The sequence below is a fragment of the Paenibacillus sp. FSL H8-0457 genome (assembly GCF_038051935.1).
Classification (GTDB): domain Bacteria; phylum Bacillota; class Bacilli; order Paenibacillales; family Paenibacillaceae; genus Paenibacillus_AQ; species Paenibacillus_AQ lautus_A.
Genome location: NZ_CP150293.1, coordinates 6,134,348 through 6,185,000 on the forward strand (window position 1 = coordinate 6,134,348; position 50,653 = coordinate 6,185,000).

The 50,653-nt window shown below is 51.2% G+C and carries 53 protein-coding genes, 16 tRNA genes, 1 rRNA gene, 1 riboswitch and 1 other annotated feature (2 of these 72 cut by a window edge); of the genes, 14 read left to right on the forward strand and 56 right to left on the reverse strand.

Going from position 1 to position 50,653, the window contains the following annotated elements:
• Positions 1 to 245 carry the 3' portion of a NifU family protein gene (locus MHI43_RS27575; RefSeq protein WP_006212609.1) on the forward strand. It extends 1 nt beyond the left edge of the window, so only the last 245 of its 246 coding nucleotides appear in the window; only part of the start codon is in view: it crosses the left edge, with 2 bases visible at positions 1 to 2; the stop codon is at positions 243 to 245.
• Positions 246 to 429: 184 nt separating this feature from the next.
• Here the strand turns inward: MHI43_RS27575 and MHI43_RS27580 are convergent, their stop codons facing one another.
• The 7 genes from MHI43_RS27580 to MHI43_RS27610 form a co-directional block, all read right to left on the reverse strand.
• Positions 430 to 1,203 (reverse strand): SDR family oxidoreductase, encoded by a 774-nt coding sequence (locus tag MHI43_RS27580; RefSeq protein WP_015737416.1) that lies wholly within the window; start codon positions 1,201 to 1,203, stop codon positions 430 to 432.
• Between the two features lie 206 nt (positions 1,204 to 1,409).
• Positions 1,410 to 2,252, reverse strand: a complete 843-nt coding sequence (locus MHI43_RS27585) for a MetQ/NlpA family ABC transporter substrate-binding protein (RefSeq protein WP_015737417.1) — start codon at positions 2,250 to 2,252, stop codon at positions 1,410 to 1,412.
• 66 nt (positions 2,253 to 2,318) lie between these two features.
• Positions 2,319 to 2,987: a methionine ABC transporter permease gene (locus tag MHI43_RS27590; RefSeq protein ID WP_036665063.1), complete on the reverse strand. Its 669-nt coding sequence runs from the start codon at positions 2,985 to 2,987 to the stop codon at positions 2,319 to 2,321.
• Positions 2,987 to 4,003, reverse strand: coding sequence for a methionine ABC transporter ATP-binding protein (locus tag MHI43_RS27595; protein WP_036665061.1), 1,017 nt, complete (start codon positions 4,001 to 4,003; stop codon positions 2,987 to 2,989). Before MHI43_RS27595 ends, MHI43_RS27590 begins: the two co-directional genes overlap by 1 nt.
• Before the next feature lie 107 nt (positions 4,004 to 4,110).
• Positions 4,111 to 4,257: riboswitch (SAM riboswitch) on the reverse strand.
• A gap of 121 nt (positions 4,258 to 4,378) precedes the next feature.
• Positions 4,379 to 5,098 (reverse strand): Cthe_2314 family HEPN domain-containing protein, encoded by a 720-nt coding sequence (locus MHI43_RS27600; RefSeq protein ID WP_036665060.1) that lies wholly within the window; start codon positions 5,096 to 5,098, stop codon positions 4,379 to 4,381.
• Positions 5,099 to 5,538: 440 nt separating this feature from the next.
• On the reverse strand, positions 5,539 to 6,513 hold the full coding sequence (locus MHI43_RS27605) for a heme A synthase (protein WP_036665058.1): 975 nt from the start codon (positions 6,511 to 6,513) through the stop codon (positions 5,539 to 5,541).
• 249 nt (positions 6,514 to 6,762) lie between these two features.
• Positions 6,763 to 7,107, reverse strand: a complete 345-nt coding sequence (locus MHI43_RS27610) for a thioredoxin family protein (RefSeq protein WP_009592843.1) — start codon at positions 7,105 to 7,107, stop codon at positions 6,763 to 6,765.
• Between the two features lie 87 nt (positions 7,108 to 7,194).
• Between MHI43_RS27610 and MHI43_RS27615 the strand changes: the two genes are divergently transcribed.
• Complete coding sequence (locus MHI43_RS27615; protein WP_036665055.1) at positions 7,195 to 8,622, forward strand: DUF2515 family protein; 1,428 nt, start codon at positions 7,195 to 7,197, stop codon at positions 8,620 to 8,622.
• An 81-nt stretch (positions 8,623 to 8,703) separates the two neighbouring features.
• Here MHI43_RS27615 and MHI43_RS27620 read toward each other — a convergent pair whose 3' ends face one another.
• Genes MHI43_RS27620 through MHI43_RS27630 form a run of 3 tightly spaced genes read right to left on the reverse strand, consistent with a single transcriptional unit; the run spans position 8,704 to position 11,618 of the window.
• Complete coding sequence (locus tag MHI43_RS27620) at positions 8,704 to 10,329, reverse strand: polysaccharide biosynthesis protein (RefSeq protein WP_015737423.1); 1,626 nt, start codon at positions 10,327 to 10,329, stop codon at positions 8,704 to 8,706.
• Between the two features lie 55 nt (positions 10,330 to 10,384).
• Positions 10,385 to 10,864 carry a DUF456 family protein gene (locus tag MHI43_RS27625; protein WP_009592909.1) on the reverse strand — a complete coding sequence of 160 codons (480 nt, stop codon included), beginning with the start codon at positions 10,862 to 10,864 and terminating at the stop codon, positions 10,385 to 10,387.
• Between the two features lie 7 nt (positions 10,865 to 10,871).
• Positions 10,872 to 11,618 carry a Cof-type HAD-IIB family hydrolase gene (locus MHI43_RS27630; protein WP_015737425.1) on the reverse strand — a complete coding sequence of 249 codons (747 nt, stop codon included), beginning with the start codon at positions 11,616 to 11,618 and terminating at the stop codon, positions 10,872 to 10,874.
• A 260-nt stretch (positions 11,619 to 11,878) separates the two neighbouring features.
• On the opposite strand from MHI43_RS27630, the gene MHI43_RS27635 reads away from it, so the two are divergent.
• Positions 11,879 to 12,340 (forward strand): SRPBCC family protein, encoded by a 462-nt coding sequence (locus MHI43_RS27635; RefSeq protein WP_015737426.1) that lies wholly within the window; start codon positions 11,879 to 11,881, stop codon positions 12,338 to 12,340.
• Positions 12,341 to 12,389: 49 nt separating this feature from the next.
• Here the strand turns inward: MHI43_RS27635 and MHI43_RS27640 are convergent, their stop codons facing one another.
• The 3 genes from MHI43_RS27640 to MHI43_RS27650 all read right to left on the reverse strand — a co-directional run bounded on the left by MHI43_RS27640 (position 12,390) and on the right by MHI43_RS27650 (position 16,280).
• Entirely contained in the window at positions 12,390 to 14,444 is a 2,055-nt protein-coding gene (locus tag MHI43_RS27640) for a penicillin-binding transpeptidase domain-containing protein (protein ID WP_015737427.1), read from the reverse strand.
• Between the two features lie 135 nt (positions 14,445 to 14,579).
• The gene (locus MHI43_RS27645) at positions 14,580 to 15,728 is read right to left on the reverse strand and encodes a transglutaminase domain-containing protein (protein ID WP_085982515.1); all 1,149 of its coding nucleotides are present in this window, start codon (positions 15,726 to 15,728) and stop codon (positions 14,580 to 14,582) included.
• 105 nt (positions 15,729 to 15,833) lie between these two features.
• Complete coding sequence (locus tag MHI43_RS27650; protein ID WP_009592905.1) at positions 15,834 to 16,280, reverse strand: hypothetical protein; 447 nt, start codon at positions 16,278 to 16,280, stop codon at positions 15,834 to 15,836.
• A 182-nt stretch (positions 16,281 to 16,462) separates the two neighbouring features.
• Between MHI43_RS27650 and MHI43_RS27655 the strand changes: the two genes are divergently transcribed.
• Together MHI43_RS27655 and MHI43_RS27660 are read left to right on the forward strand one after the other, a co-directional pair.
• Positions 16,463 to 17,635, forward strand: coding sequence for an MFS transporter (locus tag MHI43_RS27655; RefSeq protein WP_015737429.1), 1,173 nt, complete (start codon positions 16,463 to 16,465; stop codon positions 17,633 to 17,635).
• Positions 17,636 to 18,049: 414 nt separating this feature from the next.
• Complete coding sequence (locus MHI43_RS27660; RefSeq protein WP_009592860.1) at positions 18,050 to 18,397, forward strand: toprim domain-containing protein; 348 nt, start codon at positions 18,050 to 18,052, stop codon at positions 18,395 to 18,397.
• A gap of 123 nt (positions 18,398 to 18,520) precedes the next feature.
• On the opposite strand, the gene MHI43_RS27665 is transcribed toward MHI43_RS27660, so the two are convergent.
• From MHI43_RS27665 to MHI43_RS27675, 3 genes are all read right to left on the reverse strand, one after another.
• Positions 18,521 to 19,138 (reverse strand): SCO family protein, encoded by a 618-nt coding sequence (locus MHI43_RS27665; RefSeq protein ID WP_015737430.1) that lies wholly within the window; start codon positions 19,136 to 19,138, stop codon positions 18,521 to 18,523.
• An 80-nt stretch (positions 19,139 to 19,218) separates the two neighbouring features.
• Entirely contained in the window at positions 19,219 to 20,157 is a 939-nt protein-coding gene (cyoE, locus tag MHI43_RS27670) for a heme o synthase (RefSeq protein ID WP_009592896.1), read from the reverse strand.
• A gap of 284 nt (positions 20,158 to 20,441) precedes the next feature.
• Entirely contained in the window at positions 20,442 to 20,660 is a 219-nt protein-coding gene (locus tag MHI43_RS27675) for an alpha/beta-type small acid-soluble spore protein (protein WP_015737431.1), read from the reverse strand.
• Positions 20,661 to 20,781: 121 nt separating this feature from the next.
• Between MHI43_RS27675 and MHI43_RS27680 the strand changes: the two genes are divergently transcribed.
• A complete protein-coding gene (locus MHI43_RS27680) occupies positions 20,782 to 20,949 on the forward strand; it encodes a hypothetical protein (protein ID WP_009592873.1) in 168 nt (55 codons plus the stop codon).
• 11 nt (positions 20,950 to 20,960) lie between these two features.
• Here MHI43_RS27680 and trpS read toward each other — a convergent pair whose 3' ends face one another.
• Positions 20,961 to 21,947 (reverse strand): tryptophan--tRNA ligase, encoded by a 987-nt coding sequence (gene trpS / locus MHI43_RS27685; protein ID WP_015737432.1) that lies wholly within the window; start codon positions 21,945 to 21,947, stop codon positions 20,961 to 20,963.
• 90 nt (positions 21,948 to 22,037) lie between these two features.
• Positions 22,038 to 22,279, reverse strand: a binding site (T-box leader).
• 178 nt (positions 22,280 to 22,457) lie between these two features.
• On the opposite strand from trpS, the gene MHI43_RS27690 reads away from it, so the two are divergent.
• Both MHI43_RS27690 and MHI43_RS27695 read left to right on the forward strand, forming a co-directional pair.
• Positions 22,458 to 23,447: an aldose 1-epimerase gene (locus tag MHI43_RS27690; protein WP_015737433.1), complete on the forward strand. Its 990-nt coding sequence runs from the start codon at positions 22,458 to 22,460 to the stop codon at positions 23,445 to 23,447.
• A 208-nt stretch (positions 23,448 to 23,655) separates the two neighbouring features.
• The gene (locus MHI43_RS27695) at positions 23,656 to 23,877 is read left to right on the forward strand and encodes an alpha/beta-type small acid-soluble spore protein (protein ID WP_006212633.1); all 222 of its coding nucleotides are present in this window, start codon (positions 23,656 to 23,658) and stop codon (positions 23,875 to 23,877) included.
• A 93-nt stretch (positions 23,878 to 23,970) separates the two neighbouring features.
• Here MHI43_RS27695 and MHI43_RS27700 read toward each other — a convergent pair whose 3' ends face one another.
• Positions 23,971 to 24,375: a hypothetical protein gene (locus tag MHI43_RS27700; protein ID WP_009591435.1), complete on the reverse strand. Its 405-nt coding sequence runs from the start codon at positions 24,373 to 24,375 to the stop codon at positions 23,971 to 23,973.
• Between the two features lie 293 nt (positions 24,376 to 24,668).
• On the reverse strand, positions 24,669 to 26,462 hold the full coding sequence (locus tag MHI43_RS27705; RefSeq protein ID WP_015737434.1) for a M3 family oligoendopeptidase: 1,794 nt from the start codon (positions 26,460 to 26,462) through the stop codon (positions 24,669 to 24,671).
• 146 nt (positions 26,463 to 26,608) lie between these two features.
• On the opposite strand from MHI43_RS27705, the gene MHI43_RS27710 reads away from it, so the two are divergent.
• Both MHI43_RS27710 and MHI43_RS27715 read left to right on the forward strand, forming a co-directional pair.
• Positions 26,609 to 26,794 carry a YycC family protein gene (locus tag MHI43_RS27710; RefSeq protein ID WP_015737435.1) on the forward strand — a complete coding sequence of 62 codons (186 nt, stop codon included), beginning with the start codon at positions 26,609 to 26,611 and terminating at the stop codon, positions 26,792 to 26,794.
• Entirely contained in the window at positions 26,791 to 27,021 is a 231-nt protein-coding gene (locus tag MHI43_RS27715) for a hypothetical protein (protein ID WP_009591425.1), read from the forward strand. The genes MHI43_RS27710 and MHI43_RS27715 overlap by 4 nt, the downstream gene beginning before the upstream one ends.
• Before the next feature lie 78 nt (positions 27,022 to 27,099).
• On the opposite strand, the gene MHI43_RS27720 is transcribed toward MHI43_RS27715, so the two are convergent.
• Positions 27,100 to 27,807 carry a DUF2225 domain-containing protein gene (locus MHI43_RS27720; RefSeq protein WP_036665049.1) on the reverse strand — a complete coding sequence of 236 codons (708 nt, stop codon included), beginning with the start codon at positions 27,805 to 27,807 and terminating at the stop codon, positions 27,100 to 27,102.
• 45 nt (positions 27,808 to 27,852) lie between these two features.
• Positions 27,853 to 28,230: a globin gene (locus MHI43_RS27725; protein ID WP_015737437.1), complete on the reverse strand. Its 378-nt coding sequence runs from the start codon at positions 28,228 to 28,230 to the stop codon at positions 27,853 to 27,855.
• A 405-nt stretch (positions 28,231 to 28,635) separates the two neighbouring features.
• Here MHI43_RS27725 and ylbJ point away from each other — a divergent pair, with 405 nt between their 5' ends.
• Positions 28,636 to 29,853: a sporulation integral membrane protein YlbJ gene (gene ylbJ, locus MHI43_RS27730; RefSeq protein WP_015737438.1), complete on the forward strand. Its 1,218-nt coding sequence runs from the start codon at positions 28,636 to 28,638 to the stop codon at positions 29,851 to 29,853.
• A 76-nt stretch (positions 29,854 to 29,929) separates the two neighbouring features.
• A complete protein-coding gene (locus MHI43_RS27735) occupies positions 29,930 to 30,733 on the forward strand; it encodes an NAD kinase (RefSeq protein WP_009591431.1) in 804 nt (267 codons plus the stop codon).
• Positions 30,734 to 30,854: 121 nt separating this feature from the next.
• Here MHI43_RS27735 and MHI43_RS27740 read toward each other — a convergent pair whose 3' ends face one another.
• Positions 30,855 to 31,394, reverse strand: a complete 540-nt coding sequence (locus MHI43_RS27740; RefSeq protein WP_015737439.1) for a YutD family protein — start codon at positions 31,392 to 31,394, stop codon at positions 30,855 to 30,857.
• Positions 31,395 to 31,422: 28 nt separating this feature from the next.
• Positions 31,423 to 32,316, reverse strand: a complete 894-nt coding sequence (gene lipA, locus MHI43_RS27745) for a lipoyl synthase (RefSeq protein ID WP_009591422.1) — start codon at positions 32,314 to 32,316, stop codon at positions 31,423 to 31,425.
• Between the two features lie 222 nt (positions 32,317 to 32,538).
• Here lipA and MHI43_RS27750 point away from each other — a divergent pair, with 222 nt between their 5' ends.
• On the forward strand, positions 32,539 to 33,621 hold the full coding sequence (locus MHI43_RS27750) for a M23 family metallopeptidase (RefSeq protein ID WP_015737440.1): 1,083 nt from the start codon (positions 32,539 to 32,541) through the stop codon (positions 33,619 to 33,621).
• 111 nt (positions 33,622 to 33,732) lie between these two features.
• On the opposite strand, the gene yunB is transcribed toward MHI43_RS27750, so the two are convergent.
• The 6 genes from yunB to MHI43_RS27780 all read right to left on the reverse strand — a co-directional run bounded on the left by yunB (position 33,733) and on the right by MHI43_RS27780 (position 37,863).
• Entirely contained in the window at positions 33,733 to 34,695 is a 963-nt protein-coding gene (gene yunB / locus MHI43_RS27755) for a sporulation protein YunB (RefSeq protein ID WP_049788750.1), read from the reverse strand.
• A gap of 110 nt (positions 34,696 to 34,805) precedes the next feature.
• Complete coding sequence (locus MHI43_RS27760) at positions 34,806 to 35,159, reverse strand: metalloregulator ArsR/SmtB family transcription factor (RefSeq protein ID WP_015737442.1); 354 nt, start codon at positions 35,157 to 35,159, stop codon at positions 34,806 to 34,808.
• Between the two features lie 3 nt (positions 35,160 to 35,162).
• Positions 35,163 to 35,588, reverse strand: a complete 426-nt coding sequence (locus tag MHI43_RS27765) for an SRPBCC domain-containing protein (protein WP_009591414.1) — start codon at positions 35,586 to 35,588, stop codon at positions 35,163 to 35,165.
• A gap of 190 nt (positions 35,589 to 35,778) precedes the next feature.
• Entirely contained in the window at positions 35,779 to 36,204 is a 426-nt protein-coding gene (locus MHI43_RS27770; protein ID WP_009591419.1) for a DUF1801 domain-containing protein, read from the reverse strand.
• Between the two features lie 121 nt (positions 36,205 to 36,325).
• Positions 36,326 to 37,126: an RNA methyltransferase gene (locus MHI43_RS27775; protein ID WP_015737444.1), complete on the reverse strand. Its 801-nt coding sequence runs from the start codon at positions 37,124 to 37,126 to the stop codon at positions 36,326 to 36,328.
• A 74-nt stretch (positions 37,127 to 37,200) separates the two neighbouring features.
• Positions 37,201 to 37,863 (reverse strand): TrkA family potassium uptake protein, encoded by a 663-nt coding sequence (locus MHI43_RS27780; protein WP_009591426.1) that lies wholly within the window; start codon positions 37,861 to 37,863, stop codon positions 37,201 to 37,203.
• Positions 37,864 to 38,005: 142 nt separating this feature from the next.
• Between MHI43_RS27780 and sspI the strand changes: the two genes are divergently transcribed.
• Positions 38,006 to 38,242, forward strand: a complete 237-nt coding sequence (sspI, locus tag MHI43_RS27785; RefSeq protein ID WP_009591415.1) for a small acid-soluble spore protein SspI — start codon at positions 38,006 to 38,008, stop codon at positions 38,240 to 38,242.
• An 84-nt stretch (positions 38,243 to 38,326) separates the two neighbouring features.
• Here sspI and MHI43_RS27790 read toward each other — a convergent pair whose 3' ends face one another.
• From MHI43_RS27790 to MHI43_RS27920, 27 genes are all read right to left on the reverse strand, one after another.
• Positions 38,327 to 39,907, reverse strand: a complete 1,581-nt coding sequence (locus tag MHI43_RS27790) for a peptide chain release factor 3 (protein WP_036665046.1) — start codon at positions 39,905 to 39,907, stop codon at positions 38,327 to 38,329.
• Positions 39,908 to 40,027: 120 nt separating this feature from the next.
• The gene (zwf, locus tag MHI43_RS27795) at positions 40,028 to 41,575 is read right to left on the reverse strand and encodes a glucose-6-phosphate dehydrogenase (RefSeq protein ID WP_009591421.1); all 1,548 of its coding nucleotides are present in this window, start codon (positions 41,573 to 41,575) and stop codon (positions 40,028 to 40,030) included.
• 137 nt (positions 41,576 to 41,712) lie between these two features.
• Positions 41,713 to 42,543 carry a YwmB family TATA-box binding protein gene (locus tag MHI43_RS27800; protein WP_036665044.1) on the reverse strand — a complete coding sequence of 277 codons (831 nt, stop codon included), beginning with the start codon at positions 42,541 to 42,543 and terminating at the stop codon, positions 41,713 to 41,715.
• Positions 42,544 to 42,839: 296 nt separating this feature from the next.
• Positions 42,840 to 43,490, reverse strand: coding sequence for a response regulator transcription factor (locus tag MHI43_RS27805; protein ID WP_036665042.1), 651 nt, complete (start codon positions 43,488 to 43,490; stop codon positions 42,840 to 42,842).
• On the reverse strand, positions 43,468 to 44,541 hold the full coding sequence (locus tag MHI43_RS27810; RefSeq protein ID WP_015737447.1) for a sensor histidine kinase: 1,074 nt from the start codon (positions 44,539 to 44,541) through the stop codon (positions 43,468 to 43,470). The genes MHI43_RS27805 and MHI43_RS27810 overlap by 23 nt, the downstream gene beginning before the upstream one ends.
• A gap of 42 nt (positions 44,542 to 44,583) precedes the next feature.
• Entirely contained in the window at positions 44,584 to 45,228 is a 645-nt protein-coding gene (gene liaF, locus MHI43_RS27815) for a cell wall-active antibiotics response protein LiaF (protein ID WP_036665041.1), read from the reverse strand.
• 169 nt (positions 45,229 to 45,397) lie between these two features.
• Positions 45,398 to 46,084: a PspA/IM30 family protein gene (locus MHI43_RS27820; protein ID WP_015737448.1), complete on the reverse strand. Its 687-nt coding sequence runs from the start codon at positions 46,082 to 46,084 to the stop codon at positions 45,398 to 45,400.
• A gap of 1 nt (position 46,085) precedes the next feature.
• Complete coding sequence (locus MHI43_RS27825) at positions 46,086 to 46,574, reverse strand: PspC domain-containing protein (RefSeq protein WP_036665039.1); 489 nt, start codon at positions 46,572 to 46,574, stop codon at positions 46,086 to 46,088.
• Positions 46,575 to 46,576: 2 nt separating this feature from the next.
• A complete protein-coding gene (locus MHI43_RS27830) occupies positions 46,577 to 47,254 on the reverse strand; it encodes a PspA/IM30 family protein (protein ID WP_009591432.1) in 678 nt (225 codons plus the stop codon).
• Positions 47,255 to 47,328: 74 nt separating this feature from the next.
• On the reverse strand, positions 47,329 to 47,628 hold the full coding sequence (locus tag MHI43_RS27835; RefSeq protein WP_009591410.1) for a hypothetical protein: 300 nt from the start codon (positions 47,626 to 47,628) through the stop codon (positions 47,329 to 47,331).
• 353 nt (positions 47,629 to 47,981) lie between these two features.
• Positions 47,982 to 48,061: transfer RNA gene (locus MHI43_RS27840), tRNA-Leu, on the reverse strand.
• An 8-nt stretch (positions 48,062 to 48,069) separates the two neighbouring features.
• Positions 48,070 to 48,146 (reverse strand) — tRNA-Arg (locus MHI43_RS27845).
• A 12-nt stretch (positions 48,147 to 48,158) separates the two neighbouring features.
• Positions 48,159 to 48,232: transfer RNA gene (locus MHI43_RS27850), tRNA-Cys, on the reverse strand.
• Positions 48,233 to 48,243: 11 nt separating this feature from the next.
• Positions 48,244 to 48,318: transfer RNA gene (locus MHI43_RS27855), tRNA-Gly, on the reverse strand.
• Positions 48,319 to 48,332: 14 nt separating this feature from the next.
• A tRNA-Gln gene (locus MHI43_RS27860) sits at positions 48,333 to 48,407 on the reverse strand.
• A 16-nt stretch (positions 48,408 to 48,423) separates the two neighbouring features.
• A tRNA-His gene (locus tag MHI43_RS27865) sits at positions 48,424 to 48,499 on the reverse strand.
• 26 nt (positions 48,500 to 48,525) lie between these two features.
• Positions 48,526 to 48,599, reverse strand: a tRNA-Trp gene (locus tag MHI43_RS27870).
• A gap of 6 nt (positions 48,600 to 48,605) precedes the next feature.
• Positions 48,606 to 48,690 (reverse strand) — tRNA-Tyr (locus tag MHI43_RS27875).
• A gap of 4 nt (positions 48,691 to 48,694) precedes the next feature.
• Positions 48,695 to 48,770: transfer RNA gene (locus tag MHI43_RS27880), tRNA-Thr, on the reverse strand.
• Between the two features lie 22 nt (positions 48,771 to 48,792).
• Positions 48,793 to 48,868, reverse strand: a tRNA-Phe gene (locus MHI43_RS27885).
• An 80-nt stretch (positions 48,869 to 48,948) separates the two neighbouring features.
• A tRNA-Asp gene (locus MHI43_RS27890) sits at positions 48,949 to 49,025 on the reverse strand.
• A gap of 30 nt (positions 49,026 to 49,055) precedes the next feature.
• A tRNA-Met gene (locus tag MHI43_RS27895) sits at positions 49,056 to 49,132 on the reverse strand.
• Positions 49,133 to 49,166: 34 nt separating this feature from the next.
• A tRNA-Val gene (locus MHI43_RS27900) sits at positions 49,167 to 49,242 on the reverse strand.
• 92 nt (positions 49,243 to 49,334) lie between these two features.
• Positions 49,335 to 49,409, reverse strand: a tRNA-Glu gene (locus MHI43_RS27905).
• 16 nt (positions 49,410 to 49,425) lie between these two features.
• A tRNA-Ser gene (locus tag MHI43_RS27910) sits at positions 49,426 to 49,517 on the reverse strand.
• A 5-nt stretch (positions 49,518 to 49,522) separates the two neighbouring features.
• Positions 49,523 to 49,598 (reverse strand) — tRNA-Asn (locus MHI43_RS27915).
• Positions 49,599 to 49,755: 157 nt separating this feature from the next.
• Positions 49,756 to 50,653: ribosomal RNA gene (locus MHI43_RS27920) — 23S ribosomal RNA — on the reverse strand; it runs 2,030 nt beyond the window's last position.

The following is a 50,653-nucleotide window of genomic DNA, read 5'->3' on the forward strand; positions in this document are numbered from 1 at the left end:
TGAGTGAAAACACGCAAACCACTGTATATGATGAAGTGGCTGAAGTGCTTGATAAACTTCGTCCGTTCCTGCAGCGCGACGGCGGTGACGTGGAACTGGTTGACGTTGAAGACGGCATCGTTAAGCTGAAATTGATGGGTGCATGCGGTAGCTGCCCAAGCTCCACCATTACTCTGAAAGCAGGGATCGAGCGCGCCCTGGTTGAAGAAGTAGAAGGCATCCAAGAAGTAGTTCAAGTATTCTAAATCTTCTTTAACTATAAAGAGTCTTGGTTTCCCTCGCGGGACCAAGACTCTTTTTTTGAGATTAAAGAAGGTATAAGTTTTCAGCGAAGCGTTAGCAATTCTTGAGTCGCATTTATATGTTATGGGTCTCCGCAAAGTATTGGGAATAAGCATCGAAGCATAGACTCCACTTTGTGGGGATGTTTTATTCCGGCTTGATTAACGGGCGAATCGGGTCCAGCCCGCCGGATATATCCATAATATTGCCGGTAATGAAATCCGATTTATCCAGGCATAAATATTCGATCACCCTGGCAACGTCCTCGCCGCTGCCCGATCGTCCGCGAGGAGTCAACCCGTCCTGAATGCCGGATACTTCATCGATGGTTTTCTCTTTGTTGGCCCCGCGGATATCCCCCGGACAAATCATATTCACGGTGATCCCATACGGCCCTTCTTCCACGGCCAGCGTCTTCGTAAAGGAGACCAGGCCCACCTTCGCAGCCGCGTAGGCGGAGCGTTGAGGCCATGCGCGGGCTTCACCGGCATGCCCGAAACCAAAGTGGATGATGCGCCCCCATTTTTTCTCCCGCATGGCAGGCAGAACGCGATGGTCCAGCAGCATGACGCCGGTTAAATTGCCATTCACCATATGTACGATTTCGTCGCGGCTGTACTCCGAGAACAGACGGCGTTCCCGAATGAACGGTCCAGCATTGTTAACCAGGATATCGACGCTGCCCAGCCGCTCCTCCGTCTGATCCACCAATGAATACAGCTCAGGCTCGCTGGCGATATCGGCTTTAATCGCGATGGATTTCACGCCAAACCCCTCGATTTCACGGGAAAGCGCCTCCGCTTCATCCTTGCTGTTTACATAATTTATGGCTATATGACATCCCTGCCGTGCTAACGACAGTGCCGTCATTTTCCCCAAACCTGTCGCACTGCCTGTAATCAGCGCCACTTTTCCCTTCAAGGCTTTCCCTCCTCAGATGGATATCCTTCCTTCAGTATAAAAGATTTGATAAGGCCGAACAACTTGCTTCCGACCAGGAATGGCCATTCAACAGAAAAAGAAAGAAAAAAGGGCCTATCCGCAAAGACCGATGGGTCTCTTGGATAATGCCCTTTCTTTACATATACGATGAATTCATATACAGCATATCGAGCTTTACTGCTGAATTAGAATGCCGGGATGACGGCACCTTTGTACTCTTCTTCAATGAAAGTTTTCACGTCCTCGGAAGTCAGCGCCTTCGCCAGTTTTTGGATGGCGTCGGAGTCCTTGTTGTCCGGACGGGCTACCAGCAGGTTGGCATAAGGATTGTCCTTGTCTTCGATGAAGAGCGCATCCTTCGTTGGGTCCAGTCCCGCTTCCAGCGCGTAGTTCGTGTTGATGACAGCCAGGTCCAGCTCATCCAGCATACGCGGCAGCATGGCGGCTTCAACTTCCTTGAACTCCAGGTTCTTCGGATTTTCTACGATATCCTTGGCGGTTGCTTCCAGCTTGCTTTCGTCGTTCAGCTTAATCACGCCGTTCTTGGACAGCAGCGTCAATGCTCGGCCAGCATTAGAAGGATCATTCGGAATGGCTACAACCGCTCCATCCTTCAGCTCATCCACAGATGTAATGGTTTTGGAGTACGCACCCAGCGGCTCCACGTGCACGGCGATCACGGACTCCAGGTCCAGCTTGCGCTCTTTGATTTCGTTATCCAGGTAAGGCTTGTGCTGGAAGAAATTCGCGTCGATTTCTTTGGAATCCACTTGCGTATTCGGCAGCACATAATCCGTGAATTCTACGATTTCCAGGTTTACGCCCTCTTTTTCAAGCGCAGGCTTGATATGCTCGAGAATCTTGGCATGCGGTGATGGCGAAGCCCCTACTTTCAAGGTCACGGTCTCTTGACCGCCGCCTCCCGTTGTTCCCCCTGGCTCGGATGCGTTATCCGCAGGCTTGCTGCCGCATGCAGCCAGCAACGTAACCAAGGTCAAGCTGATCAATGCCAATGTCCATTTTTTCATTCTAAAACTCTCCCTCCGAAAAATATATTATTTATATATTGTCTTTCTTGAAGCCTCATCAATCCGTTATTTTCTTGTAAAATACCGCACCAGACGATCTCCTGCCATCTGCAGCAGCTGGACAAGGACAATCATCAGCACGACAGCCAGAATCATGATCTCGGTCTCATAACGGTAATAGCCATACTTAATGGCCAAATCCCCTAAACCGCCGCCCCCGACTTGACCGGACATCGCGGTGTAAGATACCAGGGTTACAATCGTGATGGTCATCCCGGCCAGCAGACCCGGACGCGCCTCCGGAAGGAGCACCCTCCATACGATTTGGCTTGTCGAAGAGCCCATGGCATGAGCCGCCTCAATCACGCCTTTATCCACTTCATTCAAAGCCGTTTCTACGAGCCTTGCGAAGAATGGAGCAGCGCCGATCACGAGCGGCGGAATGGTGCCCAGTACCCCGTACGAAACTCCTACGATCGACTTCGTAATCGGGATCATCGCCACGATCAGGATGATGAACGGAACCGAGCGCAGAATGTTTACAATGAACGACAGAATCGTGTAGCCGAAGCGTACCAACCCGGACGTGGACCTTGCGGCCATGTAGAGCAATACGCCGACAGGCAGTCCGATGATGAAGCTGAACAAGGCCGAAGCTCCCAGCATCCGCAGGGTATCCAATGTTGCCGTCCATATCTCTTTCCAGTCGATCTGGGTAAAATCAAGTCCGAACATCAATGAATCACCTCCACGTCTAGTCCTTGTTCAAGCAGCTTCCGGATCGTATCTTCAATCGCGCGCTCTTCCCCTTCGAAACGGACGATGAGCTGGCCGTACGGCGTATCTTTGATCGTAGAGATCGTACCCTGCAGAATCGCAAAATTCACGCCTGTCTCATGAACGGTATGGGACAGGATCGATTCGTACGTTTTCGACCCTAGGAACGTGATTTGAACCGCTCTTGAAGGGCCGTTTACCTGACCCTGCATAGCCAGCCGCAGCGCTTCGCCGTTGTCCATCTCCTGGCGGATGAATTCCTGCGTCACTTCATGCTTCGGCTTCAGGAACACTTCCGCTACCGGTCCTTGCTCTACGATGCCGCCCTGATGAATAACGGCGACCCGGTCGCAAATGCTCTGGATTACATGCATCTCATGGGTAATCAGTACGATCGTCAGATGAAACTTTTTGTTAATGTCCAGCAGCAGGCGCAGAATCGAATCCGTCGTCTGCGGGTCAAGGGCCGAAGTGGCCTCGTCGCACAGCAGCACTTCGGGATCGCTCGCGAGCGCCCTGGCGATGCCTACCCGCTGCTTCTGGCCCCCTGACAGCTGGGACGGGTATTTGTCGCGATGCGCCTCCAAGCCGACCAAAGCCAGCAGCTCGGATACTTTGCGCTCCAGTTCGGCCTTCGGCGTCTTGATCAGACGCAGCGGAAACGCAATGTTATCGTACACCGTCGCGGAAGACAGCAGGTTAAAGTGCTGAAAGATCATGCCGATTCTACGTCGCTCCGCCTGAAGCTGCTTCTTGCCGAGCGACGTCAAATTTTTGCCGTTCACCCACACCTCGCCCGAGGTGGGACGCTCCAGTAAATTGATGCAGCGGATCAATGTACTTTTCCCTGCACCGGAGTGTCCGATCACTCCGAAAATTTCTCCTTTTTCAATCGACAAATCCAATTCGGACAACGCAGTTGTTAATGACCCGGCTTTTCCGTACTGCTTCGTCAATTGCTTGAGCTCAATCAATCCGATAATCCTCCTTTTTCCTTAGCTTCATATCTATTTACCCAAAAGAAAAGAGCCTCTTTTTGTAGAATCAAAAAGGGCCCTCTTTACGTAAAAGTCAACGCCTTTTCTCATCTGTCAAAGCTGAAGGTATTCCATAGCTTTGAAGGAATTAGCACCATGTCACTCCAAGCGTCATCGCATTAAGCAATGGTACGCAAGAAGTCGGTTGCCGGGCTTCATCGGGCCTGTCCCTCCGCCTCTCTCGATAAGAAAACATCGATATGAAATTTTTCCGATTAAATTGATCTGATTTGATAACATTTAATGAATGCAATAGTTAGTATAGATTCTTTTCAGGCTTTTGTCAAAAGGAATTTCATGGCGATTTTGTGCCTAAGCCCGCACTCCATTTTCAGTCCACAGCTTGTTCGTATATTTATACGAGGCGGCCAGGCTGCGGCATACCATATCGATGCCCTGTTGGAGATCGTCCAGGTGCTTGTCGATATCCTCAAGCTCGATTTTGTCGGACAGCCCTTGATGGCGCTGCCACAAATCATCCTGCATCTCGGAGTTCATGTAGTGAATTTCAGCGTTGCGCCTTTTCCTGAGCGCGTTCAGCGGTGCTTTGTAGCGATCCTTGATCGCTTCCAGCTCTTCAGCCAGCTCACCGTGGGCCTTCAAAAATCTGAACTGCCGCAGGACCGTAAAATAAGAAAAATGCGCCTTAACCTTGGAGGTATGCAAATCAAACAAATCGTTCAGCACCGTGCCCAGCTTGTCAAGGATCGAGAATACGCGAATGAAGCCGTTTTTGTAAAAATACACATAGCGTTGATATTCCCCTTGCTCCTGAATCGACATATCATCGATGTAACCCGATTTAACCGATTGACTGAAATGCTTGGCCGCATTCCAGCTCTGCTCCAGCTCATCCAGGGAGACGATCAGTCCCCGGGTCCAAATCTCCAGCTTGCGAAAATCATGCGTCGGATCTTGATTTTTATCCATTTCCTTCTGCAGCAGCCGGGTTGTCTTCACCATCGATTCGATGGCTTCCTCAAGCAGGCGGTTGTTCTGCCGGGGCTGTTCCCCAAGTAACATTCGAAGCATGGCGGTACCCCCTCGCGTCATCAGATTAACCTTGGTTCTTGATCTCGATTTTGCCAATACCAATATAGTCATTTCAGCGCTCAGCGGCCGTCTTCACCGCGATATCCTCGCGCGGGGGCAACTCATCCGGATCGCCATCAGGCCCTTCGGCATCCCATGACTGTCAGATGACCCAGCATCCGCTGCCCGCCAATCTGGGTTCGTCCTGTTAGGATGCCCCCGAAACGGGAAGACAACTCCATAGCATGGAGCGACTTGCGATTTCTCCGGTGTTATTAAATATAAACAAATTCGTTGCCTTATCAAACCTTTTCGATACGGCTGCTGGAAGCTCCATTCATTTCTATACAACAAAGCCCTCGAACTCCGGTCCGGGGACTTTGCATGCATGTATGCTATAGAATATTGGATTTTCTTTACGGAATGATCGGCGTTCTTCCTTATACGATCTTTTTGCGGGGCACGTCGTGGCCCTTCCGTATTTCGGCTTCAAGCGGCTTGCTGAGCTGCCATACCCGGACGCTTAAATAACAGAGTACGCCGAACAGCGCCGAGATCAGCAGCGTATGCCCCAGTGCGGAGAATACGTAAACTTCCTCGTTATGCATCGTAGCCATAATGAGAGCGCCGCTGAACACCTGCAGCAGGCACAGCACGGTTGCCGAAATGCCCAGCATCTGGATTTCACGGTTATCGCGATTGCGCCAATATGCAAAATGCCCCATCACCGCCACCACGATCAGCAGCAGAAGCGCGGCCACGCGGTGCATAAAGGCGATGCCGACCCCTCCGCTCAGCTCCGGTATCACTTCTCCGTTACACAACGGCCAGCCGGAGCAGCCTTCCCGGGAATCGGTATGGCTGACGAATGCACCGATATACACCACGATGTAGCTGTACAACGTTGTGCCCCAGACCAAATTGCGGAAGCCCTTGCCCACCCGCGGCAAACGCTCCAGGTCAGCGGGCTCCTTCGCTTGTTCGATTCGGCGCATGCCCAAAGCCAGCATGACCGAACTGGCAAAAGCAATCAGCGAGAAGCCAAAATGCAGCGCCATGATCGCAGCCGACTGAGGTTTAACCACCGCGAGGGCCCCCATGATGGCTTGTACCACGACGAATATCGAGGTTCCGATGACGTAAGCCATCAAATCCCGGCGGTCCCGCTTGTACTTCCAGAACGCGATCAGCGAAGCCAAGGCGGCCAAGCCGGCCATTCCGCTTACGGCCCGGTGGGAATACTCGATCATCGAGGACACCGTGTAAGCGGGAACAAATTTACCGTTGCACAGCGGCCACTCTTGGCCGCAGCCAAGCCCCGACCCCGTCTTTGTCACAACCATGCCCCCGAAAGTCGCGCAGAACATAATTAAGCATGTTATGTAACTCAGCCACTTTAATTGTTTATCGTTCACTTATCTCACCTGCTGCTCATAATCATTCACTATTCAAAACCTATACAGGATCGCATCATATACAGTCCACATTTCATTATACCTGATTCTGCAGCCCCGGTCACTTGAGCGATTGTGACAAAATGTTCAAAAATGAACAAAACCTTCATGCTCAAGGTACTTGACTCCGCAATTCCCCCATAATATCCAATGCTAAAAACAACACCGCCGCCCGTTATAGCTCAAAGGCGGCGGTGCTATCGTCACTGCTCACTTGTGAATCGTACCGTATACGTCCACGGCACGCTGCAGGAAATCTTCAATCTCCTCGCGCGATTTGCGGAGTTTGTTAACGTAGCGAACCAGCTCGCGTCCGTCAGAGTATGCAACAAAGCTAGGGATGCCCAGAATATTTTGCTGCTGACTCACGTCACCGACAGCATCGACGTCAACTTCCACCAGAGTCAATTGGTTGGAGAACTTCGTCTCAACCTCCGGCATGAATGGATCGATAAACTTGCAATCGCCGCACCAGTCCGCTTTAAATACGGCAACGGTCAGTCGTGGAGACTGGATTGCAACCTGAAATTCTGCTTCTGAAGTGATTTTTTCCATTGATTATCTCCCCTTTACGTCGAATTCCTTCCCCCCTAGTGAATCAAATTGTTGAGTGGAAGTCAAATTTTAGAGCATACTGACTGTATGAGGTTCACGGTCTGGAATTATCATCAGAAAGTGCAGGTGACAACCGGCATGCACTCGCACGGAGCCAAGGACAAACCAAATCGGGGCAGGAATTACGAGTCATGGACGGCCGCCATTCCGCAGGCCCTGGCAGAATCGTGGTCGGGTATGATGGCAGCTTGGCGATATTCCTTAAAGCTTCGGACAAACAGGCATGAATTGCAGTGGGATCCTACAGCCGTTAGGGCCATTCGCAGGCAGCTCAAGAACATTCTCTCCTCCCATCCCTATCTGCCGCAGGGCATTTCTTCGTTTCTCCCTCTGCAAGAAGGTCACAGCGATATTCGCGGTCATGAACCGGACCTGCAGCCAACGGATGAGGAGCAAGAGCTGGTTCATCGCATTCAGGAGGCCGCTGCCGTCGCCAATCGAAGCAACGTGACCCGAACAGAGGCCTATTTGGACTGTTACGAGTCGCATCCGGAGCTGCATTGGGCCTTGCTCGCCCATATGGTATCACGCAATGCCGGATGGAATATGAGCGATCTGAAGGGCGGGCTGATGTCGGATCTCATCGCCCCCCCATTCCAAAACCATCTGTACAGTTTCCTGGAGCGCTGCAATGCGCTGATTTTTCAGGATGCCTATCCGCAGCTGCTTCTCTATATGCACAGTCGAAAAATAGGAAAGCCCTTATTCCATTTGCTCCCCCGCTTCCATGTTTCATCGTTCATGACGCCGTTCTGGGAACGGTTCTGGCACGACCAAGGCAGTTCGCTGCTTACGGTCGCCCTCATCATTAATGAACAGAACTATATTGAGGGGCGCGTGGCAAGACATCCTTTTTACCGTCAGCATATTTTGCAGGATCCCCTCTTCCGGGTGCATGAGCTGTCTCGGTTGAATCAAATCGTGTTCCCGCTGGGTCAAAGCCATCAGACAAGCACAGACTCTGCCGATTATCCCGTTTCCCCTACCCGGCCGCTGGCCGGACTCACCATCCCCAAGTTTGACGACCTGTCCATCCGGATCAAGGCAGGCCGCTCGCTGTACGCTTTACTGTTCGGTTACGAGGATATCTACCATGCCGTGCTGGCATTCGCTCGTTCCACCAAGCATCAGGGCTCGCGCGCTGAATATTGGCCGGCGTTATTTACGCCGACGCGGGATCAAGCCATGAATCACGGCCACGAGGGGCTTGAGCTTATCCAATCGGAATGGCTGCCGGACGGCCGTCGTCTGTATAGCCCCCGTCTCGAGGAGATCTGGCAGGATGAACCCCCGGAACCGATTCCCCGGTACGACTGGTATCAGGGCCACGCGATGTTTAAGCATATTCGCAAACCGAAACCGCCGATGTTGCCGGATATCACCCACGCCCATCGGGCCGTTCTGGAGAAAACCTCCATCGCCCATGACGTATCCGATCCGTTCCACCGGCAATAAAAGAAGACCATTCCGATACGGCCGGAATGGTCTCTTCTCTAACGGATGAATGAATAGATGTGCTGTTCTTGAATCATAGGTTTATCCCCGTTCCCGCATACGCGCAGGCTGCAGTCTCATCAGCGGACGGAATACCTTCTGCAAAGGACGCGGGTAACTGCTAAGCTCCGATTGCCGCAGTACGCCAAACACCACCAGCAGCACAAGATATATAATGACTACGGCTACGCCTACAACCAGACAGGTCAGCAGGAATGCCAAACGTGCCGGCATGACATCGACCATCTGAATACCCGCCAGATTCAGGCCGTAACCGATCCCTCCTGCGGCAGCAACCGTTAGTATGAAGCCCATCCAGCGTTTGCCCAGGATCGAGAAGGATACAATCGCCTTGATCGATCTGACGTTCAGCATCGTAATGACAAGGAAACAGAGAGCCGTGCTCCCGATGATGCCGTAAATGCCAAACAACGGAGCAAGCAGGAAGCTGGCAACAAGCTTGACCGCTATCCCGATCATCACGTGAACCATCGAGAGCTTGGCCTTGCCGATTCCAAGAAGAATGGAGTTCGTTGTCATCATCGTGATCTGAAAAATCGTACCGAATGTCAGGAACCCGATGATCCCGCTTCCGCCGAGGGAACTAAACAGCAATCCGTTGATGGAATAGGATGCAACGCAGAGCGCAATCACCATCGGCATACCCGTCAATATGGCAACTCGCATGGCCAGCGATACTTGCTGTTCCAAATGTTCCTGATCTTTCCTCGCAAAAGCGGCAGAGATGATCGGAATGAGCGAGGTGCTGAGGGCAATGGCTAGAATCGGCGGAATGCCCGCTACGCTTTGCGCTCGGTTTCCTAATACCGCGAGGGCTGCAGTAGCCTCTCCCAGACCAACCTGCCCGATCAACAGCGGCTTCACAATGGAGCTGTCAATGAAGTTGACCGCCGGAACAGCCAGGGAAGACAGCACAATCGGTATAGACAGCGTGAATATATCCCGGTATATCCCGCCAAGCGGAATCGAGCGGTCCGCCGCCGGCATTTTGAGCTCACGATCGTTTCGGCGAAGCTTCACCGTAAAATACAGCATGACCGCAAATGCCCCGATACTGCCGAGGACGCCCCCGAAGGAGGCACCTGCCGCGATCCAGGTATCGTCATATCCCAAACGCAGCAGCACATAGGCCAAGCCGATCGCTGTCAGAACCCGTGCAATCTGCTCGATAATTTGCGATATGCCGCCAGCCGTCATATTATTGCGCCCTTGGAAGTATCCCCGCATCATGGCGATGGCCGGAAACAGCAGCAGCGCCGGAGCGAGCGCTTGAATGGCAGCGGCGGCCTCCGGCTGCTTGGCTATATGAGTGGCATAAAAAGGAGCTCCGAAGTAAAGGAGCAGCGTCATGACAACGCCCGCTGCCCCGGCAAAAATAAGCGCAGCATGATAGACGCGCCGAGCCTCCGCAGGCTTGTTCAAAGCATGGCGCTCCGATACCATTTTACTGAGCGTGCTGGGAATGCCGGCCGTTGCTACCGTTAACAGCATTAGATATACGTTATTGGCGATCGTAAACGAGGCATCCCCGATATCATTCAGCATATGCTCCAGCGGCACCCGCTGAGCAAGGCCCAGCACCCGGGCTACCAGCGCAGCAGCGGCCAAGATGATGGTGCCTTTAATAAATGACTCTTTCTTAGACAAAACCGTACCCTTCTTTCTCCTCCAAAGCGCCTCTTACAGCGATTGCTATGCTCTATTAGAAAATCCAGATGAAGAAAATGATGATCATCGCAAGCTGCAATATAATCTTCACCACAATGCTGCTAAACAATCCAACTACCGATCCGAAGCCAACCTTCATGGATTTGCTTGCTCCCGAGCCTGCCAGCATTTCACCCAAAAATGCGCCGAGGAACGGTCCGATAATCAACCCGAAGGCCGGTATCACGAACGGTCCGATAATAAGTCCGATCGTGCTGCCCCAGATCGAGGCTTTGGAACCGCCGAGCTTCTTGACTCCCCAGGCATTAACCGCATAATCGGCAATGAAGAGCACCACCAGAATGATGGTCTGGATAATCCAGAACCATGCATTGTAATGCTCGAATGTAAAGAACCAGCCGTAAACGAACAACGCCAGGTAAATGGCGACAACCCCCGGCAGAATAGGGTATATCGCTCCGGCCATCCCAATGATAAACAGAGCGATGACGATAATCCAGCCCAATACGTCCATCAACATCTCACCCTTCGATCAAAATATGATCCCTGATGACTTCGACGATGCCGTCCTCATTGTTGCTGGAAACCACAAGATCCGCCTCATCCTTCACGGTCTGCTGGGCATTGCCCATGGCCACGCCGAGGCCGGCCTGCTGGATGACGGCCAGGTCGTTCAGGCTGTCTCCTACGGCTACAACCTCGGACATGCTGATACCGAGCAGCTCGCACACCTGTCCGATCCCGGTTGCTTTGTTGACGCCCTGCGGATTGATTTCCAGGTTGTCCGGCGAAGAGTTCGTGATCTCCAGTCCGCCCATATCCTGCAGTCGCATCATGATATTGTGGCGTACCTCATGATCATTCGTGTTATATCCGAATTTCAGCCACTCCTGATTCGCGACATCGTCGGTCCAGTTCTCAGAGTTATACAATCTATCTACTGAATACGCCCAGAACCACGATCCGGTTTCAACCGCGAGTGCATGCATTTGTTCCACGAGCTTGCTGTCGAGCAGCGCGCGGCGATGCAATTCATACGGCGCACGCCATACTTCGCCGCCGTTCACCGTTACCATCGGCGTCGTCAGTTCAAGCTGCTTGGCATACGGATAAGCATCCTGAAACGGCCGGCCCGTCGAGAGGCAGACGTGAATGCCGTGCCGCACCGCCTCCTTGATCCACTTCACCGTTTCCTCGGATACTTCATGGTCGTCCTGAAGCAGCGTACCGTCCATATCCAGTGCCAACAACCGATATTTATGTTTCATGGTATTAACCCCCTTACGAATCAAAGCAAACATAACGACATTTTACCACAAAAGGCCGGGCGTCAAAACATTCCCCTGAATGAGCAGCCCCTCGATGCATGCCAAACCAGGCAGAACCCGGCCTGACGCAAGATTTCCTCGAGGGTGCTCGAACAAACGACAAGCCCCTTGAAATAAATAAGCAATGTAAAAGAAAGAATACTCATTACGGTATGCTAGGATGAGTATGAAGACAACCCCGAAAGGAGTTATGCACCCCAATGACCAAGCTCAATCAGAATCCCGTCGTCACGGCAGAGATGTTGATTCGTAGACCCGTTTCAGAAGTTTTCGAGGCTTTCATCGACCCTGATATCACAACCAAGTTCTGGTTTACCAAAAGCAGCGGCAGACTTGAGAAGGGCCGGCATATCCGCTGGGATTGGGAAATGTATGGCGTGTTTGATGACTTGTATGTGCACGATATCGAGGAGAACCGCCGCATCGCCATCGAATCTTCCGATCAAACCAGGACCGAGTGGATATTCACCCCGCGGGGCGAACATGAGACCTTCGTTGCCATTACCCATTCCGGATTTACAGGAAATGATGATGAGATGTTGCATGGGGCCATTGATTCCATGGGAGGATACACCATGGTGCTCTGCGGCCTCAAAGCGCTGCTGGAGTTTGGCGTTGTTCTGAATCTCGTGGCGGACAAGGCCCCGGACGCCCATGTATGACAAAAAAACGGCAGCCAACCCTGCAGGGCTATTGGCTGCCGTTTGTCGATTATTCGTTCGTACTGCCGTCCTCATTCTCACCCTCGGTTTTTTTAGGGTGCGGCGTACCGTCCAGTCCGTAAATCTCGTCATAAGCGTCGAAAATTTTACGTGCAACCGGCGCGGCACTCTGAGAACCGAAGCCTGCTTCCGGAATGACTACGGCAACGGCCAGTTTCGGGTTTTGTCGCGGTGCAAAGGCGATGAACACCCCGTTTTCCACCCGGATCCGAGTGCCGTTTTTATAAATATCCTGCTCGGATGTTCCTGTTTTCCGCGCAAAATCATATTTGAAATCCTCGAAAGCCCGAAGTCCCTGCGTGTTCATCCCTGCAATGACTTCATTCCAGTACTGCTGCGGGAATTCCTCTTTATTCAATACTTCGCGCTTGAACTCCTTGATCACATTGCCGTCCTGATCCACAATCTTGCTGGCGAGCTGCGGACGGATGCGTTCTCCCCGATTGGCAAGCGTGCTGGCATACTGCGCCAATTGGAGCGTCGTATATTTGCCCGACTGTCCGAAGGAGGCGTACGCCATGGCAGCCAAATAACTTCCCGCCTGCTCGATGTTGGTATATTCGATGATGCCTTTATGCTCCTTTGGCAGACCGGATTCGGTGGATACCCCAAGCCCGAATTTCTTCATGTATCTATCCCATACCTCAACGGATTCGGAGCCATACTTGTTGTACAGCTTTTCCCCGATCCAATCAACCATAAAGGCATTGGAGGAATGCTCGATCGCTTTTCTTGCGTTCAGGGACCCGTAGGCTTTACCGCCGGAGTTCCGAACCCTCGTATTATCCTTACCGAAGAATGCCGCGCCGCCGTCATAATAGTAATCGTTCGGCCCGAACAAGTTTTCGTTAAGCCCGATCAGCACCGACAAAGGTTTCATCGTCGAGCCAAGCAGCACGACCGATTCCAGATTGTTGCCGGAGCGCCCGGAACTGTACGGAGAGATCGTACCGTTACCGTAATACTTCATGACGGATTCCCAATCGTCGGTTCCATTCTCCCATACATTGGGGTCATAATCTGGCATACTGGCCATGGCGACAATGTTGCCGGTATCCACTTCCATCGCTACCGCATAACCCGTGAGCGCATTCGGATGCGTTTTGCCGGAAACCGGATTGGCGTGCAGCCATTTCAGCTGATCGATGATCGCCTGCTGCGTAGCTTTTTGGATATCCTTATGAATCGTCGTATGGATGTTGTAACCCTTCTCCGGGGCAATCATGGTCGGTACCCCGTCCGCCATGTTCTGCGGATTAATCGGAATGCCGATATATCCGTTCTTGCCGCGCAGCTCATCTTGGAACATCATTTCGAGTCCGTCTACGCCGACCTTCTCCTGCTCCGTGTAGATGAGTCCCGGATCCTTTTGCTTCTTGTTCTGCTCATCAATCTCTTTATATTTGTCCAGTGTCTTAATGCCGCGGAACTCTTTCAAATATCCAATCGTTTGAACGGCGATTTTGTCCGGGTTGTATTGACGCTGGCTCTCTTCCACGACCTCGACTCCGGGATACTCGTTCTTATGCTCCATAAAGTAAGCCACTTCTTTAGTCGAGAGATCCGCTTTGATGCGTCTCGGCTCATAACCCGGCTGCTTGTTAAATTCCAGGTCCATCGCTTTGATTACATCATCCACCGTTAATTTCTCTGCTTTCGGATCACCGTATTGATCGAAGACCCTGACCATTTCCTCGGCCAGCTTTTCGATTTCCGGACGGTTCTTCTTCCCTCGTTCGGATGAACTGTAATCCTTTAACAGCGTTAAATACAGGGCTTGGGAGGGTGTCGAGTAGGCAATCGGCGTTCCGGAAGCATCGATGATGCTGCCCCGAATCGGCTGAAGCGGGAAATTTTTAACCTGCCCGCCGGTTTCGAGCTCTTTCAGCTCAGGACCTTCCACGAACTGCAGTATGGCAAGACGTATAATAATGACGCAGAATATAATAAACGTGCTGAAAAAAAATAGATTAACCCGCAAGTTAAACTGACTGCCGGCATCTTGTTCTTCTTGTTTGCGCTTGTCCGGCCTAAACCCTTTCACGTAAGCTTCTCCCCTTTATCCACAATCACATAAACCCATATTAACATAAACGCCCCCCCACTTCATCTGAAGGCACATCGGATAGGCAAGGGCGGACTTCCTTGCTAGAAAGCCGCCCCTGCCTCTATCACTCTATTAAAATACCTGCTCTTTAATATGCGTCTCATTAAATCGCGGCGGATTAAACCAGTTGCCGCTCTGTGCCCAGGTCGGGTCAAGAGGGATCCAGCGCTTCTCTTCGCTCAAGTAGACTTCATTCCATGCGTGCGGACCATAACCGCCTTGTCCGTTATATCCCCTGCCGGTAACCACTCTGACTTTAAGATCCTGCGACCTCGCCATCATGGCATACAACCGGGCGTAATCAATGCATACCCCTAACCTCGTATCGTAGGTATTCTGCGGCGTCTGCTCTTTCCATATCCGCTGCTCTTCATACAGCGTCACTTTGTCGTGGTCGTATGCGATCCGGCTGCCTACCCAATCATAAAGCTTTCGCGCTTTCTCTTCATCGGTTGATGCCCCCTTCACGACATGGGCAGCCGTCTGCTCGATGCCCTCGGGGATTTGATGGTCGATGACCTCGTACTTTCGCTGAATGATCCCATTCAATTCTTCCTGAACCGACTGGGTAAACACCGGCAGCTTTTCCTTGACGAGAGAACCCGACAAGGGCTCGATCACAGCCCGCGCCCCCTGCTGATAAACCGGAGAAGCCTCGACATACCGGCTGAAGCCGTGATCAGGATTCAGACTGACGAAGATGAATAAGATAGCAATCACAATAATGCTCCGCGCTGCGCCCATGACGACGCCGATTCCGGCACCGGTCAGCCGGCTCAGCAGCGATGCCGAGGTTTCTTTTTTCGTTCCGAAGAGTCCCAGCCCGCCTCCCATGATCAGGGAAACCAGCAGCCGCAGCATAAACACGATAACGGCATAACTCAGCATAAAGAGGACCGCAAACCGAAGCAGCGGGAAATCCGCCAGCGATTTTACGGCCGTATAATAAATCTGCTCCCAGAAGCGCAGCTCCCGATTCGGTAAACCGGAGACCGTGCCCAGCCAATCGCCTGCCTTAGGCGACAGCCATAATGTAAAAGGAACGGAGATCGCAAGCCCGACCAGGCGAAGCACCGCGTCCCCCAGAAAAAAAACAAGCTTCCCGGCTGAGCGGGAGGCTCCGCGACTCCATCCCTGAATGAGTGAAAAAGCCACAATCAGCAGCAGCAAGATGGTGATTCCGTTCCCATCCAGCACACTTTCCTTCCATGCCGACATCAAACGGTATCCCCTCCTATCCCATGATGTCTTGTCAACGGACGTAAGCTTAACCGCTCATGGACATGCTGCCAGCTTACATCCGCATCCGATTGCGTTCATCATTTGTTATTTCGATGCCGAATTGCTCTTGGCATCATCGATAAAGCTCTGAATCGTATCGTTGATGTCCCACTTCCCTACCGAAACACCGCGGAAGGTGACTTCCACCTCTTTCGAACCGGCGCTTCCTTTCAACTCGAGATTGGGCGCTTTAATGGAGTACGTGCCGTCTCCATTCGAAGTATATTGTGCTTCCTTCGCTTCCTTCATCATCATGTTCAGCGCTTCTTTTTTTATCGTATCCACCGTCTCTTCCTTGACCGTGGTTACAACCTCGCCGATTTTGTCCAGGGAAATTCCGCTGTACACCAACAATCCCCCGATGATGAGCACGGCAAGTGCCCACTTAATGACGGTTCTCACCACGTTCAGCACGATAAACAAGATGATTAAGGCGATGGCGATGACCAGCCAATTTTGTTTAAGAAATTCAATCCAGACCTGAGTATCCAATTCGTTTTCACTCCCGTCAATCGTTTCAAAAGCGGCGGTTTATGGCCGTCTTGTTAATTATACATGATACCCCGCAAAGCTGTCAGCCAACCGGGTCTTTTCACAAAAAGGTCTAAGCTTGACCTTTCGTACGTACAAGTAGTAGTACCATATCAACTTTAGCCGGATAGGAGGGTGCCATATTGAAAACCGCTTTATGGCTCTATATGTTTTTGTTTCTGGCGTTTTTTGATTTGCATGCTCAGTATCCTGTACTGACGCCCTTTGCCATTTCACTTGGAGCAGCCCCTACGTTTATCGGCTGGATGATGGGCATTTATGCTCTAACCCATCTGCCCGGCAACCTGCTTGCGGGCAGTCTGATCGATCGTCACGGCAGCAGACGCTACATTATTTTCAGCCTAACCGCCGCCGGTATCATTCTGCTTCTTCAGGCCCATGTCCAATTGCCCTGGCAGCTGCTCGTGCTCCGCTCGATCAGCGGCTTCGTGCTGGCCTTTCTGTCACCGGCCTGCCTGGCGCTGCTGGCGTCGCTCTCCCGGGATCCCGTTACGCAGGGCAAATATATGTCCGGTCATGGCGTGATCCACACCCTTGCCTCTGTCTTGTCGCCGGCTGCAGGAGCTTTCATCGTCGCCAATGCGGGATTTTCCGGCACATTCCAGAGTCTGGGCTGGCTTTTGATTTTCACAGGCTTGATGGCGTTTCTCAGTCTCCCGAAGCCGATGTCGGCCGCTGCTAAACATAAGGATCAGCAGGCTGAACCGATCAACAACGAGAAGCCGGCACGGCTTCCGTTTAGCTTGCGCTTATATTTGATTCCTTTTGCGATCGCTTGCTCTCAGGGAATCCTGTTCTTTGAAATACCGCTTCGGGAAAGCGGGCTGGCAAGCATTATGTCCACCGGGCTTCTCTTCTCCGTCATTAGCCTTGGAGCCCTGGTCACGCTAAGCATGCTGTTCCTCAACCGTTATGCGCCTCATATCAGGGTGACCATCGGCGTATTCGGGCTGGCCATATGCTTCTACGCCCTCGCTGCAGCAGACCATGTACCGATTATGATTATCCTGTTTACGCTCGGACTTGCCAAAGGTTTGCTATTCCCGGCTTTATCCTCTTTGTTCATTCAGCTCAGCGGCGGAGGCAGGCTTGGCAAAGTGTTCTCATTTCAGTCCATCGCCATGTCGCTGGGATCCTTTGTCGGCCCGATCGCGGCTGGACAACTGCGCACGGTGATATCCCCTTATTTTGTTGCGTTTCTTATGCTGATGACGGTCCTGCTGCTGCTCCCCAAACGCAATCGTGAAGCACCTTTGACAGCCATCTCGCCCGAAACCCCAATCTCAACCGTCTGATGAATTTGTACCATGCTAAAAACAGCGCCCAAATCAACGCGGATGGGCCAATACACAGTCCATATGGGTAAACCCACATAAGATACAGTGTGGCAAATGACCACGAACATTTAACCAAGGGGTGAAGTAATCATGAGTCATGTTCATCATAAACATTGCCATGGGGGCCATGGAAATTCCGTAGGAATGATTCTTGTATTGTACATTCTGCTCGTCATCATTCTGAGCTGTTTCTAACTAGAATACATGGATTAATCTTATTGCGGCCATCCACTGGATGGCCGTTTATTATGCCTCCTTTTGCATGATCGGCAGAAAACAAGTTACACTATACCTACATCATTCGACGGCAGATCAACATTTCCCGGGGAATGCTGCCAAGGATCTCCGTATCATGACAGAGGTGATAAAAAGATGCCGATATTTCTTATTGTAGAGGGCAAGAACGACCGGAGCCGGCTGCGTCGGCTGCTGACTTCGGATATAACCATCCTGTGCACATTCGGAACGTTAAACACCGCCAAGCTTGAGAGTCTGCATAAACAGGTGAAGGATCAAGAGGTGTACCTTTTTATGGATAACGACAGCTCCGGCAAAAAAATTCGCGGGGCTCTGCGCGACGTCTTTCCAGATGCCGAACAAATCTATACCCGCCGGGGATATGCCGGCGTTGAAGGAACTCCCGACGAATACTTGATTGCCCAGCTGGAGAAGGCAGGGCTGGAGGAATTCATCATCTACCCGCCCCCTGACGTATTTTGATGAACCGTGTCTATTGTCAAGGATCACAAGAGCATCTTGAATGGCTTCAATTTTCGCTATTTAAATAAAAAAGGCGTCCTCCATCTTTAACGATAGAGCGCGCCTTTTGGTTTTACCTGCAATTTATTCCTTAATCAAAGCCTTGATGTCCTTCACGATATCCTCGGTCTTCACTTCGGATGGATCCGCAGCATTATAGGTCTTCCGGATATTATTGTCCCGGTCCACCAAGGCAATGGAATTGCCATGCGTGAAATTCGTCGAATTGTTGCCCAGCAGCGGAATTTTGAAAGACTCCTGCATCAGCTTCCGCGTTTCCTCCTGGTCTCCACGCAGGAAGTACCAGCCGCTGTAATCGGCATAGAATCGGTCTCCGAACTCCTTAATCTTCTCTTTCGTATCGGTCTCCGGATCAAAGGAGATGGACACAAAGTTAACTTCTTTACCGAATAAACCTTCTTTTTTCAAGTCCTCCTGGATCTGAGACAGAACCAGCGTCGTAATCGGGCACACATCCGGGCAGCTGGTGAAATAGAAGTACATAAGCTTCACCTTGCCTTTGGTATCCTCCGACGTGATCGTTTTCCCATCTACATTCTCCATGGAATAGGCAGCAACCTCACGAACGATCGGAAACTTCTCCTTTCCGAATCCAAGCGAGTTGTATACCAGGTAGATGGCTGCTATTACGCATATAGCGAGCAGTACCCAAGTCCATTTGTAACGTTTGAATGCATTCATGACCTTCCCCGTTCTCCCTTCGTCTCAGGCAATCCCTGTTCTATCAGGTTTTAGTGTATCGCTAAAAGCCCAGCCACCTGTTAAAAGGTGGTATTGAGTATGAGAACGATCAGGCTCAAGGTCAAGTAGTTGATGGAGATAATGAATACTTTTTTGGACCAAGCTTCATCGTCCTTGGCACGGAAACCTTGGAGTGCGGCGTAGAGCCACCAAATAGCCAGAAGGAGTCCGATGACCAGAAAGAATATACCGGCATATCCGTATGCATACATCAGGATGGGGATCGGTATGAGAAGCACCAGGTAAGGAATCATCTGATACTTCGTGCGTTTAATTCCTTTGACAACCGGCAACAAAGGGAATCCCGCTGCACGGTATTCTTCCACCCGGCGAATGCCCAGCGCCCAGAAATGCGGCGGCTGCCAGAGAAACAGCAGGGCGAAGAGCAGGACGGCTGCCATATCTACGCTTCCGGTTACGGCCACATAGCCGATTACCGGAGGCATGGCACCGGAGATCGCTCCGACCGACGTGCTCCATGTAGAAGAACGTTTAAGCCAGAGAGTGTACACCACAACGTAAACGAACATTCCGACGGCTCCGAATAGGCCTGCCAGCACGCCTGAGAACAGGAACAGCACGGCTAGTCCCACGACCCCCAGAATGACGGCATACCAAAGAACAACCTTGGGTGTCAAACGCCCGGTTGGAAGGGAGCGATTCCGGGTACGCTCCATCTTCATGTCGAGCTCCCGGTCGAAATAGTTATTGAAAACACAGGACGAAGCCATGACAAGCACAGTTCCGAGAAGTGTCATAATCATCAATCCAAATTGGATATCCCAACGCGATGCCAGCCAAAATCCGGCAAAAGCCGCTATCAAATTTGACCGGATGATTCCGGGTTTCGTCACCGTGATAAAATCTTTCCAAGTCCCCGCCTTATCGGGAGGTGCAGGCGCTGCCGAGGCCAGTGCTGCGGATTCTGAAGGAGCCTGGTATCTCAAGTGATTATCCACGTGTTAACGTTCCTCCTTGTATCTGTCGTTATGGAGGAAGTACTGCCTCCGCTATAAAGTTTATCATATCATTAGTAAAAAGTGTTTAGCAATCCTTCGGAATTCATTCCATCTATATGACAATTCAGTGACATTTGGAAGGGATATCACCTTGACGTTTCGCCGTTGTTTAAGGCACAATTTGTCTATGTAGCAGGATGCCTGTCGGGCCCCTGATATGAATACAAAGCCCGGAGCGCTGACATAGCGCTCCGGGCTTCCATACTCACGTTATGAGAGAGAAATTACAGCGTGCGGCCAGACCCCGAAAGAGCCTGTTCAGCTTGCTGTACCAAACGTTTAGTAATGTATCCGCCCAGGGATCCTGTTTCACGGGAAGTATAGTTACCATAGTAACCGTCCTGAGGAATCGTTACGCCTAGTTCTTGAGCAGCCTCGAGTTTCAAACGTTGTAATGCTGCAGTAGCTTGAGGTACAACCAAATTGTTGCTGCGACGTGCCATATTAAAAATCTCCCTTCACTGAATGTCTGTTTTCCAGTGCAAGCTTGCAAACTTATTATGGCTCCTTCTTGCAACGTTATACGTATTTTTAAAATTTTAATCTTTGGAGGTTTTTTTCATAATGAGTAAAGGCTTATCCCTATGGTTTGCGGTCTCTTCCATCGTCCTGTTGACCGCCTCCGCCATATCCATCAGCTACAACGGATTTCTGGCCGTCGGTCTGGCGCTGCTCTCCATCCTCAACATAGGCTGGGGATTCATTATTAAATCCAAGCGCAAGCCTTCCTAGAAGACCCTTGTTTATTTAGGAGCCAGAAATCCCATCTTGTCCTTCACGCCATCGAGTATTTGGGCAGCGGTCTTCTGCGCCTGCTCGGCTCCCTTGGCGAGAATGTCATGAATTTCACCGGTTTGGCGAATTTCGTGGTATCTGTTCTGAAGCGGCTCCAGAGCGGCTACGACAACTTCGCCAAGCTCCTTCTTGAATGCCCCGTACATCTTTCCTTCGAAACGAGACTGCACTTCCTGCAAAGACACCCCAGCACACTCCGAATAGATGCTCATCAGATTGCTCACCTCAGGCTTAGCGGAAGGATCATACACCACTTCGGCTCCGGAGTCGGTTGTAGCCCGGCTGATTTTCTTGCGAATTTGATCCGGCGTATCCAGCATCGCGATATAACTGCCCTCAACCGGATTGCTCTTGCTCATCTTTTTGGAGGCGTCGTCCAGCGACATGATTCGCGCACCGACTTCAGGGATGAACGGCTCCGGAATATTGAAATACGGACCGAACCGATGATTGAAGCGTGCAGCCAAATCGCGCGTGATTTCCAAATGCTGCTTCTGGTCGTCTCCCACCGGCACAAGATTTGCATTATACAGCAAAATGTCTGCGGCCATGAGCGCAGGATAAACGAACAAGCCGGCCCCAACCGATTCCTTGCCTTCCGATTTGTCCTTGAACTGGGTCATCCGTTCCAGCTCGCCCATATTCACCAGGGTGGTCATGATCCATCCCAGCTCGGCGTGTTGAGGAACATGGGACTGCAAAAAGATATTGGCGCGGTTCGGGTCGATTCCGGCGGCAACGTACAGGGCCGCGACCGATTCCGAGCGATCCCGCAGCGAGCTAGGCTCCTGCGGTACCGTTATTGCGTGCAGATCGACCACCATAAAATAACAGTCATGCTCGTTTTGCAGCTTCACAAAATTTTTAATGGCTCCGATGTAGTTGCCGAGCGTTAGATTACCGCTTGGCTGAATTCCCGATAATACGGTTTTCATGACTAGCCCTCCATTTATTTATATTGTCATTTAATCCAAGTCTGCCCCGTCCTGCGGGAGCATATAGGAACGCAAAAAAGCCTCACATCCGCAAGGGACGTGAGACCGTGGTGCCACCCTTATTCGCTGCAAGCATCATCCTACGCAGGCTGCAGCCTTCCATTCTTGTAACGGAGAATACCCGGCCGGCATATTAAGGAATAACAGCATTATCCCGTTCAGCCCGGCACTCGAAGGGCCATTCAGCAAAGCGGATCCGCCGGTTCGCATCAACCACCGGCTTTCTGAAGGATGGGCCGCACCTGCTTACTTGTCCTTGTCATCGTGTTTCAATCATCATGGATCACTATTACATGCAATGATAAAACTCTTGCTCTGCCTTGTCAATTCCAATTTGGAATCAAGATGTCCGGGCCTATTTGAAGCATTTCTTTTACCCTTTCCACAAAAATCTGTTATGATGTGGTTAATCGTCCAGACCATGATTTCTGTTAGTAAAGGAGCATCGATATGAATCAAGTGACCAAAGGCCAGTGGAATGGTTACGACACCTATATTTTAAACAGCGGCCGTCTTGAAGTGACTCTCCTTCCTCGTCTAGGTAATAACGTCATTGGGATTAAAGACAATGAAAACTCACGCGAAATCCTCCGAAAACCAGATGAAAGCGAGCTTGCATTCTATCTACAGAAGCCTTACCACTTCGGCATTCCGATGCTCATACCGCCAGGCCGGATTTCCAAGGGCCATTTCGAATATGGCGGAACGTCGTATCAATTTGACCAAAATACCGCGAACGACAATCATATCCACGGCCTCCACCGATCACAGGCTTGGTGTGTCAGCGACATAGAGGAGGAGGATGACGGCTGCGCCGTTTCGACCGAGTTCATCTCATCGGATGATCCGAAATGGATTGCCCAATTTCCTGTGCCGCTGAAGCTGGAGATGACCTTCCGTCTTCAGGGGACACGCTTAACGCAGAGCCTTCGCGTAACGAATCTTGGCGCTAGCCCCATTCCGTTCGGCATGGGTTACCATACGTGGTTCCTGCTGGACGGCGAACCGCATCGCTGGACGCTGGATCTGCCAGTTGAAGGCATTTATACTTTGAATAACGAACTGATCCCGACCGGCGATCTTTCACCTCTCGGCCATTTGGAACAACTGAATTCGGGACTAAACCTGAAGGATGCCGACCTGGATACGATATTAAAGATCCCTGAGGGCAAACCTGCCGAGGCCTTGCTGAAGCGGGACGATGGTTACCAAATTCATTATTCGGCAGACCGTGCCTTCTTCAAGCATTGGGTGCTCTATACCAAAGGTGTTGCCGAGCAGTTCCTCTGCATCGAACCGTACACCTGGCTTCCCAACGCACCCAATTTGAATCTCCCGAACGAAGAAACCGGGCTGATTCATTTGGAACCGGGACAGACCGTGAATCTGACGACCAAGATCAGCATTCAGAATACGTCACCGGAGGCAGAGCAAGACTAAGCCAGTGTCTCCATTGACACATAACATCCTCATATACTTAACTTTTCAGCAAGAGCAGCCCTTTGAATATCAAAGGGCTGCTTTTATTTGATCTATGAACAATGCCTACGGGTAATTTTACCAGCAGACGATCTGCCTCCTGCACGAATGAGATCCCTATCAATCAGGTCATAATATCCTCATACAACACCAAAGGAGGTGACATGACATGGCTCAAGGTCGTTCTTCTAACAATCTTGTCGTACCTCAAGCAACTGCAGCTCTTCAACAATTGAAGATGGAAGCTGCTCAAGAACTGGGCGTAACGATTCCACAAGACGGTTACTACGGAAACTATACTTCCCGTGAAACCGGTTCTTTGGGAGGTTACATCACCAAACGTCTGGTACAATTGGCTGAGCAGCAATTATCGGGTCGTTCGAACCTGTAATTAGCATCTCTTCCCTCCAGCCGTAAATAGAAAGAGGCGATCTTCTCCCCAAAGATCGCCTCTTTCGTTATATGTTCTATATAATAAATGATTTCAGGATTCCGAAGCAGCTTCGGCATATGTATTACGAGGGTACCGTATCATCAAGTTGGCCATGTTATAGTTGGATTCAAGCACAGCATCCACAACGACGATGCCTTGTCGTACCATGAATTCATAACTGATTTCGCCATGTGTCCAATGGCGTTTATGTTTCAGACTTTCAAGCGCCATCGAACGAAAAGAGAATTGTTGAGCCTCACTTAGCCCCTCCTCTTGCGGAGCTATGATCCCGTTACGCCCAGACAATGGATTATGCCGTATGCCAAATTTACCAATTACATTGTTTCGTATTTGTACAAAAACCGTCCCCGAGCTTAGACCTCCCAACTCTTCTTCCAGCTCTTTAAACACGATGTCCAGCTGCCTAGCCAGTGATAATTGATCTAGTTTTACCATCCCTTCTCCCCTCCTTTATTAGTAAATCTTCCCTATTATTAGGGCTTATGACTCATTATAGGGGATAGAAATCATTGGATCAACAATATTCAACACATTTGGGTATTTATTACTAAAATTGCACAAATATTTTAGTTTTCCGCTCCTTTATTGCGTCAACTTTCTTTCTTTTACGACAAAAAAAGAAGCCCCGAAGGAGCTTCTTTCGAATATGGGAGTAAATCTGCAGTCGGAGATCAAACGCCATAACAGAAACTGCATTTTTAACTGTTTTTTCGAGGATAACCAACAATTTATGCTAAATGCTCTGTCATTTGTAAGAACTGCTTAATATCGCTTACGCAGGAGTCCGCCGCGCTTTGCCAGAAGTCGCGCTGGGTCAGATCTACATTCAGATGTTTCTTTGCCAGGTTCTCCACGGACATTACGCCTGTGTCTCGAAGCAAAGCATCATATTTGTCCGCAAAGGTCGGACCTTCTTCCAATGCCCGAACATAGAGGCCCGTACTGAACATATAACCGAAGGTATACGGGAAGTTATAGAACGGGGTGCCCGTGATATAGAAATGAAGCTTGGATGCCCAGAAATGCGGATGGTACGATGTCAGGGCATCACAGTATGCTTCCTTCTGTGCCTCCACCATCAAATCGGAGATCTCCTCGCTGCTCAGCAGACCGTTCTTCCGCTTGTCATAGAAGCGGGTTTCGAACAAGAAACGTGCATGAATGTTCATAAAGAAGGCCACGCTGTTCTGAATTTTCTCTTCCAACAGAGCCAGCTTCTCCTCTTCGCTGCCTGCCCCCTTCACCATCGCATCAAAAACAATCATCTCGGCGAAGGTGGATGCCGTCTCGGCGACATTCATCGCATACTTTTGGTTAAGCACCGGAATTCCGCCCATCAGATGCTGATGATAGGCATGACCCAGCTCATGAGCCAGGGTCGAGACGTTCGAGGCCGTTCCGCCAAACGTCATGAAAATCCGCGTCTGGCCGCTTGCCGGGAAGGAGGTGCAGAAACCGCCAGGTCGCTTCCCGGATCGGTCCTCGACCTCAATCCAGCTCTTGTCGAACGCCATCTGCGAAAAATCAGCCAATCTCGGGCTAAACTTACGGAATTGCTCCACGATGTTAACAGCGGCATCGTCATACGAGATCTTGGTTGCCGAAGTACGGAGCGGAGCATCCACATCGGTCCAGGACAACCCGTCCAGACCGAGCAGCTTCGCTTTGCGGTTCAGGTACTCCACAAGCACCGACTTCGTATCCTGGATGACGGCCCACATCGTGTCCAACGTCTCGCGGCTCATCCGGCCAATCGCCAGCGGTTCTTTCAGGACATCGTTCCAGCCGCGGTTCTCGTACAGTTTCAGGCGGTAGCCGGATAGATGGTTCAAGGTATCCGCGCAGTAATCAGCGGAATCTCCCCAAGCCTTCTCCCACTTCTCAAACATGGATTGGCGCACTTCCCGGCGTGGATCATGCATTTTATTGAATGCTTGCCCTGCCGACAGCATGACCGTCTCTCCGTCTTCCTCATACGGAATTTGGATTTTCTTCACGATGGTGTCGTAGAACTCCCCCCATCCGTGATAACCGTCTACCCCCAGCGACAGAGCCAGGCTTTCCAGCTCGGGACTCATCTTATCCTTCGCGAGATTGCGGCTTTCGTTCAGGACGAATTCCAGCTCGGACACCTTATCCGTACCGGTCCATGCGGTCCAGAGCTCATCGTTCATTCCGCGAAGCACGTTATCGAACTGGTTCTTCACCGACTGCAGGGCCGCAGACATCGTAGTTACCCGCCCGGACAATTGTACCGCCTTCTTGTCATTCACGTTCTGTGCCGTCAGGCAGCCTACGAAGGCAGAAACCTCGCGGATCCTTGCATAGGCGCTCTGGAACTGCTCAAGGAAGCGCTCCAGACTGGATGCGCTCTCGATGGTCTCTGGAACAGCCAATGCCTTGACGTCTTGCTGAAGTTGATGTACATCCTGCTCCAAAGCCTCAATAAAGCTCCCGAGCTGCGGCGAGGAGGAGCCTCCTGGAAATATCGATTCCAAATCCCAAGTTTGTTGAAGTGCCATCGAACATTCATCACCTTTCGAGATAAAATATGAATTCAAACGGAATACCATTTGTGTGGACTTAGGGAAAAGTGTATAACTATATATAACTAAAATACTGTTTTCCCTCTTGATCAAACAAATTACTGCTGGAGGAGCTAGAAGCCATGAGACCTTTGCAAATTTCACCGGAGACGGCGGTTACACTGTCCAAGCAGCTGGGCGTTCCGCTGGAACAGCTGATGCATATGCCTCAGCATATATTAATGCAGAAGATTGCCGAGCTTGCCAAGAATGAGGAAGCGAAAGCAACCCCGAAAGACGATGAGTCCCATTCATCGGAGAACTCATGATTCCTTTTTCGAATACGTGGCCTTATGATGTCGTTGGCAACGACGTATATGTACACAGCTGCCCCTTCTGCGGGACAGACAATGTCTTGCTTCCCATGAAGCCTAAGGAGCTTGTGAGCGTTAGGGAAGGGAAAAAGAAGCTGCTCATCTTCCCCTGCTGCCACAACAAAGTTACCGTGCTGGACAGCGACATCGACTATTTGCTCACGGATCAGCGATTGCGCTGACTCTATCTTAAAGCAAGCCATCGCTGCAAATTGCAAATCAACAGCCTGCTGGCCCACCGTTCAGCGGGCTGTTTGCATTTATGACTCCGCCTGAATCGCCGCGTTCTTCTGCTCCCGGATCTGTTCGGCTATCAGCTTCCACTGCTCTCTGGAGGCTCGGATCATGGCAGCATCCATGATCTTCTCGTCCTGGACCACTCTGGAGAACCACTGGACCGCCTCCTGGAACTGTCCCAGCCTGCGATGAATCTCTCCGATCAGGTACAGCAGACGGGCATCATTCGCCCCTACCCCTTCCAACTCAAACACCCGGATATAGGATTCCAGGCTATACCCCAAAAACCGCTTCTCTTGATCCTCGTTGCCCTGATACCGGTACAGCCATGCGATATGGTGCAGCAGGCTGGCCACGATGCGGTCCCGCTCCCCGATCACCTGGGCGCAGAGGAGAGCCAGCTTGTACGACTCCAGGGCATCCTCCAGATTGCGGGGACCTCCCATATCCCTCTTCTCCCAGCGGCATCCAACCTGGTCATAGAAGAGCGTCTTCTGCCGTTCATTCAATTTCAGGGTCGAGTGTTCCGTCGAAGCAAATCCGCATTCGGGACAGACCCGAACCACGTAAAAATCGGGGTTCTCCGATTTGTAGTAAGCGCAGAAATCCGTATCCGTACGGAATGCTTTCTTAAAGCTTGGTCTCACCCTGGACGTTAAGTATTCATGCTCACAGTGCGCACAAGCCACCTTGATGGAATACAAGGGTTCCAATTTCACGCCATTCGCCATCCCTTCATTCGCGTCTAATTCCTGTCCGTTTCTAGATCTAAGGCACTACGGAGTATTCACGAAATGGTGGGCGGGACCCGAAAGACGCTGCAGCACAAAATCACGTAAATCATCCTCCACGCCGATTTCGATTAAGGCTCCGGCCATGCAGCCAAGCCATTCTTCGGCATGACGGTCGGTAATCGGGAATTTCATGTGCCTGGCCCGCATCATCGGATGTCCGAACGCTTCCGAGAACAAGGCCGGCCCCCCGAAAAACTGGCTCAAAAACATATATTGCTTCTCCATCACCGGCAAGATATCTTCCGGAAACAATGGCGAAAGCAGTTCATTTTGCTGCACTCTCGGATAAAAAGCTTCGACGAGCGATCGTACACCCTCGGCACCCCCGAGGTTATCATAGATGCTTAAGTTCGGATTCATATCCGCTAATTCTCCCATCTGTTTATGATTCGCTTTCGATTGGATGTACCTGTCCATTATAGCAAAAAACAACAAAAAAAGGCGCTAAGCGATGGTTAGCACCTTTTAGAACTTATTAATAACTGCGCCAGTCCTCTTCACTCTGGACGAGAGAAGCACGTATAACATAAACGAAGGCGCATACCAGGATACCTGCGACTATGCTCATGATCATCACTCCATCCAAACATAATACGAAAGATGTGCTTTGATGGTTTTTATTATAGCACAATATCCCCGAAAATAAAGCACAAATGTAACCGCTTTCTCATGTTTTTTATACTGTTTGTCCTATATGCTGCATAGATTTTAAATATCGGACCATATTCTATCATTCACAACGATGCCAGGGGGCGTATTCCTTATATGACCATGAAAAAAATGGGCTGGCTCATGCTCGTATCGGCTCTGATCAGCGTGATTGTCCTGATGGCTTTGTTTCCCGAAGCGGCGCTCCAATCCGCACTCCGCGGCCTGGCGATATGGTGGGACGTGCTGTTTCCATCCCTGTTCCCGTTCTTTGTCATTTCAGAGGTGCTGTTGGGGTTTGGCGTGGTGCATCTGATCGGCACGCTCCTGGACCCCATGATGCGACCGTTGTTCCGAATTCCGGGCGCAGGGGGATTCGTGGCCGCGATGGGATATGTTTCAGGTTACCCCGTCGGAGCCAAATTAACCGCCAAATTGTGGGAGCAAAAAATGGTAAATCGGGAGGAAGGTGAACGACTTGTTGCCTTTACCACCTCCTCGGATCCCATATTTCTGATAGGAGCGGTATCCATCGGCTTCTTTCACGATCCCAAAATAGGTCTCATTCTGGCCCTGGCCCACTATGGCGGAGGATTCCTCGTAGGACTGTTAATGAGATTTCATGGCAAGCGCGAGTCCAATACATCAACCGATTCGCTCCTCCTGTCCCAAACGAAGACAAGCCGGCTCAAGTCCGCCTTTCAGGCCATGCATGCTGCGCGGGAGCAGGACGGCCGTGATCTCGGCACGCTGCTGAGACAAGCGATTCAATCATCGCTTCAGCTGATTATCGTTGTCGGCGGTCTTGTGGTTTTCTTCTCCGTGTTTCTTGAACTCTGGACCCGGGCCGGCGTCATGCCCGCGCTAACGGAGGTCATCAGCTTGCTGTTATCCCTCGTTGGCATGCCCGAATCCTTATCCACTGCCATCGTGGGGGGACTGTTTGAAGTGACGCTGGGCGCACGCTATGCCGGGGAAGCGGGTGCCGCTATTCCTCTGCCATACAAAGCGGCCGCGGCAGCCTTTATCTTGTCTTGGGGCGGCCTGTCCGTTCATGCCCAGATCATCAGCATCCTGAACTCTACCAACCTTAGGTATTTTCCGTTTGTCGTAGCCAGGCTGATCCACGGCATTATTGCGGCCACCGCCGTGTTGCTGTTGTGGAGAAGCGTCATGGGGTCTTCGATACCGACGCTGGCGGTGCCGTCTGTTTCGGATTCCGCCCTAAACGGGTATACCCATATTATGGCGGCTTTCTGCATCCTGCTCGGTTTCCTGATTGCAGTTGCGTTGTTTATTCAGATCCTTCGAGGACTGCAGCAGAAATTCCGCTAATTCCCAAGGTGAACATTGTGTTCTTCTCCAAGATTGATTATCATCTTTATATAACCTTACAAAGGAGCTTATCAACTTGAGATATTATGTTCTGGACCGCGGTGACCCATTGTCTGTCGAGCTGACCCAGCAGTTTCACAAGCTGGCGGAACAGCGGGGGTTTGTGCTGGATGCAGAATCTCCGGAGATTGTGGTCTCGATCGGTGGAGACGGCACGATGCTGCACGCCTTCCATACGTTTATAGACCGTATTCCCGACCTCGCCTTCGTCGGCGTCCATACGGGCCACTTGGGATTCTATGCTGACTGGAAGGCGGATGAACTGACGGAGCTAATTGATCATATGAGCGGAGAAGGCGAACACGGCAACGTGAAGCCGCGCCTCGTCAAGTATCCCCTGGTTCAACTGGAAATCCATAAGAAATCAGGAACGTCCTCTTACATTGCCTTAAACGAATTTACGCTTAAAGGCGTTGACGGTACCGTTGTCGCGCAAATTGACATCAACGACGTGACCTTTGAGATGTTCAGGGGAGACGGCATTTGCGTATCCACGCCGTCCGGCAGCACGGCGTATAACAAGAGTGTCGGCGGCGCCATGGTTCATCCCTCGATCGATGCGCTTCAAATTGCGGAAATCGCCTCGATTAACAACCGGATTTTCCGTACGCTGGGCTCGCCGCTGCTTCTGCCCAAGCATCATCATTGTGATATATTCTCGCGAAAAGAACAGCGTTTGCTGCTTACCATCGATCACGTTAATATCTCGATTGACGACCTCGTATCCGTGCGCTGTCAGGTGGCGGAGCAGCAGGTCAGTTTCGCACGTTATCGGCCGTTTCCGTTCTGGAACCGCGTCCGCGATGCATTCCTTGGTTAATATGAAGAGGACCTCTTTCTTACATTTACCAGGAGGGCCAACGCTTCACGAAGTCTTTCCTTTACCAATACCCGAAAAAAAGAACGGTCTACCTGCCAAAATACAGGTGACCGTTCTTTGGTTATTGCGGCTGCTCTGAAGGGACATGAGACTCCTTGGAAGGCTTTGCTTCCTTCTCCTTGGGGGCCTTGGCTTCGCGCGGCTCGCGTCTTGAATCCTTGCCTTCGCGCCGCTCACGCTGGTCCTTGTGCTCCTTGCCCGGTTTTGGACCCTCTTGGGGTTCCTTGCCCCCCTGTGCTTCCCCCTCAGCCCGGTTATCCTTAGGGGATGTTTCTCGAACCTCTACAGGCTCTTTCGTATTGGAGGCATGCTCTTTCGTTTCCTTCTGCTCCTTCGTTTTCTGAAGCACAAAGTGAGCACAGCCAAAATTGCAATATTCGTTAATGTAATCGGACATGCTGGAAAAGGTTGAATCCTTGGCAGCCTTGGGATGATTGTCCCGATAGAAGCCTTTAAGCCGAAGCTGATTGTAACCCCAGTCTCCCACGATGTAATCATAGCGGTCCAGCACCTCGCTGTACCGCTCCCGGAAAGCTTCCAGATTCCAGCCGTTTCGATGGTCCTTTATCACTTCATAGCTTTTGTTTCCGATAACGATCATTGAAAGCTTCCCCTGCCTTTCCAATAGGTTAAGACTGCACCGTCTCTTCCTTGTTGCGTTCCGCAGACTTCACTTGCTCGTGTGCATGATAGGAGCTGCGCACAAGAGGACCGGACTCCACGTGGCTGAATCCGCGCTTCATTCCTTCTTCCTTCAAGATCGCAAACTCTTCCGGCGTGTAGTATTTTTCAACATTCAGATGTTTCGGCGAAGGCTGCAGGTATTGGCCGATTGTCATGATATCGCATCCCACCGAACGCAAGTCGTCCATCGCCTCCAGAATTTCATGCCATTGTTCCCCGACGCCCAGCATGATGCTGGATTTGGTCGGAATGTCAGGCTGCATCGCCTTGGCATTCTTCAGCAGCTGCAATGAGCGGGAATACTTGGCTTTGGCACGTACGCGATCAGACATACGCTCCACCGTCTCAATGTTGTGGTTCAGAATATCCGGCTTTACGTCCATCACGATTTTCAGCGATTCTTCGTCTCCCATGAAATCCGGGATCAGCACTTCCACCGAGCACAGCGGCAGGCGTCGGCGAATGGCTTTGACGGTTTCGGCGAATATGTAGGCACCGCCATCCTTCAGATCATCCCGTGCCACGCTTGTTACCACGCAGTGGCGCAGGTTCATTTGCTCGGCTGCCTCCGCTACCCGTTCCGGTTCCTGCAGGTCCAGCTCCGTTGGAAGCCCCGTATTCACGGCGCAGAATCGGCAAGCGCGGGTACAAATGTCACCCAGAATCATGAAGGTTGCCGTACGGTTAGCCCAGCATTCGTAAATATTTGGACAGCGAGCCTCTTCACACACCGTATGAAGTGTTTTGGATCGCATCATGCTTTTGATTTCTTTATAATTATCGCCAGTAGTCAGCTTGATTCGAATCCAGTCAGGTTTTGGCTGTTTGGTTTTAGACAAAGAAAAAACCTTCTTTCGAATGTAATGATGTAACTCAAGACATACCCCATCGTTTGCTGTCCCATATTATATCATGAAAACCATCATATTACTTGTTTCGCATCGATATGAGATTAATCTAGTTGCGGCATGGATAAAAATCCTTGTTTCGATTCACCCTACAGGTAGGCATGACTGTCCGTCCTTAATTACGACTATCGAAAAAGGGAGGAGAAGGACAATATGAGGATTTTACAACCATTGCGCGCAAGGGGCATCATGTATCGGTCCACGGCTGCAGTCATGGCGGCCTTGATGGCTGCCTGCTGCATATGCGGGCCTGCGTCCGCATCCGCCTCCATGGCAGTCAGCGCGGCTGACGATGCGGCTAAAGCAACGGATGCTGCAGCGAATTTTGCGGACCGGAAATCTTTATACGATCAGGTTTCCACCGTTACCCAAATTCCTTGGCACCGCCTAGCGGCCATTGACCAGTATGAACGAACGCTGACCCGGGTTCATCCCAAGGATCGAAAGCATCCGGACCGCACCCTCGGTATCTTTATCCCTTCCACCCGATGGGCTGGCCCGTTGAATCCCAATCAGGAAGACGTGAATCCCACGTCGATCAGCGTGTTCTCCGGGATCGGGCTCGATGGGGACGGGGATGGCAAGGCAGACCCCAATAATGATATCGACCTGCTCTACACGGTTGCGACAAGACTTTCCCCTTATGGGCATGCCGCTGATGATTTCAGCATCGGCCTATGGTCATACTACCAGAACACGCGGGCCGTACAGCGCATCATGCAGTATGCCAAACTGTACGAGACCTTCGGGAAGCTGGACCTGTTCGACCATGCGTTTCCCCTTCCCGTCAAGAGCAACTATTCCTACCGAAGCACCTTTGGCATGGGGCGCAACTGGGGAGGTAAAAGGGTTCACGAGGGAACGGATTTGTTTGCTTCATACGGAGTCCCCGTTCGAAGCACCTGTTACGGCGTCGTCGAAATTAAAGGCTGGAATAAATACGGCGGCTGGCGCATCGGCATCCGTGACTTGAACAATCATTACCATTATTACGCCCATCTGCAGGGCTTTGATAAAGGGATTTCGCTCGGGGATGTCGTTACGCCAGGTCAAACCCTCGGCTGGGTCGGCAGTTCGGGCTACGGCAAGCCCGGAACCCAGGGCAAATTCCCACCGCACCTGCATTACGGCATCTACCGGGACACCGGATTGACCGAATGGGCTTTCGATCCTTACCCGCTGCTGAAGCACTGGGAACTGGAAGAAAAACGCTCGAAGAAAAAAACGCGCTCCTGAATTCAAACCAGGGGCGCGTTTTTCCTTTAAGGACATCCCTCATGACACATAAACGGCCAATCCATGCTACACGTACACAATCCAGTTTGGGAATGAGCGAGAATGAGCGTCTTACTCGCCTGTTGCGCTTCCCTCCGTATGCCCTGACATGTCGGCGCCGCCCGGCGTAGGCACAAGAGGCGTCGTCGTTCCCTGGGCAGGAGGGTCCGGCGTCGTTGCAGGCGGAATCTCCTGCTGCCCGTCATGGGTGTTCTCGTCCGTTACCGGCGGCGGTATCGCGATGCTCGGTGCGCTTGCCTTATTCTCGCCGACCGCCTTTCCTTGGCCGTCGTAATAATACATCGGCACATCGCCTACCACGAGCAGATACGAGATCGGAATATCGGTCTCCACGATTTGCGGCTCCATGTCAAAAGGAACGACAACCGCTACCTCCGTCACGATGTGGACGAATACCTCCACCAGGATCATATTGATGCCGGCCCCCTGCTGCCTCGTATCCAGCTGAACCTTTACCGCTCCTTGGGGTTCGATCTTTAAAGGTATTTGCGGACCGAATGAAGCGATGATCGGGCTTTTTAACACCTGTCCCAGCGGAATTTGCTCTTTGCGCTTATGGATTTCGTCCAGCGTGCTCTGCACGACCTGCGTCGTATGGGACGTGATTTTTAAATGCTCGGCATAATTCAGCATGAATCCGGTCACTTTGCCCGAGCTGTCCGTTTTCCAGTTGACCAGATTATCAAAATCCTTGCCCTGCGTCACCTGGGAGGTGATCGCTTTATTGATGGCTTCGGTAGCGATCTGCTTAACCCGGATTTGGGCTAAATGCATGATCGGCGGCCGCAGATTCTGCTCGATATACATAAAAAACTCAACGATCCCAAACACAAGGAGCAGAGCGCCGATCAGCCACCATTTTTTTGTGCTTCGCCGTTTGGTAGCCTGAGGACGCCCCCGGCTCTGCGGTACGGGCCGAAAGCCTCTGCGCGGTGGTTTGTAAGCTCTCCTTGGTTTTGGCCACGACAGCGACGGAAAGGCCAAACGCCTGCTTCCCCATCTCTTTCGTCTCATGCTTGGTCCCCCCTATTTACGCCCCGAGGAGCATGTTTACCATGGCAAGCTCTCCTGTATAGAAGGTATGCGGACAAACGGCAAAAAAGAAGAGCAAGGATGGCTTATCCTCACTCTTCTTCCTTAGCGTTCTTTGGATCGTCTTCTTGATCTTCCACGTAGTATTTCAGCATCGACAGTTTGTTCTCCCAGAAGCGGTCGAAATAAGACAGCCAATCCTTCAATTCCTTAAGCGGCTCTGCTTGCAGGCGATAGCGGGTCTCGCGTCCAACCTTGCGGTCCTGCACCAGACCCGCTTCCTCCAAAATTCGGAGATGCTTGGACACGGCGGTTCGCGTCATGGAGAAATATCCCGTAATTTCCTTAACCGGCATTTCCTTATCGCTTAACAAGCCGAGCAGCTTACGACGAGTCGGATCTGCGATGGCTTGGTAGACATCATGCTTCGGAGCGGCCTGCGACATCGGTTAAGCCTCGACGTATCCCGCAAGCTTCTGAACAATGCCAGCCCAGCCGTTGTCCATGCGGCCTCGAACGATGTCATGCGCTTCCCCGAACTCGGTTACTTGATCCGCTGTCCATCCGCCGTGGATGAGCGTGAATTCCGTATGATCTCCCTGCTCCACCAGTTCGAAGGTAACGCTCCAATCCTTGCCCCAGTTAAAAGACAACCGGTTAGGCTCATCAATAAGCGTCACCTTGCATGGTGAATTTCCGAAGGGGCCGGCATTCAATTGAAACTCGAACCCTTCCACCGGTTCAAAATTGTTGGGCATGAACCACGACGAAATCCCTTCAGCCGTGGCTACGGCTTTCCACACCTTCTGGATGGGCGCTTTCAGCACAAGCGTATGACGAATATCCGGCAGCTTGCCGTTTGTTGCGTTGTCCATATCAGTTTCATCCCTCGCTTAAACTTGAAATTATGAAACCATTTGGTTTCCCTTCATGCATTATAGGACACCAAATGGTTTTACGTCAAATCCCAATATTCACCTGTTCGGCGTCACCCTTAGGTCAATCAGCCGACTAATCGGCGCAAAGCAGGCACCTTGCCAGCACACCGCACTACTTAACCTCACGTTAGGGTTGATCCGGATAAGTCTTTTTCAGGAACGCGATCGATTCGCGAATCAGCTGCTTCAGCACCTCAACATCAATGTCCGCCACTTTATTGATGTACACGCAGCCTTTCCCTGCCGTATGCTTGCCAAAATTCGTCAGCAGCTCCTCCCGCTGATCATCGCCTGGCGCAAAATACAGGCTGATCTTCGCTTTTCGCGGGGAGAATCCTACAAACGGCGCATCCCCCTCATGCCCGGAGGCGTAACGATAATGGTAGGAGCCGAAACCAATGATGCTGGGTCCCCACATTTTGGCCGCAAAACCGCTCGTTTCTTCAAAAATCTCCAGCAAACGATAGGCATCCTCCCGTTTTTTCGGCGAATCCACTTGCTCGATAAACTCCACCACGCTGTGATCCGTTTCTTTTGTTTTTTGCTCGTACATGGGTTTAACTCCTTTCGAACACGCTTGTTATTATGATCATCCCTGTCAAAAATAAAAAAAGGCCGGTTATGATCAGCAATGTTATCTAATCATTTCCCGCCTAATCGAGCCATTTCTGTCTTTATAGTTCAGCAGCGTACTCCCTCTGCCTTAAAGCCTCGTACATCAATACGGAAGCGGCCATCGCCGCATTCAGCGATTCGGCACGCCCCGGCATGGGGATACGGATGGCATCGTCCACGAGTGCCGCGACCTCAGGCGAGACGCCGCGTCCTTCGCTGCCGATGACGATCCAGCTCGTCCCTTTGAAGTCGTACTCGAAGCATGAGCGCTGTCCTTCCAGCATGGTGGTCACCAATCTGGCTCCCCGTTCCCTCGCTTCCGGCAGGATGCTCAGCAGATCACCCTCCAGCACCGGCAGATGGAACAGAGATCCCATGGTGGAGCGCAGTGTCTTGGGATTGTACAAATCCGCACAGCCTCGCCCCAGGACCACGCCGGCAGCCCCTACGGCATCTGCGCTTCGTATGATGGTCCCCACATTGCCCGGATCCTGGAGACCGTCGAGAACAACGACCATACCGTTCTCGCGCAGGATCAGGTCCTGCCATTGCCGCGCTTCCTTGCGAATGACGGCAAACACCTGCTGCGGCGACGGCGTATCGCTGACCTTCGATATGACGGCATGGGATACGCCGATCCATTCGGCACCTTGTCCTGTATCCGTAATATGACGAAGCTCTTGGGGGATGCCCTTGTCCACGTCATAAGCCACGCACTCGATGTCCGCGCCGGATGACAGGGCTTCCTGTACGAGATGGATGCCTTCCACCACATACTTGTTCTGCTTGTCCCGGTGTTTTTTCTCCTGCAGCTGTGCCCAGCCCTTCACTCTGGCATTCTGCGGCGATAATATCTCCATTGTTAATCCATCCGTTCTTTTACATATATACTCATCAGAGCCCAGGTTCGGCACGGTATCCGAAGCTGACGGCTTTATTTGGGGTAAGCAAGCTCCAGCTTCGTTAAGTCATTCTTATGTCCCACGATGACAAGCACATCGCCTTCCTCAATCCGGTCATCCGGACTCGGCGAAATGTTCATGTCCGCATCGCTTCGAATCGCCATGACATTGCACCCGAATCGTGCGCGAATATCCAGCTCTCTCAAATTGTGGCCAATCAGCTCGCCTGTAGCCAGCATCTCCATAATGCTGTAGTCGTCCGACAAATCGATATAGTCCAGAATATTCGGCGAGACCAGATGGTGGGCAACCCGAAGCCCCATGTCCCGCTCTGGGAAAATCACCTTGTCCGCGCCGATTTTGTTAAGCACTTTTCCGTGCAGCTCATTCTTCGCTTTAACGATAATAGCCGGTACGCCAAGATCCTTCAGAATCAGCGTTGTCAAAATGCTGGATTGAATATCCTCCCCGATAGCCACGACAACCACATCAAAATTCCGAATGCCGAGCGCCCGGAGCGCCTCTTCATCGGTCGAATCCGCCGAAACGGCATGCGTGACCATGCTGGCAGTTTCCTGAATACGCTGTTCGCTCGCATCAACGGCTAATACGTCAAATCCCATGCTGCTCAATTCCTTGGCAACACTTGTGCCAAAACGCCCCATACCGATTACTGCGTACTGCTTCTTAGCCATTTATATATCCCCCCACGAGCCTAGGTCGATCCTTAATCATCAATGATAACAGTATATCATACTGTCCAGAATACTTGAATGTAACTCCCCTGGAACGGGCACATTACACAATGACCCTTATATAACAAGGAGGAACATTTCGATGTCCATATTGTTAGATCTAAGGCAAGCCGTCATTCATAAAGTCCACAATCAGGACGAAGAAGAGCTGCGCTCCATGATCGAGGGTTCCGTTGACGGGCCTGAAGCCGCCCTGCCGGGACTCGGCGTGATGTTTGAAATGATGTGGAAAGACATGGATGCTGCCCAGCAGAACACCCTCGTCTCTTCCCTTCACGACCATTTGAAAACCGTTACGCCTGGCAATCTTCAGGGATAATCCCGCGCTCAACAAAAAAGAACAATCCCCTTAGCCCTTAAAGCTGAGGGGATTGTTCTTTATATTGCATATTTATGCCATCGCTTACGGAGCGGTCTCAAGAAACTTGGCGGTTGGGTTCTTGTCTATGGCGGTTCTCATCGCATACTCATTTTCGAAGAGAACGACATAATTATCCTTCTTGTCTTTCACCAGGGTCGAGTTAATCCGGAACTTGGACGGATCAATGTTGTCGTCCACGAGCCAGCGGGCGAACTGATACGGCATTCGTTGCAGCTGGACATCGACGCCGTACTCCCCTTTCATCCGATACTCGAAGACTTCGAACTGGAGCTGGCCGACCACCCCGAGAATGGTCTCGTCGAAGCTAACGGTGCGGAATACCTGGATGGTCCCTTCTTCCGTCAATTGGTCAATCCCCTTCTGATATTGCTTATGCTTCAGCGCATTCTTCACGGTTACTTTGGCAAAGATCTCCGGGGAAAACGTCGGAAGCTCGTCGAATACAACCTCGCGTCCTTGGCTGAGGGAATCCCCGATCCGGAAAATCCCCGGGTCAAACAGACCGATAATATCGCCAGGGTATGCCTCCTGCACAATATCTCGATCCTGCGCCAAAAATTGCTGCGGCTGCGCCAGCTTGATTTCCTTGCCTACCCGCACATGCTTCACGCTCATACCGCGTTCGAACTTGCCCGATACGATTCGAAGGAAAGCAATACGGTCCCGGTGAGCCGGATTCATGTTGGCTTGGATCTTAAATACGTAACCGGAGAATTTCTCATCGGTCGGTTCCACTACGCCTTCCGTGCTGCGGCGCGGCTCCGGCTTCGGCGCAAGCTGGAGGAAGTTTTCAAGAAAGGTCTGGACGCCGAAATTGTTGATCGCACTGCCGAAAAATACAGGCGTTAACTGACCCTGCATCACTTTCTCCAGATCAAACGGGTCGCCGGCAACATCCAGCAGCTCCAGATCTTGACATAACTGGTCATGCAGATAGTCGCCAGCCATCTCGCGGATGAGCGGATCTTCATACCCTTCGACCTTCTGCACTTTAATCGTGGAATGGTCGTCCCCTTGGAACAATTCCACCTGATTCTTCACCCGGTCGTACACGCCGCACAGGTCGCGGCCGGAACCGATCGGCCAATTCATCGGTACGGAGCGGATGCCCAGCACCTGCTCAAGTTCCTCCATCAGGTCAAACGGACTGCGTCCTTCCCGGTCGAGTTTGTTGATGAAGGTGAAAATCGGAATGCCCCGCTTCGCGCAGACCTGAAACAGCTTGATGGTCTGGGCCTCGACCCCTTTGGCTACGTCAATCAACATGACGGCGCTGTCGGCAGCCGTCAACGTACGATAGGTATCCTCACTGAAGTCTTGGTGACCCGGCGTATCCAATATATTAATCCGATGCCCTAAATAATCAAATTGCATCACGGACGACGTGACGGAGATTCCCCGCTGCTTCTCGATCTCCATCCAGTCACTCGTTGCATGCTTGCTCGCTTTACGAGCTTTAACCGATCCGGCCAGACGAATGGCGCCCCCGAACAAGAGCAGCTTCTCGGTCAGCGTCGTCTTACCGGCGTCAGGGTGGGAAATAATCGCGAACGTGCGACGCTTATCCACTTCCTGCTGCAGTTCATCTATTAGCTTTGCCATTTCACTTATCCCTTCGTAACTAAAGTCATGTATATCATTGTACCACAATTCATACGCAAATCATCCCCATGCGCCGTGCGCATGAGGATGATTTTTATCGCATAAATTTTAGCTAATCTTCTATTTTTTCAACCACACTACGTTATCCTCAAGCTGACCGTTAACCGGCCACCAGTGGAAGCCGTCTTCCTTCAGCAGCTCATCCGCTTTGTCAGGTCCCCAGGAGCCGGCAGGATACGATTCCAGCTCGCCCTGGTTCTCTCTCCAAGCGCTAGCGATGCGATCCACGAAGGACCAAGCGGAAGCCACTTCGTCCCAACGCGTAAAGTAGGTGGAATCCCCGCGGGCAGCATCATGCAGCAGACGCTCATACGCTTCAGGAGAGTTGATGCCCACGATGCAGCTTTGGCAGAAGTCCATCGCAACCGGAGCGATCTCGGACTCGGAGCCCGGCTTCTTCGCGTTGATCTTTACGTAGATGCCTTCCATCGGGTTAACCCGGATAACGAGCAGGTTAGGCTCCAGGGAATGCTTTTGGCCCAAGTATACGTTGGTTGGCATCCGTTTGAACTCTACGACCACCTCGGTCGTCTTAACCGGAAGGCGCTTGCCCGTGCGGATATAGAACGGTACGCCCGCCCAGCGGAAATTATCCACGAAGACTCTGGCCGCAAAATAGGTTTCCGTATTGGATTCCGGATTCACCTTATCCTCTTCACGGTAAGCCGGCAGATCTTTGCCGCCTGCGGAACCGCTCGTATACTGACCGCGAACCACGTTGTTCTTGACTTCTTCGTTTGAGGCATATGGACGCAGGGAGCGAAGCACCTTCACCTTCTCATCGCGAATATCTTCTGCGAGCAGACGGCTAGGCGGCTCCATGGCAATCATGGTCAGCAGCTGCAGCATATGGTTTTGGCCCATATCCCTGAGTGCCCCCGCATGGTCGTAATAACCCCCGCGCTCCTCGACGCCAACCGTTTCACCAAGCGTAATTTGGATGTTGGCAATATGCTTATTGTTCCACAGAGGCTCGAAGAAAGCATTCGCAAAACGGATAACCTCGATGTTCTGCACCATTTCCTTCCCGAGGTAATGGTCGATCCGATAGATCTCCTCTTCCTTGAACACTTTACGGATCTCTTCGTTCAGCTTGGCAGCGGACTCCAGATCGTAGCCGAACGGCTTCTCGATCACAAGACGGTTCCAGCCCTCTCCGTCAAGCATGCCGCCCTTCATCAGGTTGAACGATACGCTGCCGAACAATTCCGGTGCAAGCGCGAGATAGAACAAGCGGTTGCCCGGTATATTAAATTTCGTTTCCAATTGCTCCGTTTGTTCGCGGAGCTCACGGAAACCGTCAATATTGTTGATATCTAAAGATTTATATTCAAAATGCTGTGCAAATGCATTCCATTCACTATCCTGTTCCGAACTATATCGGCAGAATTCCTGAATCGAACGATACACGTCCTCCCGAAACTCCTCTTGGGTGCGCGGACGCCGCGCCACGCCGATTACAGCAAAATCCTCATCCAGTTTTCCTTCACGATAAAGACTGTAGATCGCCGGAAACAACTTACGTCTTGCCAAATCACCAGTCGCTCCAAAGATGAAAAATACAGCTCCCGGTGTCTTCATTGTATCTAGATTTTGATTTTCAGCCATGGCTCCTCATTCTTTCTATGAATTATAGTGTATTTTTATGCATCGGCACTTAACTCGATGTGATGACATTTTAGCATATTCATTTCAAGTATGCTATCTCATTCCGTATTTTTTCATCGGAGTTTCAGATATTATTTTCAATATTCTATTGTAATGACGGGAAATCCGATCGTTATTCTACTGCTTTTCTTCACCGAATCTTCATGCACCGCGATCTGCATATGAATCGGCGTGTCGCCGCTCTTCACAAAAGTCCCCAGCGAAGGCGCCTCATAGGATCGGCTGATCGTTGTAACATCCGCATAATCCTCAACGGAACGAAGCGGAAGCTTTCGGGCTACAGCCTTTTCTACTTGGGCCATCGTTCCATCCACGCTGCCTGACTTCGTTGCATATCCTTGAATGGACGCATTCCACGTATTCGGTATGCCTGCTTGCTCCATCCGTTCTTGAACATGCTGCTGAAGGCTCACCATTTCCCGGGCCTGCGCTGCCGCCTCTCCGACAAGCATGACTCTGACATAACTATGGCCTTGCTTCGTGAGGGCCCAATCCAAATTCACGGAGACGCCCGATCGATCGCCTTCCGCTTGGAAAACGTCATTTCCTTGAAGCTCGTTTGAGGTAATGCCGGAAAGCCCTATTGCGCGAGCCAATTCTTCGGCTGCTGTCTTAGCTTGATCCTTAGAAATCGAATTTATCATTTCGCCTTGAATTTTTACCGTGAGGAGCGCGGAAGGATCCATATGTTCCTGTCCAAGGGCTGTAAGAAGCTCCATATTGCTTTCGGCTGTAGTCCCTGCTTCTGATGCTCCATTCGCCGTTCCCTTCCAAGCTGACGCCTCTGCCGTTTGCGGAACCGATTCCTCCCCATTGCGTTCCGTTGTTCCCGCAAAACCCGCCATCATCCCTGCTGCCCCGCACAGCAACAACATCATCACAATCAGCTGTAAACGTATCTTCCGCATCGTCAGCCACGCCTCCTCGTACGAATCTATCAATCTAGTAAAAGGATGGCCGCCTCACTGCAGATTTATACATCGCCATATAAAATGATCCTGCTATTACCGTTTTAAAAATCTCTCTTCCCCTTAAATAAATAAAAAAAGCCTCCCGATTGGGGAGTCTTTAAGCCTGCCTATCATTGTTTACATGGATATGTTGATACCCGACGCGTCGCATCACGGATCTGTTTAGAACCGCGCTCAGCATCTCAAAACTGTTTATTTCACGTTCATAAGCATAAAAAAAGAGCCGGCACTCCTTACTCAGCCAGCCCATTTTTATAAGCGTAGATGGCAGCTTGGGTCCGATCCTCTACCCCCAGCTTGCCCAAAATATTAGTCACGTGAAACTTCACGGTTTTGATGCCTATAATCAAATCATCGGCAATGTCCTGATTGGATTTGCCCTGTGCCAGCAATCGCAGCACTTCCATCTCCCGGTCCGTCAGGTCATTATGCGCGGGCGCTTCATTTTGCGGATGGCGGAAACGATTCATCATCTTCGAAGCGACCTGGGACTCCAGAACCGACTGGCCCCGTGCGGCGGCACGTATAGCATCGGCGACCTCGGAAGCCCGGGAGGTCTTCAGCAGATAACTGAATGCGCCTGCTTCAATGACCGGATACATCTTCTCATCGTCCAGATAGCTGGTCAGTACGATCACCTTAAGATTCGGAAATTGCTTCATCAGCTCCCGCGTGGTCTCAATGCCGTCCATCCCATCCATGACCAGATCCATCAGCACCACGTCAGGATGATATTCCTGCGCCAGGCGTATGCCTTCCTCGCCGCTGCCCGCTTCGCCTACCACCTCAATGCCGTCTTCTGTGCCAAGCACGGCAGCCAAGCCGATCCGCACCATCTCATGATCATCCACCAGCAGTACCTTAATCGGTGCTTCCATCTCCATCCCCCCGTTTGCGTTCTTCGTTTATGAGCGGCACGATAATCTCAATCCGGGTCCCTTTACCCGGGGCCGTGATGAATTGTAACGAGCCGCCGATTTCCGTCACCCGTTCCTGCATGGTCGAAAGACCGTAGGAAGTCTGTTTCTTGTCGTCCAGTTCGAACCCGACCCCGTCATCTCGCAGCATTACCCGAACGGTGTTCTGCCTGCGATGAATCCGGATGTCCATTTTTTCCGCCTTCGAGTGCCGAAGCGTATTCGACATGGCCTCCTGAATAATGCGGAACAGATGATTTTCAATCCCTTTAAGCAAATGTATGTCATCGTCCATCTCAAACGTAATTTCCATAGGCACTTTGATCCGCAATTCCGTGATCAAATCCCGCAGCCCCTGTTCCAGTGCTTTTCCTTCGAGATATACCGGCCGCAGATGAAGGAGTAGCGCCCTCATCTCGGACTGTGCCACAGCCGACATTTCCTCAATCAGAGCCACCTGGCGCTGCGCTTTGTCAAAATCCTTATCCAGCGTCCTGCCCACAGCTGTTGCCGTCATCGAGATGGCAAACAGCTGCTGAGAAACCGCATCATGGAGCTCGCGCGCCAGACGCTGTCTCTCTTCTACGATCGCCGTAACCCTGGCCTGCTCGGCTAGCTGGGCATTGTTCGTGGATAACCGCTGCAGGGAAGACACCTGATCCTCCCAGCGCTTGCTGATCTTCACCAGCTGTTCTCCAAGCCGGCCCACTTCGTCTTCGCCGATGTCCGGCATGACGTCCGTCAGACTCCCTTTTTCCCAGTTCACGAGTGTTTCCCTAACGAGATCGACCCGCCGTTTTACCCGGTATCCCTGGAAGAAGCCATAAATCGCTCCCAGCCCGATCGGCAGCAATACCAGGGTTATGCCTGCCTCGATCCGGTTCTTCCACGTCTCAAACGGTTGAAGATAACCATATGTATATAATAAATAAAGGACAACGAGCATGACAACCAATCCCAGAAGGGTCCCCTCACGCATACTTCGGGTAATGATATTTGCTTTCTTTTCCGTTTCCACGGGGCAACCCTCCTGAATGGTTTACACAAAACAATACGTTTATTATGTCATTCTTATATTCAAATCTCCGCCTAAATAAGAAACGATAAATTTCATTTTATATTCGCTGGTCTCATAATTGGGCGATTGATATTTCACTCGGTTCAATATGCCGGTTTCCTTCCGGTCGTCCATATGAATCGATCCAAACAAGATGAATGCTTCGATCTCCACCCCGTAATAGTCCGGGATCATCAGATCGATATCACCGAGCATTCCGTGGAACATGAGCACCGTTTGGCGTTCCTCGGGAAGCGCCAGGGACAGATCCACATCTGCTTCCCCGAGCACATGCCACACGCTCAAGCTGCGCATCACCCAGGGTGCACGGTCCCAGTCAAAGTTGGACATAAAGTTCTGCTTCTGAATATATCTGGTCGTGGTATGGGCCCGTTTGGACTTGCCGTAGAAAATACCCAGCGATATCAAACTGACGCCAATAATCAACATAAGATGCTCGAGCAGCAGCAGCACGGCTCCGACGCCGAGCAGAATGTACCCCTTCTTCACATGGCCTTGCCTGATCTGAAGGACGCCCGCGAAGATGAGCAATAGGGCGACAATGGTGAAGAAACCAAACCATCGGCCGAAAAGCATAATAAAACCCAAGCTGATTAAACCTACTGCTATCCAGCGGTTTCTGTCCATGTCGCACCTCCTTGATGACCAAGATATAAGCTCGGAAAAGCCATATCAGTGAGATGTTCCCCACTGTATGGCTTTGCCTGTACTATACGACAATCTCATTCGTATAGCATATCATATGAACACGGTATTCGAATACGCTTTGTTCTTATTTTGCTGACTTGCTGAGGAATTACTCGGATTTCGAGGATTTCCCCATTTTGTTTTTCAACGCTTGCAGCTGCTCATCCACCTTCAGTTGCTTCTCAGCATCCACTGGACTTGTGTATGCTGCGTTGTTAGGGCGGTATGGTGCGCGAAGCACATCAGCTTCAGCTTCCATTTGCATGATTTTTTCTTCCATGCGGTGGAAGCCCATCGAAGCACTGCCGCTTTCAATGGTATGCAGGCTGCTCACTTGAGACATTTGCTTCTTCGCTTTCGCCATTTGAGCGCGAGCTACAAGCTCATTGCGCTTGTTGCGCATTTTGTAGAACTCGTCTTTCATTTCATGCAGCTGAGCAACAAGCTCTTTCGCTTGAGCCTCGGATTGCAGGTGCAGTTCCACGTACTCGGTTTCTTTTTGATCGAAATAGATCTTTTCTTCAAGCAGCTTGCGAGCCACTTCTTCTTGACCGTTTTTCAGAGCCAATTCCGCCTGAGCTTCACGTTGTGCCGCCATCTTCACAGCCTCATCGACGCGCTGCTTCATGCGACGCTCATTTGCCATTTGCTTCGCAACCGTTACCTCTGCTTCATGAATTTCTGCCTCCATGTCGCGCAGGTACTGGTTCAGCATTACGATCGGATCCTCCACTTTATCCAGCAGCTCGTTCACCGATGCTTTCGTCATATCCTTAATTCTTTTAAATACTCCCATGTTATTTATCTCCCTTCTCATAGTTCGAAAGTTTTTTCTTCAATTCTTCGATTTCTTTTTGCATGGCTTTTCTTTCAATATCCTTCATCATCGCATCCAGATCGGAATCGGTGGACGCGTTCGTTCTTGTGCCGTTGGGACGGTCATATTTGGGACCAAAGCTTCCATGCTCATTAGGATTAGGGTAGCCTTGATGACGTCCATAAGCGTCATTGTAGCTGTTGTAGCCTGGCCCCGGGCCCGGATGGTCGTTGTAACGGTATCCGCCGCCATGTCTTCCTTGCGGTCCGTACGGATCGTGATAATACGGCTCTTTAGGAACGACGAGGGTTGCAATCAGATAGATCAACAGCGTTGTACCGCCTGTGAAAAAGATACTGACTACAAATATGATTCTAAGTAGGGTAGATTCGACTCCGAAATGATCGGATATACCGCCGATCAACCCTGTGAACATCTTGTCTCGGGTGGAACGGTACAATCTTGTCATGGTTACTCCTTTCCGCTGTTATTCAGCTTTTGCTTCAAGCGGGCAAGTTCCTTTTCCAATACCGTGGAGACGGATTCTCCAGCCTGATCCATGTATTCCTGCCCCATGCGGCGTAAATCGCGAAGGCTTCTGGCTTCCAGTTCCCAGTCGCTGATACGGTCCTCGAGGCGATTGAACATCTTCGGTACATCATGACCCCCGCCATAGGATCCCGTACGTTCATTCATTTTTTGCTGAAGACGAAGGGTTTCCACTCGGGCAACATAATACTGGCGTTTGCTGTAGACCGTCTGATATTCCATCCGCAGCTCACCGAGCTGCTCCTCGATTTCTTTCAACGACTCCAGGCTTGAGGATAACAGGCCTTGATACTGTTCAATCTTTTCCTCATAAATCAGCTTCTCCTGCAATGCCAGCTTGGCAAGATGCTCTTCGCCGGCCTTCAAGGCAAGCAGTGCCTGCTCTTCGCGTTTAAATCGCATGGTTTCCGCTTGATCCACCTGCTGTTTCAGCTGTCTGGAATGTACTTGGCATTGCTGCTGCAGCTTCTCGGCCTCAGCAATGTCCTGTCTGGTTGAATGTAGGAACTGGTCAATCAATCGAACCGGATCCTGGCTCTGCTCGAGCTTTTCATTCAATGTTGCTACGGTTATGTCTCTTATCCGCCGGAAAACACTCATATCGGCTTAGCCCTCCTCATCTATCATGATCTGATCTGTTGTTTATGCAGGTTATATAATGTAGTGGTTCCTTATCAATAACGGGGTCTTCCATTCTTCAATCGGGACACTCCGTAGATGATTAAGATGACACCAAGGATCGGACCGATCAGCCAAGACAGTTTACCCATCAACCAGATGATCCCGATACCGAGAATGATCCATCCCATCAAGGTATTGCCTCTTCGAATTCCGTAATATCCCAAAGCAACCATCAGTATCGGAATTAGAAGACTGAACAACCATCCAAGCAGAGGACCGAATACTCCCAGAAGAACCAAGATCCCTAAACCAATCAACAGGATACTCATTCCATTGCCTTTTGAATTCCTCATTTATACACCGCCTTTCTGTTGTTTGATCGTTGTTTCATTTGTTCAACCTTATGACTCTATTCTAGGTAATTTCGAGTTTGACTAAAACGGCCTGTGGACGGTTTTTGGACCTAGACCTAAGGCGGGGCTTCCTATAGACCTACGTCCAACCCCTGCACTGGTCTGCAGTTTTTGCGTTACATCCGTGAACGAACACACTCCTGTTACCGTATCACTTATTGAAGGAACATCGATCTACAGGAGAACGACTTCAGCAGCTGCGATTGGGAGTGGACTTGTCGTGTGGATGCATCGATGGAGAGACAACAAAAAAAGGAATGCAGACGTTGATCGTCTACATTCCTTTTGATTGATGCCGGTGAAGGGACTCGAACCCCCACGGTTTCCCTCACGATTTTGAGTCGCGCGCGTCTGCCAATTCCGCCACACCGGCTTACACAATGGCGTGCCCTAAGAGATTCGAACTCCTGACCTTTTGATTCGTAGTCAAACGCTCTATCCAGCTGAGCTAAGGGCACATATGTTTGTTATGGAGGCGCCACCCAGATTCGAACTGGGGATAAAGCTTTTGCAGAGCTGTGCCTTACCACTTGGCTATGGCGCCAGAAATAAAAATGGAGCGGACGACGGGAATCGAACCCGCGACCCTCGCCTTGGCAAGGCGATGCTCTACCGCTGAGCCACGTCCGCAAACATAAAATCAATGGCTGGGGATATAGGATTCGAACCTATGCATGACGGAGTCAAAGTCCGTTGCCTTACCGCTTGGCTAATCCCCAATATGATTTTGTAATATGGGGCGATCGAGGGGAATTGAACCCCCGAGTGCCGGAGCCACAATCCGGTGCGTTAACCACTTCGCCACGACCGCCATATTGTACTATAAATTGATTCGATTGGCAGGGGCAGCAGGAATTGAACCCACACTAACGGTTTTGGAGACCGCTGTTCTACCTTTAAACTATGCCCCTAAAAACTGGTGGAGGATGATGGATTCGAACCACCGAACTCGAAGAGAGCAGATTTACAGTCTGCCGTGTTTAGCCACTTCACTAATCCTCCAGAATGGTGCCGGCGAGAGGACTTGAACCCCCAACCTACTGATTACAAGTCAGTTGCTCTACCAATTGAGCTACACCGGCGTATAAAATTATAAAAGGTACATGGTGGCTCGGGACGGAATCGAACCGCCGACACGAGGATTTTCAGTCCTCTGCTCTACCGACTGAGCTACCGAGCCATAGAGCTCATTTCGGACTTTGACGAATCCCATATCGGATACGCATCTCATCCCAAAGTCATCTATGAAACTTGTAAAAATGGCGGAACTGACGGGATTCGAACCCGCGATCTCCTGCGTGACAGGCAGGCATGTTAGGCCTCTACACCACAGTTCCACGAGGCACTATCGCTATTGCGATATAAATTGGTTGCGGGGGCAGGATTTGAACCTACGACCTTCGGGTTATGAGCCCGACGAGCTACCGAACTGCTCCACCCCGCGTCATTAAAAGGGTTGCTGCAATGGTGAAAAATCATGGTGGAGGCTGAGGGGATCGAACCCCCGACCCTCTGCTTGTAAGGCAGATGCTCTCCCAGCTGAGCTAAGCCTCCGTAACAAAGCGACTTTTATCATACCAAAATCTGATATAAGAAGCAAGTGTTTTTTAAGAAAGGATTCTCATCCTCTGATGCATTAAAGAAAGTGGTGACCCGTAGGGGATTCGAACCCCTGTTACCTCCGTGAAAGGGAGGTGTCTTAACCCCTTGACCAACGGGCCTTGCTTAAAATAATAGTGGCGGAGAGAGAGGGATTCGAACCCTCGAGACGCTTTTGGCGCCTACACGATTTCCAATCGTGCTCCTTCGGCCAACTCGGACACCTCTCCATAAATGGCTCCCCGAACAGGACTCGAACCTGTGACAACTCGATTAACAGTCGAGTGCTCTACCAACTGAGCTATCAGGGAACAATATTCAATTCAAGTGATTGATCACCTGAAAACTAGATACGAAACGATATTTGCAGCACATTAGACTCCGTAGCATTCACCCGATGTGGTATCGGGGTCCCCAGAAAGTATTCGGCGTTGCTCCAAAGCTTCGCTTCACTTTTTGGGGTATTTTTTGGATAAGCCCTCGACCGATTAGTATTGGTCAGCTCCATGCATTGCTGCACTTCCACCTCCAACCTATCTACCTCGTCGTCTTCAAGGGGTCTTACATACTGGGAAATCTCATCTTGAGGGGGGCTTCACGCTTAGATGCTTTCAGCGCTTATCCCGTCCGTACGTAGCTACCCAGCCATGCTCCTGGCGGAACAACTGGTGCACCAGCGGTACGTCCATCCCGGTCCTCTCGTACTAAGGACAGCTCCTCTCAAATTTCCTACGCCCACGACAGATAGGGACCGAACTGTCTCACGACGTTCTGAACCCAGCTCGCGTACCGCTTTAATGGGCGAACAGCCCAACCCTTGGGACCTACTTCAGCCCCAGGATGCGATGAGCCGACATCGAGGTGCCAAACCTCCCCGTCGATGTGGACTCTTGGGGGAGATAAGCCTGTTATCCCCAGGGTAGCTTTTATCCGTTGAGCGATGGCCCTTCCATGCGGTACCACCGGATCACTAAGCCCGACTTTCGTCCCTGCTCGACTTGTAGGTCTCGCAGTCAAGCTCCCTTATGCCTTTGCACTCTTCGAATGATTTCCAACCATTCTGAGGGAACCTTGGGGCGCCTCCGTTACTCTTTAGGAGGCGACCGCCCCAGTCAAACTGCCCGCCTGACACTGTCCCCGTACCGGATTACGGTACCAGGTTAGAACCTAGATACGATCAGGGTGGTATCCCAACGTCGCCTCCACACAAGCTGGCGCTCATGCTTCAAAGGCTCCCACCTATCCTGTACAGATCGTACCCAAATCCAATATCAAGCTGCAGTAAAGCTCCATGGGGTCTTTCCGTCTTGTCGCGGGTAACCTGCATCTTCACAGGTATTAAAATTTCACCGGATCTCTCGTTGAG

Excerpts from the sequence above, each read along its gene's own strand:
- MHI43_RS27585 (WP_015737417.1), bottom strand. The coding sequence starts at position 2,252 with ATGAAAAAATGGACATTGGCATTGATCAGCTTGACCTTGGTTACGTTG.
- MHI43_RS27590 (WP_036665063.1), bottom strand. The coding sequence starts at position 2,987 with ATGTTCGGACTTGATTTTACCCAGATCGACTGGAAAGAGATATGGACG.
- MHI43_RS27600 (WP_036665060.1), bottom strand. The coding sequence starts at position 5,098 with ATGCTTCGAATGTTACTTGGGGAACAGCCCCGGCAGAACAACCGCCTG.
- MHI43_RS27610 (WP_009592843.1), bottom strand. The coding sequence starts at position 7,107 with ATGGAAAAAATCACTTCAGAAGCAGAATTTCAGGTTGCAATCCAGTCT.
- MHI43_RS27615 (WP_036665055.1), top strand. The coding sequence starts at position 7,195 with ATGAGGTTCACGGTCTGGAATTATCATCAGAAAGTGCAGGTGACAACC.
- MHI43_RS27625 (WP_009592909.1), bottom strand. The coding sequence starts at position 10,864 with ATGGACGTATTGGGCTGGATTATCGTCATCGCTCTGTTTATCATTGGG.
- MHI43_RS27630 (WP_015737425.1), bottom strand. The coding sequence starts at position 11,618 with ATGAAACATAAATATCGGTTGTTGGCACTGGATATGGACGGTACGCTG.
- MHI43_RS27635 (WP_015737426.1), top strand. The coding sequence starts at position 11,879 with ATGACCAAGCTCAATCAGAATCCCGTCGTCACGGCAGAGATGTTGATT.
- MHI43_RS27660 (WP_009592860.1), top strand. The coding sequence starts at position 18,050 with ATGCCGATATTTCTTATTGTAGAGGGCAAGAACGACCGGAGCCGGCTG.
- MHI43_RS27665 (WP_015737430.1), bottom strand. The coding sequence starts at position 19,138 with ATGAATGCATTCAAACGTTACAAATGGACTTGGGTACTGCTCGCTATA.
- MHI43_RS27675 (WP_015737431.1), bottom strand. The coding sequence starts at position 20,660 with ATGGCACGTCGCAGCAACAATTTGGTTGTACCTCAAGCTACTGCAGCA.
- MHI43_RS27680 (WP_009592873.1), top strand. The coding sequence starts at position 20,782 with ATGAGTAAAGGCTTATCCCTATGGTTTGCGGTCTCTTCCATCGTCCTG.
- trpS (WP_015737432.1), bottom strand. The coding sequence starts at position 21,947 with ATGAAAACCGTATTATCGGGAATTCAGCCAAGCGGTAATCTAACGCTC.
- MHI43_RS27690 (WP_015737433.1), top strand. The coding sequence starts at position 22,458 with ATGAATCAAGTGACCAAAGGCCAGTGGAATGGTTACGACACCTATATT.
- MHI43_RS27695 (WP_006212633.1), top strand. The coding sequence starts at position 23,656 with ATGGCTCAAGGTCGTTCTTCTAACAATCTTGTCGTACCTCAAGCAACT.
- MHI43_RS27700 (WP_009591435.1), bottom strand. The coding sequence starts at position 24,375 with ATGGTAAAACTAGATCAATTATCACTGGCTAGGCAGCTGGACATCGTG.
- MHI43_RS27705 (WP_015737434.1), bottom strand. The coding sequence starts at position 26,462 with ATGGCACTTCAACAAACTTGGGATTTGGAATCGATATTTCCAGGAGGC.
- MHI43_RS27710 (WP_015737435.1), top strand. The coding sequence starts at position 26,609 with ATGAGACCTTTGCAAATTTCACCGGAGACGGCGGTTACACTGTCCAAG.
- MHI43_RS27715 (WP_009591425.1), top strand. The coding sequence starts at position 26,791 with ATGATTCCTTTTTCGAATACGTGGCCTTATGATGTCGTTGGCAACGAC.
- MHI43_RS27720 (WP_036665049.1), bottom strand. The coding sequence starts at position 27,807 with ATGGCGAATGGCGTGAAATTGGAACCCTTGTATTCCATCAAGGTGGCT.
- MHI43_RS27725 (WP_015737437.1), bottom strand. The coding sequence starts at position 28,230 with ATGAATCCGAACTTAAGCATCTATGATAACCTCGGGGGTGCCGAGGGT.
- ylbJ (WP_015737438.1), top strand. The coding sequence starts at position 28,636 with ATGACCATGAAAAAAATGGGCTGGCTCATGCTCGTATCGGCTCTGATC.
- MHI43_RS27740 (WP_015737439.1), bottom strand. The coding sequence starts at position 31,394 with ATGATCGTTATCGGAAACAAAAGCTATGAAGTGATAAAGGACCATCGA.
- MHI43_RS27750 (WP_015737440.1), top strand. The coding sequence starts at position 32,539 with ATGAGGATTTTACAACCATTGCGCGCAAGGGGCATCATGTATCGGTCC.
- yunB (WP_049788750.1), bottom strand. The coding sequence starts at position 34,695 with ATGAGACGAAAGAGATGGGGAAGCAGGCGTTTGGCCTTTCCGTCGCTG.
- MHI43_RS27760 (WP_015737442.1), bottom strand. The coding sequence starts at position 35,159 with ATGTCGCAGGCCGCTCCGAAGCATGATGTCTACCAAGCCATCGCAGAT.
- MHI43_RS27765 (WP_009591414.1), bottom strand. The coding sequence starts at position 35,588 with ATGGACAACGCAACAAACGGCAAGCTGCCGGATATTCGTCATACGCTT.
- MHI43_RS27770 (WP_009591419.1), bottom strand. The coding sequence starts at position 36,204 with ATGTACGAGCAAAAAACAAAAGAAACGGATCACAGCGTGGTGGAGTTT.
- MHI43_RS27775 (WP_015737444.1), bottom strand. The coding sequence starts at position 37,126 with ATGGAGATATTATCGCCGCAGAATGCCAGAGTGAAGGGCTGGGCACAG.
- MHI43_RS27780 (WP_009591426.1), bottom strand. The coding sequence starts at position 37,863 with ATGGCTAAGAAGCAGTACGCAGTAATCGGTATGGGGCGTTTTGGCACA.
- sspI (WP_009591415.1), top strand. The coding sequence starts at position 38,006 with ATGTCCATATTGTTAGATCTAAGGCAAGCCGTCATTCATAAAGTCCAC.
- MHI43_RS27790 (WP_036665046.1), bottom strand. The coding sequence starts at position 39,907 with ATGGCAAAGCTAATAGATGAACTGCAGCAGGAAGTGGATAAGCGTCGC.
- zwf (WP_009591421.1), bottom strand. The coding sequence starts at position 41,575 with ATGGCTGAAAATCAAAATCTAGATACAATGAAGACACCGGGAGCTGTA.
- MHI43_RS27800 (WP_036665044.1), bottom strand. The coding sequence starts at position 42,543 with ATGCGGAAGATACGTTTACAGCTGATTGTGATGATGTTGTTGCTGTGC.
- MHI43_RS27805 (WP_036665042.1), bottom strand. The coding sequence starts at position 43,490 with ATGGAGATGGAAGCACCGATTAAGGTACTGCTGGTGGATGATCATGAG.
- liaF (WP_036665041.1), bottom strand. The coding sequence starts at position 45,228 with ATGGACAGAAACCGCTGGATAGCAGTAGGTTTAATCAGCTTGGGTTTT.
- MHI43_RS27820 (WP_015737448.1), bottom strand. The coding sequence starts at position 46,084 with ATGGGAGTATTTAAAAGAATTAAGGATATGACGAAAGCATCGGTGAAC.
- MHI43_RS27825 (WP_036665039.1), bottom strand. The coding sequence starts at position 46,574 with ATGACAAGATTGTACCGTTCCACCCGAGACAAGATGTTCACAGGGTTG.
- MHI43_RS27830 (WP_009591432.1), bottom strand. The coding sequence starts at position 47,254 with ATGAGTGTTTTCCGGCGGATAAGAGACATAACCGTAGCAACATTGAAT.
- MHI43_RS27835 (WP_009591410.1), bottom strand. The coding sequence starts at position 47,628 with ATGAGGAATTCAAAAGGCAATGGAATGAGTATCCTGTTGATTGGTTTA.